General features: G+C 56.0%; 37 protein-coding genes and 3 tRNA genes. 11 read left to right on the forward strand and 29 right to left on the reverse strand.

Annotated features, from left to right (window positions below; genetic code table 11):
* Positions 1-80 precede the first annotated feature (80 nt).
* The 8 genes from nadA to AUC60_RS26255 all read right to left on the reverse strand — a co-directional run bounded on the left by nadA (position 81) and on the right by AUC60_RS26255 (position 7,666).
* Positions 81-1,139, reverse strand: coding sequence for a quinolinate synthase NadA (gene nadA / locus AUC60_RS26220; protein WP_087274332.1), 1,059 nt, complete (start codon positions 1,137-1,139; stop codon positions 81-83).
* Positions 1,140-1,426: 287 nt separating this feature from the next.
* On the reverse strand, positions 1,427-2,104 hold the full coding sequence (locus AUC60_RS26225) for an RraA family protein (protein WP_087274388.1): 678 nt from the start codon (positions 2,102-2,104) through the stop codon (positions 1,427-1,429).
* A gap of 203 nt (positions 2,105-2,307) precedes the next feature.
* Positions 2,308-3,321: an amidohydrolase family protein gene (locus tag AUC60_RS26230; RefSeq protein WP_238599648.1), complete on the reverse strand. Its 1,014-nt coding sequence runs from the start codon at positions 3,319-3,321 to the stop codon at positions 2,308-2,310.
* Positions 3,322-3,344: 23 nt separating this feature from the next.
* Complete coding sequence (locus AUC60_RS26235; RefSeq protein WP_087274335.1) at positions 3,345-4,073, reverse strand: amino acid ABC transporter ATP-binding protein; 729 nt, start codon at positions 4,071-4,073, stop codon at positions 3,345-3,347.
* Positions 4,070-4,816: an amino acid ABC transporter permease gene (locus AUC60_RS26240; protein WP_087274337.1), complete on the reverse strand. Its 747-nt coding sequence runs from the start codon at positions 4,814-4,816 to the stop codon at positions 4,070-4,072. Before AUC60_RS26240 ends, AUC60_RS26235 begins: the two co-directional genes overlap by 4 nt.
* 2 nt (positions 4,817-4,818) lie before the next feature.
* The gene (locus AUC60_RS26245; protein ID WP_202973085.1) at positions 4,819-5,520 is read right to left on the reverse strand and encodes an amino acid ABC transporter permease; all 702 of its coding nucleotides are present in this window, start codon (positions 5,518-5,520) and stop codon (positions 4,819-4,821) included.
* 40 nt (positions 5,521-5,560) lie between these two features.
* On the reverse strand, positions 5,561-6,367 hold the full coding sequence (locus AUC60_RS26250) for an ABC transporter substrate-binding protein (protein ID WP_202973086.1): 807 nt from the start codon (positions 6,365-6,367) through the stop codon (positions 5,561-5,563).
* Between the two features lie 93 nt (positions 6,368-6,460).
* Positions 6,461-7,666, reverse strand: coding sequence for an aminotransferase class I/II-fold pyridoxal phosphate-dependent enzyme (locus AUC60_RS26255; protein ID WP_087274339.1), 1,206 nt, complete (start codon positions 7,664-7,666; stop codon positions 6,461-6,463).
* A 132-nt stretch (positions 7,667-7,798) separates the two neighbouring features.
* Between AUC60_RS26255 and AUC60_RS26260 the strand changes: the two genes are divergently transcribed.
* Positions 7,799-8,698, forward strand: a complete 900-nt coding sequence (locus tag AUC60_RS26260) for a LysR family transcriptional regulator (protein ID WP_087274341.1) — start codon at positions 7,799-7,801, stop codon at positions 8,696-8,698.
* Between the two features lie 121 nt (positions 8,699-8,819).
* Positions 8,820-9,407, forward strand: coding sequence for a biliverdin-producing heme oxygenase (locus tag AUC60_RS26265; RefSeq protein ID WP_087274343.1), 588 nt, complete (start codon positions 8,820-8,822; stop codon positions 9,405-9,407).
* A gap of 796 nt (positions 9,408-10,203) precedes the next feature.
* Here AUC60_RS26265 and AUC60_RS26270 read toward each other — a convergent pair.
* The 17 genes from AUC60_RS26270 to AUC60_RS26350 all read right to left on the reverse strand — a co-directional run bounded on the left by AUC60_RS26270 (position 10,204) and on the right by AUC60_RS26350 (position 23,975).
* A tRNA-Lys gene (locus AUC60_RS26270) sits at positions 10,204-10,279 on the reverse strand.
* Positions 10,280-10,342: 63 nt separating this feature from the next.
* On the reverse strand, positions 10,343-11,017 hold the full coding sequence (gene queC / locus AUC60_RS26275; protein WP_167384402.1) for a 7-cyano-7-deazaguanine synthase QueC: 675 nt from the start codon (positions 11,015-11,017) through the stop codon (positions 10,343-10,345).
* Between the two features lie 16 nt (positions 11,018-11,033).
* Positions 11,034-11,681 carry a 7-carboxy-7-deazaguanine synthase QueE gene (gene queE, locus AUC60_RS26280; RefSeq protein WP_087274345.1) on the reverse strand — a complete coding sequence of 216 codons (648 nt, stop codon included), beginning with the start codon at positions 11,679-11,681 and terminating at the stop codon, positions 11,034-11,036.
* Positions 11,682-11,855: 174 nt separating this feature from the next.
* Positions 11,856-12,674: a tol-pal system protein YbgF gene (gene ybgF, locus AUC60_RS26285; RefSeq protein ID WP_087274347.1), complete on the reverse strand. Its 819-nt coding sequence runs from the start codon at positions 12,672-12,674 to the stop codon at positions 11,856-11,858.
* Between the two features lie 6 nt (positions 12,675-12,680).
* Positions 12,681-13,178 carry a peptidoglycan-associated lipoprotein Pal gene (gene pal, locus AUC60_RS26290; protein WP_087274349.1) on the reverse strand — a complete coding sequence of 166 codons (498 nt, stop codon included), beginning with the start codon at positions 13,176-13,178 and terminating at the stop codon, positions 12,681-12,683.
* Between the two features lie 57 nt (positions 13,179-13,235).
* Positions 13,236-14,486 (reverse strand): Tol-Pal system beta propeller repeat protein TolB, encoded by a 1,251-nt coding sequence (gene tolB, locus AUC60_RS26295; protein WP_238599649.1) that lies wholly within the window; start codon positions 14,484-14,486, stop codon positions 13,236-13,238.
* A gap of 50 nt (positions 14,487-14,536) precedes the next feature.
* Entirely contained in the window at positions 14,537-15,616 is a 1,080-nt protein-coding gene (gene tolA / locus AUC60_RS26300; RefSeq protein WP_087274352.1) for a cell envelope integrity protein TolA, read from the reverse strand.
* On the reverse strand, positions 15,616-16,080 hold the full coding sequence (tolR, locus tag AUC60_RS26305) for a protein TolR (protein ID WP_032630699.1): 465 nt from the start codon (positions 16,078-16,080) through the stop codon (positions 15,616-15,618). Before tolR ends, tolA begins: the two co-directional genes overlap by 1 nt.
* 14 nt (positions 16,081-16,094) lie before the next feature.
* Positions 16,095-16,790, reverse strand: coding sequence for a protein TolQ (tolQ, locus tag AUC60_RS26310; RefSeq protein ID WP_087274354.1), 696 nt, complete (start codon positions 16,788-16,790; stop codon positions 16,095-16,097).
* On the reverse strand, positions 16,780-17,247 hold the full coding sequence (gene ybgC, locus AUC60_RS26315) for a tol-pal system-associated acyl-CoA thioesterase (RefSeq protein ID WP_087274356.1): 468 nt from the start codon (positions 17,245-17,247) through the stop codon (positions 16,780-16,782). Before ybgC ends, tolQ begins: the two co-directional genes overlap by 11 nt.
* 138 nt (positions 17,248-17,385) lie before the next feature.
* The gene (ruvB, locus tag AUC60_RS26320) at positions 17,386-18,444 is read right to left on the reverse strand and encodes a Holliday junction branch migration DNA helicase RuvB (protein ID WP_087274357.1); all 1,059 of its coding nucleotides are present in this window, start codon (positions 18,442-18,444) and stop codon (positions 17,386-17,388) included.
* Entirely contained in the window at positions 18,445-19,053 is a 609-nt protein-coding gene (ruvA, locus tag AUC60_RS26325) for a Holliday junction branch migration protein RuvA (protein WP_087274359.1), read from the reverse strand.
* 147 nt (positions 19,054-19,200) lie between these two features.
* Positions 19,201-19,725 carry a crossover junction endodeoxyribonuclease RuvC gene (gene ruvC / locus AUC60_RS26330; RefSeq protein WP_027898225.1) on the reverse strand — a complete coding sequence of 175 codons (525 nt, stop codon included), beginning with the start codon at positions 19,723-19,725 and terminating at the stop codon, positions 19,201-19,203.
* 129 nt (positions 19,726-19,854) lie between these two features.
* Positions 19,855-20,601, reverse strand: coding sequence for a YebC/PmpR family DNA-binding transcriptional regulator (locus AUC60_RS26335; protein ID WP_087274360.1), 747 nt, complete (start codon positions 20,599-20,601; stop codon positions 19,855-19,857).
* 133 nt (positions 20,602-20,734) lie between these two features.
* A complete protein-coding gene (gene aspS / locus AUC60_RS26340) occupies positions 20,735-22,510 on the reverse strand; it encodes an aspartate--tRNA ligase (protein ID WP_087274362.1) in 1,776 nt (591 codons plus the stop codon).
* A gap of 307 nt (positions 22,511-22,817) precedes the next feature.
* A complete protein-coding gene (locus tag AUC60_RS26345; protein WP_167384403.1) occupies positions 22,818-23,159 on the reverse strand; it encodes a ribbon-helix-helix domain-containing protein in 342 nt (113 codons plus the stop codon).
* Between the two features lie 342 nt (positions 23,160-23,501).
* Positions 23,502-23,975: a Dps family protein gene (locus AUC60_RS26350; RefSeq protein ID WP_087274364.1), complete on the reverse strand. Its 474-nt coding sequence runs from the start codon at positions 23,973-23,975 to the stop codon at positions 23,502-23,504.
* Between the two features lie 376 nt (positions 23,976-24,351).
* Between AUC60_RS26350 and AUC60_RS28310 the strand changes: the two genes are divergently transcribed.
* Positions 24,352-24,954 carry a cold-shock protein gene (locus AUC60_RS28310; RefSeq protein WP_158099161.1) on the forward strand — a complete coding sequence of 201 codons (603 nt, stop codon included), beginning with the start codon at positions 24,352-24,354 and terminating at the stop codon, positions 24,952-24,954.
* Positions 24,955-25,015: 61 nt separating this feature from the next.
* Here AUC60_RS28310 and AUC60_RS26360 read toward each other — a convergent pair whose 3' ends face one another.
* Together AUC60_RS26360 and AUC60_RS26365 are read right to left on the reverse strand one after the other, a co-directional pair.
* Positions 25,016-25,222: a SlyX family protein gene (locus AUC60_RS26360; RefSeq protein ID WP_087274366.1), complete on the reverse strand. Its 207-nt coding sequence runs from the start codon at positions 25,220-25,222 to the stop codon at positions 25,016-25,018.
* Positions 25,219-25,650 carry an HIT family protein gene (locus tag AUC60_RS26365; RefSeq protein WP_087274368.1) on the reverse strand — a complete coding sequence of 144 codons (432 nt, stop codon included), beginning with the start codon at positions 25,648-25,650 and terminating at the stop codon, positions 25,219-25,221. The genes AUC60_RS26360 and AUC60_RS26365 overlap by 4 nt, the downstream gene beginning before the upstream one ends.
* A 1,001-nt stretch (positions 25,651-26,651) precedes the next feature.
* On the opposite strand from AUC60_RS26365, the gene AUC60_RS26370 reads away from it, so the two are divergent.
* The 3 genes from AUC60_RS26370 (at position 26,652) to AUC60_RS26380 (ending at position 30,905) form a co-directional block, all read left to right on the forward strand.
* Positions 26,652-27,989: an OprD family porin gene (locus AUC60_RS26370; RefSeq protein WP_087274370.1), complete on the forward strand. Its 1,338-nt coding sequence runs from the start codon at positions 26,652-26,654 to the stop codon at positions 27,987-27,989.
* A gap of 171 nt (positions 27,990-28,160) precedes the next feature.
* Complete coding sequence (locus AUC60_RS26375) at positions 28,161-29,876, forward strand: proline--tRNA ligase (protein WP_087274371.1); 1,716 nt, start codon at positions 28,161-28,163, stop codon at positions 29,874-29,876.
* Positions 29,877-29,951: 75 nt separating this feature from the next.
* Entirely contained in the window at positions 29,952-30,905 is a 954-nt protein-coding gene (locus AUC60_RS26380) for a hypothetical protein (RefSeq protein WP_087274374.1), read from the forward strand.
* Between the two features lie 138 nt (positions 30,906-31,043).
* Here AUC60_RS26380 and dinB read toward each other — a convergent pair whose 3' ends face one another.
* The gene (dinB, locus tag AUC60_RS26385; RefSeq protein ID WP_087274376.1) at positions 31,044-32,105 is read right to left on the reverse strand and encodes a DNA polymerase IV; all 1,062 of its coding nucleotides are present in this window, start codon (positions 32,103-32,105) and stop codon (positions 31,044-31,046) included.
* A 260-nt stretch (positions 32,106-32,365) separates the two neighbouring features.
* Here dinB and AUC60_RS26390 point away from each other — a divergent pair.
* The 4 genes from AUC60_RS26390 to AUC60_RS26405 all read left to right on the forward strand — a co-directional run bounded on the left by AUC60_RS26390 (position 32,366) and on the right by AUC60_RS26405 (position 37,100).
* Positions 32,366-32,442, forward strand: a tRNA-Met gene (locus AUC60_RS26390).
* Positions 32,443-32,719: 277 nt separating this feature from the next.
* Positions 32,720-32,796: transfer RNA gene (locus AUC60_RS26395), tRNA-Met, on the forward strand.
* Positions 32,797-33,123: 327 nt separating this feature from the next.
* Complete coding sequence (mprF, locus tag AUC60_RS26400) at positions 33,124-35,766, forward strand: bifunctional lysylphosphatidylglycerol flippase/synthetase MprF (protein WP_087274378.1); 2,643 nt, start codon at positions 33,124-33,126, stop codon at positions 35,764-35,766.
* Positions 35,766-37,100 carry a virulence factor family protein gene (locus AUC60_RS26405; protein WP_087274380.1) on the forward strand — a complete coding sequence of 445 codons (1,335 nt, stop codon included), beginning with the start codon at positions 35,766-35,768 and terminating at the stop codon, positions 37,098-37,100. The genes mprF and AUC60_RS26405 overlap by 1 nt, the downstream gene beginning before the upstream one ends.
* 208 nt (positions 37,101-37,308) lie before the next feature.
* Here the strand turns inward: AUC60_RS26405 and AUC60_RS26410 are convergent, their stop codons facing one another.
* Positions 37,309-39,207 (reverse strand): potassium transporter Kup, encoded by a 1,899-nt coding sequence (locus AUC60_RS26410; protein WP_087274382.1) that lies wholly within the window; start codon positions 39,205-39,207, stop codon positions 37,309-37,311.
* Positions 39,208-39,479: 272 nt separating this feature from the next.
* On the opposite strand from AUC60_RS26410, the gene rimO reads away from it, so the two are divergent.
* Complete coding sequence (gene rimO, locus AUC60_RS26420; protein ID WP_087274386.1) at positions 39,480-40,823, forward strand: 30S ribosomal protein S12 methylthiotransferase RimO; 1,344 nt, start codon at positions 39,480-39,482, stop codon at positions 40,821-40,823.
* The last annotated feature ends 225 nt before the right edge of the window (positions 40,824-41,048 follow it).

A 41,048-nucleotide genomic window follows, 5' to 3' on the forward strand; every position in this document is an offset into this window, starting at 1 on the left:
GCGATGGCGTCCTGCCTGATACACCGCCATCGCGACCTCGCGGTGCTCGTGCGCTCCTACAGGATCTGTTCCGTTAGCCATCAGGCATTTCCCATCTGCTTCATCCGCGCGGCCTGGGTAAAATCCAGCATCCGCTGCAGCGGCCTTACCGCATGCGGGATCACCGCTGGGTCGACAAATATCTCGTTGGTCCCTTCCCGCAAGCACTGCAAGGTACGTTCAAGGGTGTTCATCGCCATCCACGGGCAATGCGCGCAACTGCGGCAGGCCGCGCCGTTACCGGCAGTGGGCGCTTCGATGAAAATCTTGTCCGGACACAACTGCTGCATCTTGTAGAAAATGCCGCGATCAGTGGCCACGATGAACATCTTGTTCGGCAAGGTCTGCGCGGCCTTGATCATCTGGCTGGTCGAACCGACCGCGTCAGCCAGGTCGATCACTGACTCGGGCGACTCAGGGTGGACCAGAATCGCCGCCTCCGGATACAACGCCTTCATATCTTCCAGCTGCTTGGACTTGAACTCCTCGTGGACGATACACGCGCCGTCCCAAAGCAGCATGTCGGCACCGGTTTCGCGCTGGATGTAACGCCCCAGGTGCTTGTCCGGTGCCCAGATGATTTTCTCGCCGTTGTCCATCAGGCTTTCAACGACTTCCAGCGCACACCCGGAAGTCACTACCCAGTCCGCACGGGCTTTGACCGCTGCCGAGGTATTGGCGTAAACCACCACCGTACGCTCCGGGTGCTGATCACAGAACGCCGTGAACTCATCCACCGGGCACCCCAGATCCAGCGAACAGGTCGCCTCAAGGGTCGGCATCAGCACGCGTTTTTCAGGATTGAGAATCTTGGCGGTTTCGCCCATGAAGCGCACACCAGCGACAAGGACAGTCTTCGCCGAGTGGTTATTGCTGAAACGAGCCATTTCCAGCGAGTCGGACACGCAGCCGCCGGTTTCCTCCGCCAAGGCCTGAATCACCGGGTCGCAGTAATAATGCGCCACCAGCACCGCATCCTGGGCTTTGAGCTCAGCCGCGATCGCAGCACGGTAATGGGCCTGTTCTTCGATGCTCAGCTCTTTAGGCTGCTTGGCATCAAGATGGGCCTGAACCAACAGGCGTTCAGATATTTGCGTCATGTTCGCTGGACCTGCAAGCGCTCTGATAGCGCACAAGGCGAGTTTACACCCGAAAAGCAGACACAAAAAAAGCTGGAGATCCTGATTTTCACGGGCCTTCCAGCTTTATAAGTATGTCGACCTGGGGTCGTGGTTCGGTCCTGAGGCCAATCGGTCACGTCCGACTGGCTCAAGCCGCTGAAGGCGCGCGGATTTTAGCCAGCCCCCTGCAGATTTACCATCTGTTTCAGCGGCCCGCGATTACCTGATTATTCCCCGTAAACCAGACAAAGGGTCGTGTCGGCTTTTTACTCCGGCAACTCACAGCCTTTATTTATGAGGCTATTAATGACCCAACGGCGATCGTTATTACCTTCAGCGATATCCAGCAGTTGTTGAGTTTCAGCGGCATGTTTGGCGCTGGCTTTTTCCAGAACACTGTCCACTTCACTAAACGGAATGCTCAGCAAACCGTCATCGTCGCCAATTACCATGTCGCCTGGCTCAATCACCATGCCATTGATTGCAATCGGAACATTGATTTCACCGGGGCCATCTTTGTAAGGACCGCGATGAGTAATACCCGCCGCAAATACCGGAAAATCATCTGCGGCGATACTTGCTGCATCACGAATGGCACCGTTAATGACAATACCGCCCAAGCGCTTCTTGATGGCATAGGCAACCATTAACTCTCCAATGATTGCATTGGTCAGATCACCTCCGGCATCCACCACAATGACGTCACCTGGCTGAGCGATGTCCAAAGCGTAATGCACCATCAGGTTATCGCCGGGACGGCATTTAACGGTCAGTGCCGGACCGGCCAGAACGCCTGAACGGTGCATGGGCCGCAAGCTCGCGCCACCGGCGGTCATGCGGTTCATTGAATCGCTGACGTTAGCAACGGGTACCTGACGGTAACCTTCGACCTGCTTAACGCTGACCTGACGGGTACGTTTTAATACTCTGAATCCACTGGACATAATGCAGCCTCGCAATAACTGACCGAGCAAAACCAACGACCCTGCTCCGTCATGAGTGAGATAAAATTTCAAAAACCAGACAACAAAAAATCTGCATGACACTTTATTCAGGGCGAACGAAGCCACGCCGCTGAAAAACCGGACAATCGATAAACCTGATAAAGCTCTAAGTAACGGACTTCGCTGTCAGCTCGTTTTAAGCACTAATCAAAACCAGTCAAGTTATAGGTATGCGCAGCCGTCTGACTAAACAGAAACCCCTTCTCCCCTGCCGTGAAGTCAGCGGTTATCTTCTTGAAGGCATTCCACATCACGCCATAGGAATACATCCCCTTATCCACCGGGAAGTTACTTTCAAACATGCAACGCTCCACACCAAACGCTTCGATGCAGTGCAGGATATAAGGGCGCCATAACTCGGCTAACGTGTCCGAATCAGGAGGCAACTCACGAGTGTGCAAAGCAAACCCACCAACGTTCATGCCCAGGCCGCCCAACTTGACCAATACGTTCGGACAGTTCGCCAATTGGCAGATCAGCCGCGACCAGTCAGTGAAGACTTCATCACGACGGCCCGCGTAAGGTCCGACACCAACGGGCCCGCCCACGTGATCCAGCACGATCAACTGATTGGGGAAGGACCTGGCCAGATCCAGCACCTCTTCAAGCTGGGTGTGATAACCCCAGACGTCCAGCGCCAGTGCGTAGTCCTGGAGGTAACTCAGCCCTTTGCGAAAGTACGTATCGGCAAGGACGCCAGCTGGCGGCGGTCTGGGGTTGGAGACCACTCGTGGATCAGCATGCCAGGCCGTGACATTGCGAATCCCCTGCAAACGCGGCCCGGCCCTTTCAAGCATCTCCTCAAGAACCGGCACTACCGCCTGCCCAAGACGCAAATCCGCACCGGCCACAATAGCGCTGCAAATCCGCGCCGGACCGTAAAGCCCACTCGCACTGAGCGCCGCGATGCCGTTGGCGAACTCCACTTCGCCCACACACTGGAATGACTCAGGCCGATCCATGTTGAACATTGAGCGGCATTGCACATACACCGACGCCAGCACTCGATGACCGCTGTCGAGGTCATACAGATAATCGTCGAGCAGGTAATGGTTTTCCGGGCGATTCCACAGGTGGTGATGAGCATCGACAATCACCAGTTGCGGGTCTATTGCCGCTTCGTCCACCCGCGCCAGCCACTCTTTGCGAACAGGCAAGTGTGGCGATCCAGAGGGTTTCATCAGTGGGCCCGGATATCAGAGATAAACTTGGCCGCACGTGGATGTTTCGGCGCGGTAAAGAAGTCTTCCGGCGCTGCACGTTCCAGCACCTGCCCCGCATCCATGAACCAGATGCGGTCAGCCACTTCCCGGGCGAAGCCCATTTCGTGAGTCACGCAAATCATGGTCATGCCTTCGGCGGCGAGGTCCTTCATGACCTGTAGTACTTCGCCAACCATTTCCGGGTCCAGCGCACTGGTCGGCTCATCGAACAACATCACCGGCGGCTCCATGGCCAGAGCACGGGCAATCGCCACCCGCTGCTGCTGACCACCTGACAATTGCAACGGCATGGCATCGGCCTTGTGCGCCAGGCCGACCTTTGCCAGCAGGTCACGAGCGGTTTTCGCGGCGTCGGCCTTGTTACGGTTGAGCACCGTAATCGGTCCGATCATCACGTTATCCAGCACACTCATGTGCGGGAACAGATTGAAGTTCTGGAAGACGAAGCCCACCCGGCTGCGCAAGGCATTGAGGTTCTTTTTCGACGCATGAACGTTTTCGCCGGAAATCAGGATGCTGCCGTCCTGGATTTCTTCCAGGCGGTTCACGGTACGAATCAATGTGGACTTACCCGAGCCGGAAGGCCCGCAAACCACAACCACCTCACCGGCGGACACTTGCTCGGTGATATCGCTCAGTGCGCGATATTCGCCATACCACTTGTTAACGTTCTTGAATTCGATCATTTAGGTTGCCCCACCAGAACTGGATTTTCTTCGACGCTGTCATCTATGGCGCGGGCGGAACCCAGGCGTTTGCGATTGATGGTGTCTTCCAGCCATTTGGCGAGACGACTCAGCGAGAAGCACAACACAAAGTAGAAACCGGCCAGCAGCGCGTAGACCTCGAACGGCTGGGTCAACAGCTGGTTGTTGATCTGGTAGGCCGCGAAGGTGACTTCCTGCGTACCGATCAGGTAAGCCAGCGAGGTGTTTTTGGTGATCATGATGAATTGGTTGAGGATGCTCGGCAGCATATTGAACAACGCCTGCGGCAGCACAATCTTGCGCATGCACTGGCCGTAGCTCATGCCAATCGCCCGCGCCGCTTCAACCTGACCTTTGGGCACCGCGTTGATCCCGGCGCGTACCACTTCACCCAGATACGCCCCCTCGTACACCACCAGTGCCACCAACATGGTGACGAAGCCGGAGATGTTGATTCCGGTAATCAGCGGCACCGCGAAGTAGCACCAGAAGATCAGCAACAACAAAGGGATCGCCCGTACGACATAGGTGTAACCCATGGCTACATTGCGAATCGGCGCAATCGATGAAGTACGCGCCAGGCCCATCATGACGGCCAGCGGGAAAGAAATAATCAGCGCCAGCAACGCGATGATGACAGTCAGCGCCAGACCGCCAAGCGGCCCCTGTGGATACTGGCCGATGAGCAGCAGAATCCCGTAATCGTGAAGAATCTCGAGCATGGTTACCTCGCCATCCGCAGGTCGATGCGTCGCTGCCAGACAGCACCCAGAATCATGATCGACCACGAGCCGATCAGATAAAACAGACTCGCCACGGCAAAGGTCTGGAAGGTCATGTAGGTTTCACCTTCGATCTGCCGCGTGATGTACATCATTTCAGCGGTACCGATGGCCATGGCCAGTGCGGTGGTCTTGAACAGCGAAAGCGCCTGATTCACCAACGACGGAGCCGATGCGCGCATAGCCTGCGGAATCAGAATCTTGCGCAGGGTCTGTACGTAATTGATGCCCAGTGCACGTGCGGCTTCGGTCTGGCCGTTGGGCAATGAACGGAAGCCACTGCGCAAGTCTTCGGACACATAAGCAGCGCTGTTCAGGGTCAGGGCGATGATGGCGAAAATCACTTCACCGCCGTGGCCGTTGATCCAGTCCTGAGCAGCCATCGGCAGCAGTTGTGGAATACCGAAATACCACACGAACAACTGCACAAGGCTGGGTACATTGCGGTGGTACTCAACGAAGACTGCCACCACGAAATCGCCGATCCGACCGGGGATCAACCGAATCCCCATCAACAGGCAAGCCAGAACAAATGCCAGCACCGCCGAGATGAAGAACAGTTGCAGTGTTACCCCTGCCCCGCCCAGGAACGCGTGCAGATAGTCCCCCTGAAGCAGGGAACCGAAGCCATTGAAAATTGACACAAGCACCTCGATCGGGCCGCGTGAAGCGGCCCGCTTTCAATCACTGGAAATCAGATAGCGCGGTGAGTTTCTTCTCACGAACCAGCTTGTATTCGGTCTGGTCGCCGTACCAGTGATCCCACAGTGCTTGCAGCTCGCCGCTGGCTTCCATGTCCACCAGCGCCTGATTGATAGCGTTTGTCAGTGCGGTTTCGCCTTTTTTGACACCTACGCAGTTAGGCTCGAAGTGCAGGGCCTGATCGAGAAAGCGCATGTTCTGGCTGCGGGTATGAAAGCGAATCGAGGCAGGCTCGGTCATGGCCATGCCTTGCACCTTGCCTTGTTGCAGGGCAAGAAACGCTGACGGCGCATCTTCAAAACCTACGACCTTGGCGTCGGTGATCTGCTGACGTGCGTACAGTTCAGGAGTGGAGCTCTTGATAGCGCTGACACGCTTGTCGGCCAGGTCCGCGAAGGTCTTGATGCCGCTGTCGCCTTTGACCAGCACCTTGATCGGTACTTGGTAGTAAGCCGAGGAGAAGTCGATCTGCTCGGCACGCTCCTTGGTGTAACCCAGTGCTGCTGCCACTACGTCGGCGCGACCGGAAATCAGTGTCGGAATCCGCGCACTGACGGCAACGCCTTGCAGCTCGGCCTTGACGCCCAGATGCTTGGCCAGAGATTTACACAGATCAACGTCCAGCCCGACGATTTCCCGGGTGGTCGGGTCCTGGTAGCCCAAGGGAACGCTGTCAGTCAGTGTCGCGCAACGCAGCGTGCCGCGATCCTTGACGTCCTGCAAACCGTCAGCCATTACCGTGGTCGCTGCCATCAACCCCATCAAAGTAAGCAAAACCTTTTTCATCATTGTCGGTATCTCTTCAAGAATGAGGGCAGAAATAAAAGCAGATCGTATTTTTATTGGGACGCTAGTTTTTTTAGTCACCGCTAAAAACGGCGCTTAACTCAATGCCTGACAGGCCTCCTTCATTCGCCGGCACCCTTCAGTGATGATCTCGGTGGACGTCGCGAACGACAGACGCAGATACGGTGAAAGGCCATAAGCCGCGCCATCCAGAACCGCGACATTGGCGCTTTCGAGCAAATAGTTGCGTACGTCCAGATCCGATTGCAGTACCACACCTTCCGGGGTGCGCTTGCCAATCAGGCCACCGCAGTTAGGGTACGCATAAAACGCGCCTTCAATGGCGAGGCACTTCAAACCCGGTACATCGTTCAATAGCCCGATGATCAGATTGCGCCGCTCGCCAAACACTCGCGCTGCCTCCTCCACGAAACTACCACTCTCTTCCAGCGCTGCCACTGCGGCAGCCTGACTCACCGCCGACGCGCCGCCGATGCTTTGTGACATCAACTTGTCCATGGCCTTGATCAGCGGCAGTGGACCGCCAGCATAACCAATGCGCCAGCCGGTCATGGCGTAAGCCTTGGAGACGCCATTAATGACCAGGGTCCGCTCTTTGAGCTCAGGTGCCTGCACAGCCGGTGCGGGCAATGCAGCACCGGCGTAATTGAAGTACTCGTAAATCTCGTCGGTCATCAGCCACACGTGCGGATGACGCACCAGCACGTCAACGATCGCCTGCATTTCGGCTTCGCTGTAAATCGCGCCGCTAGGATTGTTCGGGGAGTTGAGCACCAGCCATTTGGTTTTCGGCGTGATCGCGGCTTCCAGTTGCTCAGGCTGAAGCTTGAAGCCTTGCGAGTCCGGGCATTCGAGGATTACCGGCACACCACCATTCAACTTGACGATGTCCGGGTAGCTGACCCAGTAAGGCGCAGGGATGATCACTTCGTCGCCGTCATTCACGGTGCACGTGAACGCGGTGTAGATCAGCTGCTTGGCGCCCGAACCTACAACGATTTCAGCCAGCGAGTAATCCAGACCGTTGTCCTGCTTGAACTTGCGCTGCACGGCCGCCTTCAACTGTTTGGTGCCAGTGGTCGCGGTATAGCGAGTCTGCCCTGCCAGAGCGGCAGTGCGTGCTGCCTCGATGATCGACGTCGGGGTGACGAAGTCCGGCTCGCCGACGCAGAAATCAAGAATCTTCTTGCCAGCAGCCTCCAGCTCCATGACCCGCGCTTTCGCGGCAACACTGGCGGACGATGCGAAACGGTTCAGTTTGTTCGAAAGCGGGTACGACATTGCGAATGACCTGTGGGTTTAGGCTCGGTTGCCATGAAGACTACTAACTGCCAAAACGAACAAAAAGCGATTTTTTTTTGGCTTTATTCATCTCTTAAGGGCATCTTTCGGCCAACGACTGAGGATTTCGGAATGATTACAATCAAGCAGATCGAGGCCATTTTCTGGGTCGCGCGGCTAGGCAGTTTCGACTCCGCAGCCGACCACCTGAACACCACGCAGTCCGCAATCTCCAAGCGTATCCAGGACCTTGAAACGCGCTACGGACAACCGCTGTTTGACCGCTCGCGGCGCAGTGCGCAACTCACGCCCATGGGTGAAGAATTGGTAGCGCTGGCTTCAAGCCTGTTGAATCAACGGGACGCGATGCTCCAGCGCCTGGAAAGCCCGGAGAACCTGCAGCGCAAGCTGCGTCTGGGGGTTACTGAGCTGACTGCGTTGACCTGGTTGCCCGATCTGGTCAGCGGTATTCGCAGCGCTTATCCGCTGGTGGAAATCATTCCGGAAGTGGACCTGAGCCCGGTGCTTTACGATCGGCTGGCGAGCAATTCGATCGACCTGATCATTGTTCCGGACATCTTTCAGGACAATCGTTTCTCCGCCGAAATTCTCGATTCTGTGGAAAACGCCTGGATGTGTACCCCGGCATTGGCAGGTGAGCAGACGCGCATGACCCTGGAAGAACTTGCGTCACGCACGCTGATCATTCAGGGCGCGCTGTCAGGCATGGGCATGGCGTATGGGCAGTGGTTCAAGATGAAAGGCATCGACATCGCCAAGTCCATCACCTGCAACAACCTGCTGGCGCAGATCGGGCTGGCGGTGTCAGGGCTGGCAACCGCTTGCCTGCCGCTGCACTGTCTGAGCCATGTGCTGGATCGAAAGTTGCTGCAGCGCCTGGATGTCACGCCTGCATTACCGCAGATTTCCTATAAGGCGATGCATCGCAGCACCGAGGATGATCGGTTCATGGCTGACATTCTGGGCATCACGCGCAAGGCATGTGATTTCACCAAGTTCATTATTCATTGAGGCGACGGCGATACTTGCGTTCGCTCTGGTTCGTGTCGCAACAACACACGCAAATTACAGGCATGCACACAAGTAAATGCTCATCTGGTAACTTGTCGGGGCACACACAGGACCCTTGCCAATGCTCGCCAACGCCCAACAGACACCAGAACTTCCCCTGAGCAAACGCCTGAAAGCAGGAAGCACCCGCGAGCATGACAGCGTCGACACGCTGGTGATGCAATCACGCCCGTTCGAAGACAGTCAGCGCTACGGTTGCTTTCTTCGCCTTCAGCATCGCTTTCACGGTGCGATTCACGCGCTGTATAGCGATGCAGCACTCAACGAGTTACTTCCAGGCCTTAGCGAGCTGCCGCGTTTTGACGCGGTATGTGCAGATATGAAGGACTTGGGCCTGCCGGTTCCGGCCATACCACCCACGGTAAACCCCGGCTCCCTGCAGACAGCAATCGGCTGGCTGTACTGTGCAGAAGGCTCGAATCTGGGGGCAGCGTTTCTTTTCAAGGAAACCCAGCGGATGGGTTTCAACGCTGAACACGGTGCCCGACACCTCGCCGCACACCCCGACGGCCGTGCTCTGCACTGGCGTCAGTTCGTGACATTGCTTGACGGGCTGAAGCTGGATGAGACGCAAAAAGCCGAAGCCATTCAAGGCGCTATCGACGCTTTCGACTTCTACCGCAGTGCACTGCGTGAGTGCTTTCACTGAGGCATCGACATACAGCCATCGCAGCGCCGTTTCGTGGTAGCAGGAACGGCCTATTTCATGCCTACTAATCCCTTGGCCAGATCCCGGCTTTGGCATCCATGTTGTGCGAACTCATTGCGTTGTTCAGGGCGTTAGCTGCGTCGCCCATCGCGGGCGATAACTGCAGACGGCTCGGGTAGTACAAGTGAAACCCTGGAAATGCAGGACACCAGTCCTCCAGAACCCGGATCGACCGTCGGACACGTGATGTTTAACAAGCGTCTCGGGGAGATAACCTAACGCTCCCCCGGTCAGACAGGCATCTAACGATTGATAGACACTGTTCAATGCAAGCCAGTTATCAATCTGGCAATCGAACACCTGCACGCGAAAGATCAGATTGTGTGGCCAATCATGCTGGGGTTCATCGACGGAAAACGCTTCATCAGCGCATGGTGCGAAATGGACAGCAGATTCCGGGTTATTGATCTGGGAGACGTTACCAGCGCCAGGAAACTACCCGAACGCTACCCCGGCAGCCGCCGCGAGCTCATAAAGAAATGGCGAGCCTCGGAGAGGCTGCCTTGCAACAGCCAAGGGGAGAATTGTTGAAGGCGCATACCGCATACACAAGCGCCCGAGTCATCCGACATGCCATCCCGGAAGAGAACTGCGCCCGTACGCTTGCTGGAAGGCAGGAAAAAACAAGGCGTAATGTTTCGCTAGACTTAAGACAGGCTTTCACAATCTGCCAGGCAAAAAAAAACCTGAAAATCCTCACTTGCGTGGGCCTTCCAGGTTTTCAAACTGCAAAAAATGGTGGGTCGTGTGGGATTCGAACCTACGACCAATTGGTTAAAAGCCAACTGCTCTACCAACTGAGCTAACGACCCTCTGTTGCGTGGCGCGTATATTACTGATTTATATGAGTAATTCAACACCTAATTTCAATTATTTTAAAAGTAACGTGTTGGGTCACTGATTCCGGCGGCTGCGAAGCCTTCTGCACGCAGGCGACAGCTGTCGCATTTGCGGCATGCACGGCCTTGATCATCGGCTTGGTAGCAGGAAACGGTGAGACCGTAATCAACACCCAGACGCACGCCTGCCTTAACGATATCGGCCTTGCTCAGATTCTGCAGCGGCGCTTGAATGGTGAAGCCCTGCCCTTCTACGCCGGCTTTGGTGGCGAGGTTGGCCATGCGCTCGAACGACTCGATGAATTCAGGCCTGCAATCCGGGTAACCCGAATAGTCCACTGCATTGACGCCAATGAAGATGTCACGCGCGCCCAGTACTTCTGCCCAGCCCAAAGCCAGGGACAGAAACACCGTGTTGCGTGCCGGTACGTATGTCACCGGAATGCCTTCGCCCGGAGTTTCAGGAACAGCGATGGAATCATCGGTCAGCGCCGAGCCACCAATGCCGTTGAGATTCAGGCCAATGACTTTGTGCTCGACAACGCCCAGATCGCGAGCCACGCGCACGGCGGCGTCCAGTTCGGCACGATGACGCTGGCCATAATCGAAGCTCATGGTGTAGCAGGTGTAACCCTGTTCACGGGCCATCGCGACCACTGTGGCCGAGTCGAGGCCGCCAGACAGGAGGATTACCGCTCTTTTTTCAGTCATGGTTGATTCACTCATCTCAGCGCCCTGGCTCATCGTTCCAGAGAAATTTATGCAGCTGCATTTGCAGGCGTACAGGCAGATTGTCGGCGACTATCCAGTCAGCCAGGTCCCGAGCATTCAGCTGATGATGACTTGGCGAGAACAACACCTCCCCCGCTCGACGCTCAAGGCCGTACTGGATCAGCTTGGAGACAGCCCAGTCGTAGTCTTCGCGGGAGCAGAGCACAAACTTGACCTGATCGTTAGGCGTCAACAGCTCGATATTCTCGTAGCGGTTGCGAGTGACTTCCATGGAGCCTGGCGTTTTCAGGTCCACGACGCGGCTGACGCGCGGATCAACTGCAGAAATATCCAACGCACCGCTGGTCTCCAGGGAGACCTCGTAACCGGCGTCACAGAGGCGCTTGAGCAACGGGATAGCATTGGGCTGAGCCAGCGGTTCGCCGCCAGTCACACAGACATAGCGCGGACGATAATCAGCCACTTGGCCGAGGATGTCATCCAGGGTCTGAATAGTGCCGCCACTGAACGCGTAAGCGCTGTCGCAATATTGGCAACGAAGCGGGCAGCCGGTGAGACGGACAAAAACAGTGGGCAAGCCGGCTGTGCGAGTCTCACCCTGCAAGGAGTAAAAGACTTCGGTGATACGTAACGTTTCTTGCATATGGGCCACGGGCGTAACAGCTAAACAGGCCGTCCGCCTCCGTCAGGCACTTCAAAGCACTCTGCAATCGCAGAATCCAGAGAAGCGTATTTAAAAGTACCGAAAAATCGGGTGCCGAATTCTAACGAAAAAAGCCGCGACAAGCGCGGCTTTCTTGAATAACGGGTCAGAACCTCAAAGGCGCTGAAGGTCCCGCTGTGCCAACTGAGCGGCAGATGTCCCCGGATATTGGGCTACAACCTGCTGCAAAATGCCTTTGACCTTGTCGGTATTACCGAGTCGGCGCTCGACATCAGCGAGCTTATACAGCGAATCAGGCACCTTGGCGTGCTTTGGGTAAAGCTGGCTGACCTTGGCAAACGCCTGACCGGCGCCTTGAAGATCACCTTTCGCCAGATTCACTTCACCCAGCCAATACTGAGCGTTGCCCGCGTAGGAGCTGTTTGGGTATTTGCGAAGGAATGCGCCGAAAGCCTGACTGGCTTTATCGAAGTCCTTGGCTTTGATCAGGTCAAAGGCCGCCTCGTAATAAAGCTTTTCCTTGGCTGGATCAGGTGGTTCAGTCCCTGCCGACGGCGCTTGCGCGGCCGGTGCTGCAGGTGTCCCGCTGGCATTGATATCGCCGCCCGCAGGTTGAGAATTATTGGAAGCCGCTGCGGCTGCGCCGCCTGCCCCTATGCGTGAATCCAGATCCTGATAACGTTCGAGCGCTTCTTGCTTCATGCGCTGAATATCGTTCTGCTGGACCTCGACCATACCGCGCAAACGCGCGATTTCGTCTTGCATCTGTTGTAGCTGCATGAACAGCTGACCTTGTGCCGAGGGTTGGGCCGTAACCCCTCCCCCGGCATAGGCGCCAGACGTGCCATAACCAGCTGGCGGATAACTGCTGCTGCCAGAGCCAGAATTGTTATCGACCACAGGAACCGCACCCCACGCAGCAAGTGGAAGGGTGAGGGCCAAAACGGTTAGAGCACGTCGGCACGTTCGCATGTCAAATTACTTACGCAGTTCGACGCGACGGTTTTGAGCCCAGGACTGCTCGTCGTTGCCGGTAGCAACTGGACGCTCTTCGCCGTAGGAAACCAGTTCCAGCTGAGCTGGGGAAACACCTTGCAGAACCAGGTAGCGTTGAACGGCTTTCGCACGACGCTCGCCCAGAGCCATGTTGTACTCACGAGTACCACGTTCGTCGGTGTTGCCTTCCAGAACTACGCGAGCGCCGTTGGCTTTCAGGTCCTTGGCGTGTACGTCCAGAGCGCGCAGGGCTTCTGGTTTCAGGTCCGAACTGTCGTATTCGAAGTAGAAGGTGGTGATTGCGCGCAGAGCAGCTTCTTCGCTCAGGCTGCCATCAACGGCACCAGTGTTTGCGCCGTAACCAGCGTTAGGATCAACAGCGCCTTCGCCAGCGTTGTCGCCGCCTTTGGAAGAGCAACCTACAGCTACAGCCATGGCCAGAGCCAGCGCAGCAAATTTACCAAACTTCAGCATTTCCATCGTGAAACTCCTAATGAACCCCAGTGTGTTAAGCAAATCTTTTTGTGTAGCGCCGCGTCAGTTCAGGTAAGGGGACCAGGAAGGTTCTCTGACTTCGCCTTGAGCGGTAGGAAGCGGGAGCCTTACGCGTCCATTAATGGACACGAGCATCAAGACTCCCCGGCCCTGCTGGCGGGTGGCGTAGATTACCATGGTGCCGTTGGGCGCAACAGTAGGCGACTCATCAAGGTTGCTGTCTGTGAGGATTTTTACACTTCCGCGAGCCAAATCCTGCACTGCCACCTTGAAATTAGTGAAGCCGTCCTGCCGGTGAATCATTACCAGCGTCTTTTCATCAGCTGACAATTTCGGGTTGGCGTTGTAGTTACCGACGAAAGTTACTCGTTCAGCACCACCACCATTAATATTTGTCTTGTAAATCTGCGGCTTGCCGCCACGGTCCGACGTGAAGTACAGCGTCGAGCCATCTTTACCGAAGAACGGTTCTGTATCAATAGACGAATCGTTAGTTACACGACTCAGCTGACGCGAAGCCAGATTCATCACATAAACTTCCGGGTTACCGTCCTTCGACAACACGAACGCCAGCTTCGTGCCATCAGGCGACCATGCAGGTGCGCCATTGAGGCCTTCGAAGTTGGTGATCTGCTCGCGGCGACCGGTATCGATGTGCTGAACGAAGATGCGCGGACGCTTCTGCTCAAACGATACGTAGGCAATACGCTTGCCATCCGGTGCAAAACGCGGCGACAGGATTGGCTCACGAGATTGCAACAGAGTCACTGCACGGGCACCGTCGTAATCCGAACGCTGCAGCGTGAAGCGGGTGTTGTTCTCGGAGAAGCGCTCGGCCGTCACGTACAGCATGCGGGTAGAAAATGCGCCCTTGATGCCGGTCAGTTTCTCGAACGACTGGTCCGCAATGTAGTGCGACATGTCACGCAGTTGATCAGTAGTGCCGGAAACATTACCGGTCAATACCTGCTGCTCGGTCGCGACGTTGAACAGCGCATATTGCACCTGCAGGCGACCGCCGGCAGGAACGATATTACCGACCATCACGTACTGCGCACCCAACGCCTTCCAGTCACGGAAAATGACTTCGCTGGCCTGGCTTGGCTGGCTGATCATGTTCTGGCGGGCAATCGGCGCGTAGTAACCAGAGTTACGCAGGTCATTGCCGATGATTTCCGACATATCCTCAGGCAGTACGTTGCCGCCCTGCCATCCAAAAGGCACTACCGCGATGGGCGTGGCACGGTCACTGCCACTGGTGACCAGAATATTCTTCTCTTCTGCGCCAACCATACCGGCGGCACAGCAGAGAACGACTACTAGTAGTCCTCGAAAAAGCTTGATCACAAGGCTAGATCTCCAGGTGTAAATGTCATCTTGAATGAACGATAGGGAGCGAAGTCCGCGGCCTTCATACCCTGCATTTCTGTCAAACGGCCAATATTCTTGACTGCTGCGACGGCTGAACTGTCAAACGGCCCGTCTCCACTGGACTTGGCAACCGACACCGAGGCAATGGTGCCGTCCGGCAACATACCAATCTGCAGCGTAACGGACATGTTGTTACGTGCTGATGGTGGTCGACTCCAGCCTTCAGAGGCACGAACACGAATCAGATCGTCGAAACTGCCCGCAACTTCATCGCCCTGCTCATCCGCCAACGCCTGCTGCCGTTCCGGTTTATCAGACAGCAAGTCAGCCAAGGCCTGAGCCTTTTTGTCTTCAGCAGATTTACGAGCTGCTTCTTGCGCCTTTTTGGCCGCATCGGCAGTGGCTTTTTTCTTCGCGTCGTCAGCCGCCTTCTTCTTCGCGTCTTCGGCTGCCTTTTTCTTGGCATCCTCAGCCGCTTTTTTCTTCGCATCGTCGGCGGCCTGTTTCTTGGCCTCCTCGGCTGCAGCTTTCTTGGCGTCTTCCTCGGCCTTTTTCTTGGCGTCGTCTTCAGCTTTCTTTTTAGCTATATCGGCCAACTGTTTTTCTTCAGCTTTTTTCGCGTCAGCCTTCTTGGCTTCATCAGCTTTTTTCGCTTCGTCGGCCTTTTTCGCTTCCGCCGCTTTCTGCGCTGCTTCTTCAGCCTTCTGTTCTTCCGCTTTTTGAGCAGCCTCTTCTTTCTTTTGTTCCGCAGCTTTTACAGCTTCCTGCTTTTCCTGCTCGACTTTCTTCTGTTCCAGCTGCTCGACTTCAGTCTGTCGTGCAGCGGTCTTTTTCGCCTCGCCGGCAATTTTCTGGTTGGTCTGGGTCGTCGCCTGACTCTTGGACTTGAGCTGGTACAGGGTCGCCTGCACGATAGGCTTGGCTTCCGGCAACTCCGGAGTCATGGCAAAGCTGACGAACAGCAAGCCAAAAATCAGGACATGCAACGCCACGGCCCAGACACTAGGCCAGAAATAATTCTCCGAGGCGGACGGCTCTCGAATTGGCTGCATCAGGGGGCCTCAGTAATCAAGCCGACATTCCCGACCCCTGCCTTCTGCAGCCCACCCATGGTGCCCATGACCGAACCGTAATCCACGGTTTTGTCGCCACGAATGAAAACCTGCGTCTGCTTGCCGGCTTCACGCCCGGCGGCAACGATTTTGGTCACGGCCGAGGTCAGTTGTGGCAAGGTCATAGCCTTGTCCATCTGCTTGTCGGTGTCGACTTCGCTGCCAAGGTTCCAGTAGTAGGTCTTGTCAGCCTTGATCGAAATGGTCAGGACCTGATTGTTGTTGTCTTGCGGCAAAGCCTCACTGGAGACTTTGGGCAAGTCGACTTTCACGCCCTGATTGATCATGGGAGCGGTGACCATGAAGATGACCAGCAGCACCAACATCACGTCGATGTAAGGCACTACGTTCATTTCGGCGACCGGCTTGCGTTTTCTGCGGCGATCTCGAGCGATTAAAGCCATTGGGAATTACCTGCTCACTCTTCGCTGGTGTGCACTTTACGGTGCAGGATGGCCTGGAATTCCTCGGCGAAGGTGTAGTAACGACTAATCAAGGTTTCGCTGCGAGCGGCAAAACGGTTGTAGGCGATTACTGCAGGGATCGCCGCGAACAGGCCAATGGCTGTTGCGATCAGTGCTTCGGCAATGCCGGGTGCAACGGTGGCGAGTGTCGCCTGTTGCGCCGTGGCCAGACCGCGGAAGGAGTTCATGATCCCCCAGACGGTACCGAACAAGCCGATGTACGGGCTGACGGAGCCAACGGTGGCCAGATAAGGCAGACCCGATTCGAGTTTCTCTTCCTCACGCGAGATGGCAACACGCATGGCACGAGCCACGCCTTCCATCACGGCCTCTGGATCGACACCTGCCTGCTGACGCAGACGCGAGAACTCTTTGAAGCCGGCGCGGAAAATCTGCTCCACACCCGAATCAGGGTCTGGATTGCTGCCCGCCTGACGGTACAGTTTGGACAGATCGATACCGGACCAGAAACGCTCCTCGAAGCTGTCCAATGCCCGGCGCCCAGCACGCAGCATGTTGCTGCGCTGAAAAATCATGATCCATGAAGTGACTGAAGCAGCCACCAGGATCAGCATGACCAACTGAACGACAATGCTGGCATTACTGACCAAACTCCACATGGAGGAATGGTCGACGACGTTAGCTTCCACGCTTGCTCTCCTGCTCTGTATGTGTGCCCGCGCCGCCCTGGGCGGCAAAGGCCGCACGCAGAGCTTCGGGAATGGCCCGGGGTTTCAAACTATCGGCGTTTACACACGCCACCAAAAACTGCCCCTCACAGAGCAGCGTTGCATCCGCAGCCCGTCTGACTTCTTGTTTGAAGCGCAGACTGACACGGTTCAATTCGATTACTTCAGCGCTTACCAGCAATTCGTCGTCCAGTCGCGCCGGCTTGTGATAACGAGCCTCGCTGGAATGTACAACGAACAACAGGCCTTCCTTCGCCATCGAGGATTGGGCAAAACCCGACTCTCGCAGCCGCTCGGTACGAGCCCGCTCCATGAATTTCAGATAATTGACGTAGTAGACGATGCCGCCTGCATCGGTGTCCTCGTAATAAACGCGACAGCGATGTGCGAACGACTGAACCCCGTTTTGCGCGCGCATACTCTAGTGCTTACTCCTCAGGTTGCCAATCCGCCACGGCAACTGTTTTTCAACGTTTTACCGGTTATTTCCTGTCGACCTGACTCAGCTGCCAGTCTGACCGCGCAAACCCTGAATAAATCAGTGTTTTGCGCTTTTTTAAATGTCTTCATCTGCAACAAATTGTTCGGTGCCCGGCATCTCGCCCATTCGCGAAGGAATGTTAAGACCGAAGTGCAGGTAGGCGTGTCGCGTTACAACCCGGCCCCGTGGTGTGCGCATGATATAGCCTTGCTGGATCAAATAGGGTTCCAGCACATCTTCAATGGTGTGACGCTCCTCGCTGATGGCCGCCGCGAGGCTGTCGACACCCACGGGACCGCCATCGAACTTCTCGATCATGGTCAGTAGCAAACGCCGATCCTGATGATCGAAACCGCGCTCGTCGACATCCAGCAGGTTGAGGGCAAGGTCGGCGATAGCCTTGGTGATCTCGCCCTTGCCACGTACTTCGGCGAAATCCCGCACCCGGCGCAGCAGGCGATTGGCAATACGCGGTGTACCGCGGGCACGGCGAGCGATTTCAAAAGCGCCCTCTGGCTCGATCGGCAAACCGAGAATACCTGCCGAGCGCGAGACGATAGTTGCCAGATCGGCAGTGCTGTAGAACTCCAGACGCTGCACGATCCCGAAACGGTCACGCAACGGGTTGGTCAGCATGCCCGCCCGAGTCGTCGCACCTACCAACGTGAACGGCGGCAAATCGAGCTTGATCGAGCGCGCCGCCGGCCCCTCACCGATCATGATATCGAGCTGAAAATCTTCCATCGCCGGGTAAAGAACTTCTTCCACGATGGGCGAAAGCCGGTGTATCTCATCAATGAACAACACATCGTTGGGTTCGAGGTTGGTCAGAATCGCGGCAAGGTCACCCGGACGCTCCAGCACCGGGCCGGAGGTGCTCTTGATCGATACCGACATTTCCTGGGCGATAATATTGGCCAGCGTGGTCTTGCCCAGACCGGGCGGACCGAAGATCAGCGTATGGTCGAGTGCTTCGTTACGACCGCGAGCCGCCTGGATAAACAACTCCATCTGCTCGCGCACAGTCGGCTGACCAATATAGTCAGCAAGGCTCAGAGGGCGAATGGCGCGATCAATCTGTTCATCACGATCACGGCCGCCGGTGGCGGTAATCAGGCGGTCAGCATCAATCACTTAAGCCATTCCCTTCAAGGCACGTCGAATCAAATCTGCACTGCTCAAATCTTTTTCCTTGATGGCGGAAACCGCCTTGCTCGCTTCCTGAGGCTTATAGCCCAGAGAGATAAGGGCGCTGACCGCATCGTTTTCGGCCGTTGCCACCGGTTCCGGCGCATTTGGCCCATTGGAAACCAGAGCGAAGGTCCCCGGCAGGGTTTCCCAAGCCTTGAAGCGATCCTTCAGTTCGACGAGCAAGCGTTCCGCAGTCTTTTTACCGACACCCGGAATACGCGTCAAAGCCGAAGTGTCCTGAGCCTGAACGCACCGCACCAGTTCATCAACCTCCAGACCCGACATCAAAGCCAGAGCCAGCTTTGGACCGACCCCATTGAGGCGTATCAACTCACGAAACAGCTCGCGCTCACGCTTTTCATAAAAGCCGTACAACAGGTGCGCATCCTCACGGACGACCAGATGCGTATGCAGCGTCACCGGCTCGCCGACGTGCGGCAAGCGGTAAAGCGTGGTCATCGGGACCTCGATCTCATAGCCAACGCCATTTACATCAAGCACCAGATGCGGCGGCTGTTTCTCAGCCAAAAAGCCGCGTAAGCGTCCAATCACGTATCAAATCCTTTCGTATTGCCGGTCAGTCAGGCCACGTACCGGCGCGAAATAATGTCCGCAATCATTGCAGGCATGACACAGCCTGCAAGCAGAATTGTTAAAGCAGATGATGCTACCAGAGACGCAGCATCTCTATCGCAAGCATTAGAGGCGAAGCCGACCACCGCGACTGCGGGCAGTGTTCAGACCATGAGGGATCAGGCTTGAACGCGTGTGCGCATGGCACAAGGCAATAGCCAAAGCGTCGGAAGCGTCTATCTGTGGTTTTTGGGTCAATTTGAGCAAATGCATGACCATCATCATCACTTGCTCTTTATTCGCGCCCCCGGTTCCTGCGACCGCCTGCTTGACCTGAGTCGCCGAATATTCAGCAATCTCCAGCCCCTCCTCTGCGCCCGCAACTATCGCGGCACCCCGTGCCTGACCCAACTTGAGAGCCGAGTCGGCATTGCGCGCCATAAAGACCTTTTCAATGCCCATGGTCACAGGGCCGTAGGTTTGAATGACTTCCCGCACCCCACGAAACACGATCTGCAAGCGTTCATGCAGCTCGCCACTGCCCGTGCGAATACAGCCCGACGCCACATAAACACAGCCACGCCCGGTATCTCGCACCACGCCGTAACCGGTGATTCGTGAACCGGGGTCAATACCAAGAATAAGAGTCATAACGCCTGCAGCTTGAGAAGTGTTGCCCAGCAAAGGTCGCAGCATAAAGGCAGAAGCCGGAGGCCGATAGCGATGTTGGTAACATCGTTATCGGCCTCCGGCTTCGCATTCAAGACCAACAGCTGCCTGTCAGCCCAATTGCTCCATGACCTCGTCCGGGATTTCCGCATTGGAATAGACGTTCTGTACGTCATCCAGGTCTTCGAGCATGTCGATCAGTTTGAGCACCTTCTCTGCTGTTTCCAGATCAAGGACCGCACTGGTCGTTGGCAGCATGACGATTTCGGCATCCGTCGCAGTGAAACCAGCCGCTTCGAGCGCGTTACGCACCGCGTAGAAACCAGCGAACGAGGTAAAAACATCAATACTGCCGTCCTCGTTGGTGACGACATCATCGGCGTCCGCCTCCATCGCGGCCTCGATCAAGGAGTCCTCATCAACACCAGCAGCAAAAGATATCTGACCCTTGCGATCAAACAGGTAAGCAACAGAACCATCGGTACCCAGGTTACCGCCGCACTTGGTGAACGCATGGCGTACAGCTGCTGCAGTACGATTGCGATTGTCAGTCATGGTTTCCACCATGATAGCCACGCCACCCGGGCCGTAGCCTTCGTAACCCAGCTCTTCGACATCATCACCGTCTGCCGCACCAGTGCCGCGTGCCACTGCGCGATCAATGGTGTCACGGGTCATGTTTGCACCAAGAGCCTTGTCCAGCGCCAGCCGCAGACGAGGGTTGGAGCCGGGATCACCACCACCCTGACGGGCAGCGACGGTCAGCTCACGGATCCACTTGGTGAAAATCTTGCCTTTCTTGGCATCCTGACGCTCTTTGCGGTGCTTGATGTTCGCCCACTTAGAATGACCTGCCATATCTCGCTCCAGATTCTTTTTCAAACACCTTCACCTTTCGCCCAACTATAAACAGGCAAAAGGGTTTACTTGACCGGGGGTGTAACCAGCGAAGCGCGTTCACGTCGAATGACGGAACGCGCCTTTGCGGGCGTTACTCAGCCTTGGGCTGTTCACGCAAACGGATGTGCAGTTCACGCAGCGCCTTGGCATCCACGACACCAGGAGCCTGGGTCATGACGTCCGCAGCACTCTGGGTTTTCGGGAAGGCGATCACTTCACGGATAGACTGCGCGCCGGTCATCAGCATCACCAGACGATCCAGACCGAACGCCAGACCACCGTGCGGCGGTGCGCCGTACTTCAGGGCGTCGAGCAGGAAGCCGAACTTCTCCTGCTGCTCGTCTTCGGCAATACCCAGCAAGCGGAAAACCGCCTGTTGCATTTCCTTACGGTGGATACGAATCGAACCGCCACCCAGCTCGGTGCCGTTGAGCACCATGTCGTAGGCACGGGACAGAGCGGTTGCCGGACTGGCTTCCAGTTCTTCCGGGGTGCACTTCGGCGCAGTGAACGGGTGGTGCAGTGCAGTGAAGCTGCCGTCGTCGTTCTCTTCGAACATCGGGAAGTCAACGACCCACATAGGTGCCCACTCGCAGGTGTGCAGTTTGAAGTCGTTACCCACCTTGATACGCAACGCGCCAAGGGCTTCGCTGACAATCTTGGCTTTGTCCGCGCCGAAGAACACGATATCGCCATCTACCGCGCCAACACGATCAAGGATCACGTTGAGGTTGGCTTCCGGGATGTTCTTGACGATTGGCGACTGCAGACCTTCAACACCGGCAGCGCGCTCGTTGACCTTGATGTACGCCAGGCCCTTGGCACCGTAGATGCTGACGAACTTGGTGTAGTCGTCGATCTGCTTACGCGGAATGCTCGCCCCGCCCGGAACGCGCAAAGCCGCAATACGGCATTTCGGATCGTTGGCCGGGCCGCTGAACACTTTGAATTCGACGTCCTTGAGCTGATCGGCAACGTCAACCAGTTCCAGCGGGTTACGCAGGTCTGGTTTGTCGGAACCGTAACGGCGCATGGCTTCTGCGAATGTCATGTGCGGGAAATCACCGAACTCCAGGTCCAGTACTTCCTTGAACAGCTGACGAATCATCTTCTCGGTCAAGCCGATGATGTCTTCTTCATTGAGGAAGCTGGTCTCGATGTCGATCTGGGTGAATTCCGGCTGGCGGTCGGCACGCAGGTCTTCATCACGGAAGCATTTGGCGATCTGGTAGTAGCGGTCAAAACCGGCAACCATCAACAGTTGCTTGAACAACTGCGGGGATTGCGGCAGGGCAAAGAAGCTGCCTGGGTGTGTGCGGCTAGGCACGAGATAGTCGCGAGCGCCTTCCGGAGTAGCGCGAGTCAGGATCGGAGTCTCGACATCGAGGAAGCCGTTGTCATCCAGGTAGCGACGAATACTGGTAGTGATGCGCGAACGCAGACGCAGCTTCTCGGCCATTTCCGGACGACGCAGGTCGATGAAACGATAGCGCAGACGGGTTTCTTCACCGACATCGGAATATTCGTTGAGCGGAAACGGCGGGGTCTCCGACTCGTTCAATACTTCCAGGTCGTAGCCAAGCACTTCGATGGCGCCGGACGCCATGTTCGCGTTGACCGCGCCAGCCGGACGAGCACGCACCTTACCCGTCAGCTTGACGACATATTCGCTACGAACGCGGTCGGCAACAGCAAAGGTATCGGCACGATCAGGATCGAACACCACCTGAGCCATACCTTCACGATCGCGGATGTCGAGAAAAATCACACCCCCGTGGTCGCGACGGCGGTGGACCCATCCGCAAAGGGTAATTTCCTGACCTTCCAGGCTCTCGTTCAATTGGCCGCAATAATGGCTGCGCATCATGATGGTCTGTTCACTTCTCGTAATTCGAAATTCGGTGGAGCTTTCGCTCTTGGCTTGCGCTCAATAGTGCAAGAGCCCAGGCACGCGTTCAAGCCATCGGCCCGTCGCTGCGCACTGCAGGCGCAGACGTGCCCGTTCTTAGCAAGGCCGGGGATTATATAGCGTTAATCACGACCGTGCAGCCGCGCAAACCGAACAGATCAAGATAACTTTGCCTCTTTCGGCTACTCAGACCACCGCAGCGGCCAGAGCGAGAGCAGGCCCGCCAGAAAGCGAGCCCGCGGAAACTGGAGGTTACGCAGCAATATCAGGCCTGTGTCATATCAGGGCTGTCACCTTTCAGCAGATGAGTAACACAGACGACCCGGATAAGGCCGCTGAAGTTCTTCACGCCGCCGTAGCGCAGGTGTACTTCCCTGTCTATATAGGAAAGCACCGCGTTCACTGAACAATCGTTTGATCTGGCTATCATCGAAAGGATATTCCAGTACACATTTTCCAGGCGCAAACAGGTTGCCAGCCCATTAAGGCGGACGGATTTGGAGTGGGGCTGAGCCAGCGCCATATTGAAATCTTCAACAAAGGGATCATTGCAAATCTTCGCGTGACGCTTTGAATCTCTTATGTCGCATTCGACCTCTCGAACCATAACGGCTTCCTCTAAACAATAAATTCGGGTCCCATGAGAAACATTTAAATATAAATAAATGCCCATCTATCAGGCCCGAATTACGTTTTGATAACCAGCCGCATTGAGACTCAAAGCGTGTAGGACATCACTACAAAGTACTAAGGAATAGTGATCAGTTACTTGCGTACAATTACTAGACACAAGAACAGGTAATGAATAGTTATATCAAATTAAAGAAAACAGATTTTTGCAGCAGAAAAATTTAACGAGCGCCTTACCTCAGGCAAAGATCAGCCAGACCGGGAGCCTGCCTGCAAAAAAAGACAGGCGAGCAGCGCCATGCGCCACCCGCCTGTTTTATTACTGGGTCTCAAGCATCGAACGAAGCATCCACGCGGTTTTTTCGTGGACCTGCATTCTTTGTGTCAGCAAATCAGCAGTCGGTTCGTCACTGACTTTATCCAGAAGAGGAAAAAGACTACGCGCTGTACGCACTACAGCCTCTTGCCCCTGAACCAGACTTCTAATCATATCCTCAGCAGCCGGAACACCCTCCTCCTCCTTGATTGAAGAAAGACGAGCATACGTTGTGTAGGTGCCCGGAGCCGGGAAGCCCAATGCACGAATACGCTCGGCAATGGAATCAACGGCCAGGGCCAGTTCGTTGTACTGCTCTTCGAACATCAGATGCAGTGTACGAAACATCGGGCCGCTAACGTTCCAGTGAAAGTTATGCGTTTTTAGATAGAGCACGTAAGTATCTGCGAGCAAATGAGAAAGACCATCGACGATTGACTTGCGATTCTCTTCGCTGATACCGATATCGATTGCCATGTATTTCCCCTTTCAATTGATGATTTAATCCAGCAGGTACGCAGATACTGTACCAAGACACAGACCGGGACGCAGCCCTGCCTTAAAAATAGCTGCCCCCTCCCGCCGAAAAAACTGACGCATTGAAATGCGCTCATCCGACACCGCCCGTCGCTTTGTCCCACTCCGGCCTGTCACTGTGCGATGTAACGCAAGCTCTTGATTTGAGTAGCTCTGAGCTTTGCTGTTAAATACACCGCGTGTCGCGGCGGCTGATTGATCAGGCCGTCGTGCATAGGCTGAAAGATCACTTGTGCCTCACGCCTCCATTTTTCAAGAAGCGTACCGGGTGCCTTCAGCTATTTCCTTGCGATCCATCTTAATGTGAGTCATCGACATGTTGAAAATAGTCCACCTGCTAACGGGAGCCGCAGCCCTGCTGCTTTCCTTTATCCCCAGCCTGCGTAGTGAAGCTTTGTCTTCCCTACTGCAACCCGATGCGCTTTATCTGGCATTCTTCGGCCTGCTCAATCTTGTACTTGCACCCGTGATCCCCTACTGGAACAGAGGCCCACGTCATCACCTGCAAAACCTGGTCAGCGCATTACTCGTTATTGCTGTCGCGATTCAAATCCTGACCCTGCTTGTCCCCCTCGAAACCATCGCAGGCCAGCCAGCTATCATCGCAGCACTGACTGCTGCCCTGATTGCAGTAGCCCTGCATCTGGCCGTTAGTTTCTACAGGTCGTCACCTTCACCTGTTGCACAAAGCCATGACATGACCAACCGCGATACCGGGACCGTGAAGTGGTTTAACACGTCCAAGGGTTTCGGCTTCATTTCCCGTGACTCCGGCGACGACATCTTCGTGCACTTCCGGGCCATCCGTGGCGAAGGTCACCGGGTATTGGTCGAAGGCCAGCGTGTTGAGTTCTCCGTCATGAATCGCGACAAGGGCTTACAGGCAGAGGATGTGATTGCCGCATTGCCGCGCCGCTGATTCTGCTGCCAGACAAAAAAGGCCTTCTATATAGAAGGCCTTTTTTTGTACCGCCGAAAACTCAATAATGCGGTGGGGGCGTATCCTCACCGAAAACCTCGAATTGACTGCCCATTTCTTCCTGACGCTTGAGCATGGCCGCAAACTGCTGCCGCAGACGATCAAGAGATCGCTGTTGAGCAACCAGCACGTCGTTCAACGCCTGAATCGTGTCATCCTGAAAAGCCAGTCGGCTCTCCAGCTCTGTCACCCGCGCTTCAAGGCTCATACTGAATGCTCCGCAAACGTAAAGTCTTTGAGCAGGGCCGCTCGCAGTTGATCCTTGATCTGTGAAAACTCCTGCTCCGTATAAGGCTTGGCCGGATGCTTACCCCAGACAGGTGCAGGCCAGGCAATATCGCTACGACGCCGCACGATGACATGCATATGCAATTGACTGACGACGTTACCCAATGCTGCCACATTGAGTTTGTCGGCATTGAACACTCCCTTCAACTGCTCCGACAGACCGGTAGTTTCCTGCCACAACTGCAACTGATCCTTGGGATCAAGCTCGAACACCTCGGTAATGTCCGCACGCCGAGGCACCAGAATGAACCAAGGGTAATTCGAGTCGTTGGACAGCAACAGCCGGCACAGCGGGAAATCCCCGATCAGCAATGTATCTTCTTGCAAGCGTGAATCCAGAGCGAACACGATGTAACTCCTGATCTACAGGTTAGAGTTGATTTGCGCCGACTTTATTTCAGATGTCAGCGCACAGTATCGGCAGGATACTCGGGAAAATCCGCAACTTCACCGCCTACCTCATCAGCGGGTAGCTTTCAGTGGCCTCGACTCTGCGCAACGCGGGCCCTTGGCAAACGACAGTACCGCACGCACCAGCAAATACCACCACGCTCGCCAAACGCCCTTTTTCTGCACACGACGCCCCGAGCTATCATTTTGATATCTGTTACATATCGCTACAGATGAAGTGCCCCGAACTAGCGACCCCAAATCCAGAAAAAAGAATTACGTCACGTAAATGAGACGGCGCGGCGCCGAACACAATCCAGAGACAAGAGCCGAGATCCACTTTAAGGCATTGAAGACAGCACCTGCACCAAAACGACCCACCGCTCTACCCCCACCGGACGACTCACTGGCGTTCTACCCACTGGAAGCGCGCAGAGGTAACGCTACAGAACGCCACATCCGGGATCTCTGTAAGAAAAGCCAGCGAAGCTCGAAAAAACATCTATATTTTTACCCTTATATTTCAATGGCTTATAAAAATATTCGAAGGTAAATCCTAGTTTTTTCACATTTTTTTCTCATTCCGCTAAGCTTTGTGCACGGTTGTTGCTAAGTTACTGATCAAGGTTGATCAGTCTTCTGGCGGAAAACAGAAGAAGGGCAATCACGAAAGGCGGAAGAAATAATCCACGCAAGGAAGGCGAAGCAGTGCATAGGCCTTGTATCTCGATGATCCCATCGGTCGAGATGCGGCCTTCTTGGAAGGCTGTGTATTTGCGACATGGATCGTGAGTGTTTGCGACAGGGCTGTAAAGATTTTGCAAGGTTAGGTCTGTAACTATAGCCACCATTGTCAGCGCGATATAACTTTCGCCGACACCAAAAAGAAAGAGCCGTCCAGATAAAAAAACAGGTGGACGGCGGTACTCTTCTCTTAAAAACCAAAGGAGCAAGTCACAATGAGAGTGATGAAGTGGAGCGCAATCGCACTGGCCGTTACGGCTGCCAGCACCCAATTGGCAACGGCTGCACCATTTGTCAGCGATCAGGCTGATGCCAAGGGTTTCATTGAAGGCAGCACGCTGGACCTGAAGGCTCGCAACTATTATTTCAACCGTGACAATCGGAGCGGTGGTAATGATCAGCGTGATTGGACTCAAGGTTTCTGGGGTAACTTCAGCACTGGATACACTCAGGGCACGGTTGGCGTTGGCGTTGAAGCGTTCGGTTATTGGGGCCTGAAGCTTGATGGCCAGGACCAGTACGCTGGCTCCGGCAACCTGAGCCTGGACCGCGACGGCCATAACCGCGATGAGCAGGGCAAGCTCGGTGGCGCTGTTAAATTCCGCGTTTCGAAGACTGAATTGAAAGTCGGCGACATGCAGCCTACAAGCCCGGTCTTCGCAGTGGGCGGCTCCCGCCTCTTGCCTCAGACGGCTAGCGGCATCAGTCTGCAGAGCAGCGAGATAGCAGGTCTGGACGTTGAAGCAGGTCACTTCTACTCCGGTACCAGCCAGAACGACAACAGCCACGATGGCGGCATCTACTCCACCTATTCAGGAATAGAAGCAAGCTCGGCCGACTTCGCAGGCGGCAAATACGCAATAACCGACAGCCTCGGTGTAGCGTTTTACGCGGCCAAGCTGGAAGACATCTGGAACCAGTACTACGCCAACGTGAACTACGCGTTGCCGTTGACTGATGATCAGTCCCTCGCGTTCGATGCCAACATCTACCGCACCACAGATGCCGGTAGCGCTAAGGTCGGCGACATCAGCAACACCGCGTTCTCCGGCTCGGTCGCTTACTCGTTCGCAGCCGCTCACACTGTTACCGTCGCGTTCCAGAAGGTCAATGGCGACACTCCATTTGACTACATTGGTATCGGCGACAATAACAAGGGTGGCGACTCGATCTTCCTGAACAACTCAATCCAGTACTCTGACTTCAACGGTCCTGGAGAGAAATCCTGGCAAGCTCGCTACGACCTGAACATGGCTCCGTACGGCGTGCCCGGCCTGAGCTTCATGACTCGCTACATCAAAGGTTATGACATCGACGGCACTGGCTTGGCAGCTAACTCCCAGTACCGTAATAGCGATGGCGATCCACTCTACGGTGCAGACGGCAAGCATCACGAGACTAACCTTGAAGCCAAGTATGTCGTTCAGACCGGTCCAGCCAAAGACCTGTCGTTCCGTATCCGTCAAGCATGGCACCGCGCCAATGATGACCAGGGTGAAGGCGACGTTAACGAGTTCCGTCTGATTGTCGACTACCCGATCTCGGTCCTGTAATCGCAACTCAGTCTGTCGCTCAAGAAACAGCCCGGCTTAGGCCGGGCTTTTTCATACATGGGTTAAACAGATTTCGCTGCAATCCTGAGAGCCTTGCGGCCTGTACGGGACTAGACACTGCCCGTACAATGCCCAGTCATTTCCAGTCACAGCAACCGACAACGGCCAACCATGCGCACCAGTCAATTTTTGCTCGCCACACAGAAAGAAACCCCTTCCGATGCGGTCGTGATCAGCCACCAGCTAATGCTGCGTGCAGGCATGATTCGCAAACTTGCTTCCGGCCTGTACACCTGGCTGCCCATGGGCTTGCGTGTATTACGCAAAGTCGAAGCCATCGTTCGTGAAGAAATGGACGCTGCGGGCGCACTGGAAGTACTGATGCCTGGTATCCAGCCCGCAGAGTTGTGGCAAGAATCCGGCCGCTGGGAACAGTACGGCCCTGAGCTGATGCGTCTGACCGATCGGCACAACCGTGATTTCTGCCTGGGCCCGACCCATGAAGAAGTCATCACCGATCTGGCCCGCAATGAGCTTAATAGCTATAAACAGCTGCCGATCAATCTGTACCAGATCCAGACTAAATTCCGCGACGAGATTCGCCCGCGCTTTGGCTTGATGCGTGGCCGCGAGTTCGTCATGAAAGACGCGTACTCGTTCCACGCTGATCACGCTTCGCTGCAGGTCACCTACGATCGCATGCACCTGGCGTACTGCAATGTGTTTTCCCGCCTGGGTCTGAAATTTCGCCCGGTTGAAGCCGATAATGGCTCAATCGGTGGCGCAGGCTCACACGAGTTTCACGTGCTGGCCGAATCAGGCGAAGACGACATCGTGTTCAGCGATGGCTCCGACTACGCTGCGAACATCGAAAAAGCCGAAGCCGTTCCACGCGAAACCAGCCGTGGAGCTGCAACTGAAGAGCTGCGCCTGATCGATACTCCAGACGCCAAGACCATTGCGCAACTGGTGGAAGGCTTCAATCTGCCGATCGAGAAGACCATCAAGACCTTGGTGGTTCATGCAGCCGAAGAAGGCAAGCTGATCGCCCTGATCATTCGTGGCGACCACGAGCTCAACGAAATCAAGGCTGCCAAACTGGAGCAGGTTGCCAGCCCGCTGGTCATGGCTTCCGAAGCCGAACTGCGTGCTGCCATCGGTGCCGGTGCAGGCTCGCTGGGCCCACTCAATCTACCACTGCCTTGCATCATTGACCGTTCGGTTGAGCTGATGAGCGACTTCGCCATTGGTGCAAACATTGATGACAAGCACTACTTCGGCGTGAACTGGGAGCGCGATCTGCCTGTGCCGACCGTTGCCGATCTGCGCAACGTAGTGGCGGGCGATCCTAGCCCGGATGGCAAAGGCACACTCGAAATCAAACGCGGCATCGAGGTCGGACATATCTTCCAGCTCGGTACCAAGTACAGCGAAGCCATGAAGTGCCAGGTCCTGGGCGAGAACGGCAAACCGGTCAACCTGTCCATGGGTTGTTACGGCATCGGCGTGTCCCGCGTAGTGGCTGCCGCCATCGAGCAGAACAGCGATGACAACGGCATTATCTGGAATGACACACTGGCGCCTTTCCAGATCGCGCTGGTACCGCTGCGCTACGAAACCGATGCAGTACGGGAGGCGACCGACAAGTTGTATGCCGAACTGACCGCCGCAGGCTTCGAAGTGCTGCTCGATGACCGCGACAAGAAAACCAGCCCGGGCAACAAGTTTGCCGACATGGAGCTCATTGGCATTCCACATCGCATCGTAGTCAGTGATCGTGGCCTGGCCGAAGGTAATCTGGAATACAAGAGCCGGACCGAATCCGAAGCCCAGGCCCTGCCGGTTGCCGAGGTGCTGTCCTTCATTCAGGGTCGCGTTCGCCGCTGAGAACTGATTAGCGCCCATCGCTCGGTGGGCGCTACCTGTTCCAGTAATGACGCGCCTTAATCCGCAAGAGATCTCATGTTCAAGCGATCCCCCTTCAACCTAGGCTGCGTGATTGTCTGCGCCACCCTGGTCAGCGGCTGCGCCAACCAACTGTCGCAACGTAGCGAGCACGAAGAACGCATCGAGCGCAAACTGCTCTCGCACAGTGTACAAATCGACCTCGGCGAGCCCAAAACCCTTGAGCTTCCGCAGCGTCGTGTGCGCATCAATGAAAAAAGGACCTTTGAGGTCACCGAATTTGAAGTAACCCGTCTTTACGATCGATACACCCCCTATCAGCCATGGCGGGAAATCTACGAGATACCGCTCGGTGCAGTGGCGGTCGTGGCCGGCGTTGGCGCCAACGTGGTTAACGTATTTGCGCTGGGCCGCCTGCCGGACAGCGTGACCAAAGACTGGATCAATTACGGCGTTGCCGGACTCAACCCATTCATGAACGCGCCCTCCCACGGCCGTGCTCAACAGAACCTGGCCGGCATTAACGAAGTTCAGCGCGACAAAAGAATCGAAAACTCGACGCTGCCGTGGAACGAACGCCCGGTGACGGTCAGGGCCGGCTCTCAGACTCACGAGCTGACCACAGACCGTAATGGCATTTTACGCCTGAGCCTGCTGGACAGTCCGTTTGCGGAACAGGATCTGAGTCATGTCACACGTCTGTATCTGAGTGTCGAAGATGATCAGGACAATACCCACTCCAATGCAGACCTGGTGGTCAGCCGTACGCTGCGCGGCAAACTGATCGAAGCTCACGGTCTGATTTATGACGACCTGGAGGATGATGAGGTCAGTCAGTGGGTTTACCGAGTCAAGCGCCTTTCTGATCTGGGTCTGGAAGAAGAGGCCAGCGATCTCGAACAGAGCCTGATCGAAATGACGCGAGACGATCCGCAGTTGCAGCAGGAGTTTTTGAAATCTCTGGCCAAGGATGCGGGTCGACTGGTAGCGGATCCCGGCGCGGACAAATAACCTGAAGCGCTCTGCTTTTCTGTAGGAGCTGCCGAAGGCTGCGAGGCTTTTATCCTGACACACCGCCAACGCAGCCTTCGGCAGCCCCTACGAGTCACCAGTTCGTTTCGTGATCGCGCGGCGATCGGACAAAAACGCTCAGCGCGAAAACAGCTCCAACTGCTCGTGCGCTTTTCGCAAATCATGCAAACGTACACCGATCCCCAGCAAACGGACTGGCTTGCCGCCCCGGGCAAATGCCTGAGTGAGCAGATGCTCGAAACTGTCCAGATCCCGACCTATCCCTGACTGCTCAAGTGTCGTCTGGGTGAAATCGTGAAACTTTACTTTCACGAACGGTTTTCCAGGCCGGTACTGCCCCTCCATCCGCTCTACCCGTCCGTTTAAGGTTTCCAGCAGCTCTGGAAGCTTTCTCAGGCAACTGGCCAGATCAGGAAGATCGGTGTCGTAGGTATTTTCCACGCTTACAGACTGACGCCTGCTGTCATTTTGAACCGGCCGCTCATCAATGCCACGAGCCAGCCCCCACAGACGCTCGCCGAATGAGCCAAACTCTCGCACCAGTGCCAGCTTTTTCCAGTCGCGTAAATCACTGCAACTGACAATCCCCAGCCTGCCCAACTTATCGGCAGTCACTTTGCCAACACCGTGCAGCTTGCTGACCGGCAATTGCGCAACGAAGTCTTCGACCTGATCGGGGGTAATCACGAACAACCCGTTGGGCTTCTTCCAGTCGCTGGCAATTTTGGCCAGAAATTTATTGGGTGCAACGCCAGCCGAGACAGTGATGTGCAACTGGTTGGATACCCTGCGCCGGATATCCTGTGCAATCCTTGTCGCACTGCCAGAAAAATGGCTGGTATCGGACACATCGAGATAAGCCTCATCAAGCGAAAGCGGTTCAATGAGGTCGGTGTAGTCACGAAAGATGGCCTGGATCTCTTTGGACGCTTCTTTATAAGCATCCATTCTCGGCTTGACGATGGTGAGGTCCGGGCACAGCTTCAATGCGTGACGCGAAGACATCGCCGAGCGTACGCCGTAGGCCCTAGCCTCATAATTGCAGGTCGCAATAACGCCTCGCCGATCTGCAGAGCCGCCCACGGCTAAAGGTTTGTTAGCCAACCGAGGGTCATCGCGCATTTCGATGGCTGCATAAAAGCAGTCACAGTCGACATGGATGATTTTTCGCTGCGTCATGTGGGCGTTTTGCGATAGGCGTGGTCGACCAGTATCTCACTCGTGTCGATATGTGACATCTCATGATGTACACACTTAAAAGAAATTGATGCGATCACGTCGCTACCGGGAGCAGACATATTGCCTGACAGGCCCACTCAGCATGGCCTGCAGCCTGTCCAAGCGGTCAAAAACCGGCGCTAAGCGATTGAAGGAAAAGCAATTTTAGAAAATTAACAATTGACAGCTTAGCGATCCTCTGTAGAATGCCGCCACACAGACGCGGGATGGAGCAGTCTGGTAGCTCGTCGGGCTCATAACCCGAAGGTCGTCGGTTCAAATCCGGCTCCCGCAACCAAACATCAAAAAAGGCTACTCGAAAGAGTGGCCTTTTTTGTGCCTGTCATTTGAGAGTGGTACGCGACCAGAAACTGGATCAAGCATTTGGCTGATGTAATCGCCACTCGAACTCCTAACCCGCCCTCTGATCTTGCCAACCCGCCGCAATGCGACGAGCAAAAATCTTTACGAGTCCGGCACTTAAATCTCCAACCCTCCAAACCAAACTAATTCGCCGACTTTTCTCATTAAAGGTTGACACCTCGTCGTTCGGCTGTAGAATGCCGCCACACAGACGCGGGATGGAGCAGTCTGGTAGCTCGTCGGGCTCATAACCCGAAGGTCGTCGGTTCAAATCCGGCTCCCGCAACCAAACATCAAAAAAGGCTACTCGAAAGAGTGGCCTTTTTTGTGCGCGACACAAAATAGCGCAAGTCTTTGGCATAGATCGAAATTCCCCCTCTCCCTCGCTCCCCCGCACGCCCTCCTTGTAACGTAATATTACAAAACGCGACAGTTTTACACCGTTCTGCCGATAGCTGTTTAATAGCTGAACTGTTGCTGAACAGCTACATGAACGAACAGGCTCCATTCGCTCGTTAGACGATGACGCGCTAACATCTCGAAATATTTTTTGCGTAGGGATTGGTAACTTGGCTGTATACCTCCATTCTGTCGCGCACGATCCAAGGAGTGATTGATGCGCGCCAACCCGTCAGAACCGAACGAAGCAGTTACGGCGAATCAACCCATCCAGCCTGCCCGGCTCAAGTGGCTCGAGTTGCTGAGTAAATATCGCCAGCCAATTGGGCTGGGCGTTACGCTTCTACTATTCGCCGTGGCCTTGATTGCTTGCCGACACATGTTGAGCGAGCTCGACCTCTATGCACTGCAAGACTCATTATTGAGCGTGCCTGCTCCATCGTTGGCGGGAGCGGTGTTAGCAACGGTCGCCGGTTTCGTCATTCTTTTGGGCTATGAATGGTCCGCCAGTCGTTATGCGGGCGTTAACCTGCCAAACAAAACACTGGCCATGGGCGGTTTTACTGCGTTCGCCATTGGCAATGCTGTCGGCTTGTCGATGCTGTCCGGCGGCTCGGTACGCTATCGTCTGTATTCGCGCAAAGGCATCGGCGCGGTCGAAGTAGCGCGCATGACGCTGTTCGCCAGCCTGTCTTTGGGCTGCGCCCTGCCGCCACTGGCAGCCATCGCAACCCTGAGCAATCTGTCCGGTGCATCGCTGGCACTGCACACCCCCGTGGACTTGCTGGCAGCCATCGCCATTGGTGTGCTGGTACTGACAGGCGTATTGGCCGTTGCGGTCTACCGCCGCCGCCTGCCCGAACAAACGATCCCGCATACCCTGCTAGTGCATGCCGGACGCCGGACACTGCGACTCCCTGGCGTGAACCTGACGCTGATGCAACTGGTGATCACCGCTCTGGACGTCGCTGCAGCTGCCACTGTTCTGTATCTGCTATTGCCGCAATCGCCCCCCTTCGGCGCGTTCCTGCTGGTTTACCTGCTGGCATTGGCCGCTGGCGTACTTAGTCATGTACCGGGTGGCGTCGGGGTTTTCGAAGCCATCCTGCTCGCGGCATTCGCCAATGAACTGGGTGCCGCGCCGTTGGCTGCAGCGTTGCTGCTGTATCGGATGATTTACGTCGTCCTGCCATTGTTACTGGCTTGCCTGGTGCTGTTGTTCACCGAAGGTCAGCGCCTGCTGCCGACCAAACAGGCGATGCGCGTTGCCTCGGGTCTGGCTGCACCGATTCTGGCGCTGCTGGTGTTCCTTTCTGGCGTCGTGCTGCTTTTTTCTGGCGCTACTCCTGAAATCGATACCCGCCTTGAAGACCTGGGATTTCTCATCCCCCATCGCCTGATCAACCTTTCGCACTTTGGCGCCAGCCTGATTGGCGTCCTGTGCCTGCTCCTGGCTCAAGGACTGCGCCGGCGCTTGTCTGCTGCGTGGATGCTGACGGTCATTTTGCTACTGGCAGGCGCGGCCCTGTCGATGCTCAAAGGTTTCGACTATGAAGAAGCCACGCTGCTGATTCTGACCGCAGGGCTATTGGCAATTTTCCGCCGCTCGTTCTACCGACCCAGTCGTCTGCTGGAACTGCCGTTCTCCCCGCTATATCTGGTAGCGACCCTTTGCGTACTGGGCGCATCGTTCTGGCTACTGCTGTTTGCATATCAGGACGTGCCGTATAGCCACCAACTGTGGTGGCAGTTCACTCTGGATGCGGACGCGCCTCGCGGACTGCGCTCGGCCCTGGGCAGCGCGGTACTGTTGATTATTGTCTCGCTCACTTGGCTGCTACGCACGGCACGACCGGTTATCAAGCTGCCAGACGCTTCCGAACTGGCCAAGGCCGCCGAAATCGTCAATGCCTCTTCACAGCCCGATGGCGGGCTGGTGCTGACGGGCGATAAAGCCGTGCTGCTGCACCCGGAGGGCAAAGCATTTCTGATGTATGCCCATCGTGGTCGCAGCCTGGTTGCGCTATATGATCCGATTGGTCCGACACAGCAACGCGCCGAACTGATCTGGCAATTCCGTGACCTGTGTGACGTTCACCACGCACGACCAGTGTTCTATCAGGTCCGCGCGGAAAACTTGCCGTTCTACATGGACATCGGTCTGACCGCGATCAAGCTTGGTGAAGAAGCGCGGGTCAACTTGCGTAGCTTCGACATCGAAGCCAAGGGCAAGGAGATGAAAGACCTGCGCTATACCTGGAATCGTGGCGGGCGTGATGGCTTGTCGCTGGAGATCTATGAAGCCGGCCAGGCGCCACTGGATGAGCTGAAGGTCATCTCCGATGCCTGGCTGACCGGCAAGAACGTCCGTGAAAAAGGTTTCTCGCTAGGACGTTTCAGCCCTGAGTACCTCAAGCATTTCCGCATCGCGATCATCCACTTCGAAGGCAAGCCGGTAGCGTTCGCCAACCTGCTGGAGACCTCGCGCCATGACCTGGCCAGTCTTGACCTGATGCGCGCCCACCCGGACGCACCGAAGCTGACCATGGAGTTCATGATGGTCGGGCTGATTCTGTATTACAAAGAACATGGCTACGAACGTTTCAGCCTGGGCATGGTGCCGCTGTCGGGTCTGCAACCACGCCGTGGCGCGCCCCTGACTCAGCGTCTCGGGTCCATGGTGTTCCGTCGTGGCGAACAGCTCTACAACTTCCAGGGCTTGCGTCGCTTCAAGGACAAATTCCAGCCTGACTGGGAACCACGTTATATGGCCGTGCCCGCCGGACTCGATCCGCTGGTGGCACTGGCTGACACCGCCGCCCTGATTGCGGGCGGCCTGACTGGATTGGTGAAACGCTGATGATTCAACGCTACCGGCGCATTTTGCTCGCAGCACTGCTGATTGTTTTGGTTCTGGTTCTTGGGGTCTGGCTGTGGAGCCGCCCTGCCCCACCTGCAACACTGGACCGCTCGGCACTGACCGACGGCTCAGCGCTGACCGATGTCACGCCCGGCAGCCGAACCAAGGTTCGTGTCGCATTGGCAGTCACCGCAGACAACCTACTGTCAGACAAACAATTGCAGGCCCTGAGCCAGGACGCTTCTGCCCGGATCATTCAGGTTGTACTGCCCAAGGACGACTGCACCCTGCAGCAGAAGACCTTCAATGAAGCCCTTGGCAAACTCGATGAAGCGCCAACGGTTGTTGCCGGCATTGGTCCAGGCGCGACTTTGGCGTGGCGCTGGCTCGCGGGACAGGACAACGACAAGGCTGAAGCCATTTCGGTAGGCTTTTATCTGGAACAACCCTCTCAACCGGTCAAGCCGCTTGAGCCAGACGAAACACCTCCGGTCATCTGCGACGTGCCACTGCCCAAGACGGCTCCACACGGTCACTGGATGGTCGCTTGGAACGATGCGCCGGACGATGAACCCGCGGCATTCGTGCGCGATCAGGCTAACGCCGATACCAGCATCAGCGATTACGACATCAAGCTGCCGCAAGTCCTCAACAGCGAACTGCGTCGCAAGCTGGTCGGCGAAGACGACAAAGGCGGCGGCCTGGGTATTCCTGTCGTAGAAGTGCCTGCCGCACAACCTTCGGACACCGTGACGCTGTTCCTGTCTGGTGACGGTGGCTGGCGTGATCTGGACAAAGTTGTTGCCGGGGATATGGCCGGGATGGGCTATCCAGTCGTTGGCATCGACGTGCTGCGCTACTACTGGGAACACAAATCCCCTGAGCAGACCGCCACTGACCTGACTGAACTGATGCAACACTACCGGCAAAAATGGGGCGCCAAGCGCTTCATTCTGGCGGGTTACTCATTTGGTGCAGATGTACTGCCCGCCGTTTACAACCGCTTGGCGCAAGAGGATCAAGACCGCGTCGACGGCATGATCCTGCTGGCCTTTGCACGCACCGGCAGTTTCGAGATTCGCGTCGACGGCTGGCTGGGTGCAGCGGGCAAGGATCTGCAGACAGGTCCGGAAATGGCAAAATTGCCGGGCGACAAAGTGCTCTGCGTCTATGGCGTGGAAGAGACAAAAGAAAGTGGCTGTACGGACACCACGGCTGTCGGCGAGAAGCTGCAACTGCCTGGCGGTCACCACTTCGACGAAAACTACCCGGCGCTTGCCAAGCGCCTGATTGCTTTCATCAATAAGCGTCAGGGCAAGACTCAAGCGCAGTAAAACGCTTTTGGCAGCCCAAAAAAATCCCCGTCAGCTTTTAGGCTACGGGGATTTTTTGTTGTGGAGTTTGGCCGGGTAAATCCGAATCCCTGTTGAAGCGAGGCTTGCTTGCGACCCCGTGGACTCAATGGATCAGACCCACCGCTTTAATCTTCCCGGGCAAGCCTGGCTCCAACAGGCGGACACCTGCACGGTGCGTGCCGCCTGACTACATCTCCACCTGCGTCCCCAATTCAATCACCCGATTAAACGGCAGCTTGAAGAACCGCAAATTGCCATTGGCATTCCTGAGCATGAACGCGAACAACCCTTCCCGCCAGCGAGCCATACCAACCATCTTCGACGCAATCACCGTCTCACGACTGAGAAAGTACGTAGTTCGCATCGGGCTGAAATCCAGCTCTTCCAGATGACAAAGGCCAAGGGCAGCAGGAACGTCCGGTTCGTCGATGAATCCGAAGTGCAGGATCACCCTATAGAAACCTTCACCATAGACCTCGACTTCAAACCGCTGCTGCGCAGGCACGCGAGGCGTGTCTTCATACACCACCGTCAGCAACACTACCTGCTCGTGCAAGACCTGGTTGTGCAGCATGTTGTGCAACAGCGCGTGGGGAACTGCATCACTGCGCGCGGTCAGAAACACCGCCGTACCCTGAACCCTGTGCGGTGGCTGAACACGAATACTGCTGATGAAAATCGGCAGCGGCAGCCCGCCTTCGTCGATGCGCTCCACCAATAGCTGTTTACCGCGCTTCCAGGTGGTCATCAGGATAAACAGCACCACCCCGGCAATGACGGGAAACGCGCCACCCTGAATCACCTTCGGCACGTTGGCAGCGAAGAACAGACTGTCCACGAATAACAGCGCCAGTAACAGCGGCACGGCCAGAACGGCAGGCCATTTCCAGAGCAGCAACATCACCGACGAAACCAGAATGGTGGTGCAGAACATGGTCCCGGTCACCGCAACGCCATAGGCCGAAGCCAGAGCGCCCGAAGACTCGAACCCCAGCACCAACAGAATCACACCGACCATCAACGACCAGTTCACCGCGCCGATGTAGATCTGGCCCTGGGCGTCACTGGACGTGTGCTGAATGTGCATACGCGGGATGTAGCCAAGCTGAATCGCCTGCAAGGTCATGGAGAACGCGCCGGAAATCACCGCCTGAGAGGCGATCACTGTTGCCAGCGTCGACAGGCCGATCAGCGGCAGCAAAGCCCAGCTGGGTGCCAACAGATAGAACGGGTTGCGTGCTGCCTCTGGATCTTCAAGAACCAACGCGCCCTGACCGAAGTAATTGAGCACCAACGCGGGCAGCACCAGAGCAAACCAGGCACGGGCAATCGGCTTGCGGCCAAAGTGCCCCATGTCGGCATACAACGCCTCGGCCCCGGTCAGCGCCAACACCACTGCGCCCAGGATTGCGACGCCTATCCCCGGATGGATAATAAAGAAACGCACGGCCCACAGCGGGTTCATGGCGTGCAGTACTTCGGGCTGATGCACGATGCCATTGATCCCCAAGAGTCCGAGCACCACAAACCAGGTCACCATGACCGGCCCAAACAACACCCCGATACGCGCAGTACCGTGACGCTGAATAAGAAACAGCGCAACCAGCACCACCAGCGCCATCGGCACCACCCAGTGGTCGATGCCATCAAATGCCAGCTCCAACCCTTCCATGGCCGACAGCACCGAAATCGCGGGCGTAATCATGCTGTCGCCATAAAACAGCGCGGCACCGAACAGGCCGAAAACCACCATGGTCATTTGCAGTTTCGGATACCGGGTCGTCGCCCGGCGAGCCAAAGCGGTAAGCGCCATGATGCCGCCCTCGCCCTGGTTGTCTGCACGCAGGATGAACGCCATGTACTTGAACGAAACGACCCAGATCAACGACCAGAAGATCAGCGACAGAATGCCGAGCACTGCGTCGTGGGTGACTTCTACGCCATAACCACCCTGAAACACCTCTTTCAGGGTGTACAGCGGGCTGGTGCCGATATCGCCGTAAACCACACCTACTGCGGCTATCAATAGCGCGAAAGGTTTTGACACTGGATGCCCGGTCCCAGCCTGACTGCTTGCTTGACTCATCTACCACTCCTGAAACCTGGGTTTGAACTGCAGAAACACACGACAGTGCTCAGACTCACCCGTACAGATTGCGTGCTGGTGGCTACGCAAAAACCAGACATATTTCGTAACGACGCGAAGCATAGCGCAGCACTCGTCGTAATTCTCTGCATAACACTGGTCAACCGCCGGGCTGATCGCTAGAATTGCGCACTTTTTGATCAGAGGCGCACCAGCGCCCAGCTGTTGCCTCGGCTGCATGCCGAAGCCCACATCTCCGCCGAGGTTAGTCAATGTCCACCGTCACCACGCCATCCGCCCCCAAGGTCGGGTTTGTAAGTCTGGGTTGCCCAAAAGCTTTGGTTGACTCCGAGCGCATCCTCACCCAGCTGCGCATGGAAGGCTACGAAGTCGTCCCGACTTATCAGGACGCCGACGTGGTGGTGGTCAACACTTGCGGCTTCATCGATGCTGCCAAGGCCGAATCGCTTGAAGTGATTGGCGACGCCATCAAAGAGAACGGCAAAGTCATCGTTACTGGCTGCATGGGCGTTGATGAAAGCGTGATCCGTGACGTGCACCCGAGCGTGCTGTCCGTTACCGGCCCGCAGCAATATGAGCAAGTGGTCAACGCCGTACATGACGCCGCGCCGCCGAAGCTCGATCACAATCCGTTGATCGATCTGGTGCCGCCTCAAGGCGTCAAGCTGACACCGCGCCACTACGCGTACCTGAAGATTTCCGAAGGCTGCAACCATAGCTGCAGCTTTTGCATCATCCCGTCGATGCGCGGCAAGCTGGTCAGCCGCCCGGTAGGCGATGTACTCGACGAGGCCCAGCGCTTGGTCAAATCCGGCGTAAAAGAGCTGTTGGTGATCTCTCAGGACACCAGCGCCTACGGCGTCGACATCAAGTACCGCACTGGCTTCTGGAACGGTGCTCCGGTCAAGACGCGCATGACCGAACTTTGCCAGGCCCTGAGTACCATGGGCGTCTGGGTTCGTTTGCACTACGTCTATCCGTATCCGCACGTTGACGAGCTGATTCCACTGATGGCTGCCGGGAAAATCCTGCCGTACCTGGACATCCCGTTCCAGCACGCCAGCCCGAAAGTCCTCAAGCTGATGAAGCGTCCGGCATTCGAAGACAAGACCCTGGCACGCATCAAGAACTGGCGCGAACAGTGTCCGGACCTGATCATCCGCTCGACTTTCATCGTCGGCTTCCCTGGCGAAACCGAAGAAGACTTCCAGTACCTGCTGGACTGGCTGACCGAAGCGCAGCTCGACCGCGTCGGCTGCTTCCAGTACTCACCGGTAGAGGGTGCACCCGCTAATCTGCTGGACGCGGCCATTGTGCCGGACGACGTCAAACAGGACCGTTGGGATCGCTTCATGGCTCACCAGCAAGCCATCAGCGCCGCCCGCCTGCAGATGAAGATCGGCCGGGAAATCGAAGTGCTGATTGATGAAGTCGACGAACAAGGCGCAGTAGGCCGTTGCTTCTTCGACGCGCCGGAAATCGACGGTAACGTGTTCATCGCTCTGGATGACAACAGCACCCTCAAGCCGGGCGACAAGGTAATGTGCCGCGTTACCGACGCAGATGAATACGATCTGTGGGCCGAGACGCTCTGACGCGCCATCGCCTGATGTAGCAAAAAAGCCCTGCCCTTCAAACGGCGGGGCTTTTTTTTGTTTCGAAGGGCTAAGCTAGTCCGTGTGCACTGCTTCTATCGAACAGAATGTAATCCTTTAAGTGAAATGCATTTTCGATAGAAGAGCGCCCCGCGCCCCTGAAACCGCGCTGTCTCGCGGCAAATATTTGACCTGTAGGAGCGCACGAGCACCGCGAGGCCGCGA

The sequence above is a fragment of the Pseudomonas caspiana genome, from assembly GCF_002158995.1.
GTDB lineage: Bacteria > Pseudomonadota > Gammaproteobacteria > Pseudomonadales > Pseudomonadaceae > Aquipseudomonas > Aquipseudomonas caspiana.

Coding starts and splice junctions, on each gene's coding strand:
- AUC60_RS26260 (WP_087274341.1), top strand. CDS start 7,799: ATGATTACAATCAAGCAGATCGAGGCCATTTTCTGGGTCGCGCGGCTA.
- tolR (WP_032630699.1), bottom strand. CDS start 16,080: ATGGCTTTAATCGCTCGAGATCGCCGCAGAAAACGCAAGCCGGTCGCC.
- ruvC (WP_027898225.1), bottom strand. CDS start 19,725: ATGACTCTTATTCTTGGTATTGACCCCGGTTCACGAATCACCGGTTAC.
- rimO (WP_087274386.1), top strand. CDS start 39,480: ATGTCCACCGTCACCACGCCATCCGCCCCCAAGGTCGGGTTTGTAAGT.
- AUC60_RS26265 (WP_087274343.1), top strand. CDS start 8,820: ATGCTCGCCAACGCCCAACAGACACCAGAACTTCCCCTGAGCAAACGC.
- ybgC (WP_087274356.1), bottom strand. CDS start 17,247: ATGCGCGCGCAAAACGGGGTTCAGTCGTTCGCACATCGCTGTCGCGTT.
- tolA (WP_087274352.1), bottom strand. CDS start 15,616: ATGCAGCCAATTCGAGAGCCGTCCGCCTCGGAGAATTATTTCTGGCCT.
- AUC60_RS26255 (WP_087274339.1), bottom strand. CDS start 7,666: ATGTCGTACCCGCTTTCGAACAAACTGAACCGTTTCGCATCGTCCGCC.
- AUC60_RS26345 (WP_167384403.1), bottom strand. CDS start 23,159: ATGGTTCGAGAGGTCGAATGCGACATAAGAGATTCAAAGCGTCACGCG.
- AUC60_RS26240 (WP_087274337.1), bottom strand. CDS start 4,816: ATGCTCGAGATTCTTCACGATTACGGGATTCTGCTGCTCATCGGCCAG.
- queE (WP_087274345.1), bottom strand. CDS start 11,681: ATGCAAGAAACGTTACGTATCACCGAAGTCTTTTACTCCTTGCAGGGT.
- tolB (WP_238599649.1), bottom strand. CDS start 14,486: ATGGTTGGCGCAGAAGAGAAGAATATTCTGGTCACCAGTGGCAGTGAC.
- queC (WP_167384402.1), bottom strand. CDS start 11,017: ATGACTGAAAAAAGAGCGGTAATCCTCCTGTCTGGCGGCCTCGACTCG.
- AUC60_RS28310 (WP_158099161.1), top strand. CDS start 24,352: ATGTTGAAAATAGTCCACCTGCTAACGGGAGCCGCAGCCCTGCTGCTT.
- AUC60_RS26235 (WP_087274335.1), bottom strand. CDS start 4,073: ATGATCGAATTCAAGAACGTTAACAAGTGGTATGGCGAATATCGCGCA.
- nadA (WP_087274332.1), bottom strand. CDS start 1,139: ATGACGCAAATATCTGAACGCCTGTTGGTTCAGGCCCATCTTGATGCC.
- ybgF (WP_087274347.1), bottom strand. CDS start 12,674: ATGCGAACGTGCCGACGTGCTCTAACCGTTTTGGCCCTCACCCTTCCA.
- AUC60_RS26350 (WP_087274364.1), bottom strand. CDS start 23,975: ATGGCAATCGATATCGGTATCAGCGAAGAGAATCGCAAGTCAATCGTC.
- AUC60_RS26250 (WP_202973086.1), bottom strand. CDS start 6,367: ATGATGAAAAAGGTTTTGCTTACTTTGATGGGGTTGATGGCAGCGACC.
- AUC60_RS26360 (WP_087274366.1), bottom strand. CDS start 25,222: ATGAGCCTTGAAGCGCGGGTGACAGAGCTGGAGAGCCGACTGGCTTTT.
- AUC60_RS26225 (WP_087274388.1), bottom strand. CDS start 2,104: ATGTCCAGTGGATTCAGAGTATTAAAACGTACCCGTCAGGTCAGCGTT.
- aspS (WP_087274362.1), bottom strand. CDS start 22,510: ATGATGCGCAGCCATTATTGCGGCCAATTGAACGAGAGCCTGGAAGGT.
- AUC60_RS26375 (WP_087274371.1), top strand. CDS start 28,161: ATGCGCACCAGTCAATTTTTGCTCGCCACACAGAAAGAAACCCCTTCC.
- AUC60_RS26405 (WP_087274380.1), top strand. CDS start 35,766: ATGATTCAACGCTACCGGCGCATTTTGCTCGCAGCACTGCTGATTGTT.
- AUC60_RS26335 (WP_087274360.1), bottom strand. CDS start 20,601: ATGGCAGGTCATTCTAAGTGGGCGAACATCAAGCACCGCAAAGAGCGT.
- AUC60_RS26370 (WP_087274370.1), top strand. CDS start 26,652: ATGAGAGTGATGAAGTGGAGCGCAATCGCACTGGCCGTTACGGCTGCC.
- dinB (WP_087274376.1), bottom strand. CDS start 32,105: ATGACGCAGCGAAAAATCATCCATGTCGACTGTGACTGCTTTTATGCA.
- AUC60_RS26410 (WP_087274382.1), bottom strand. CDS start 39,207: ATGAGTCAAGCAAGCAGTCAGGCTGGGACCGGGCATCCAGTGTCAAAA.
- AUC60_RS26380 (WP_087274374.1), top strand. CDS start 29,952: ATGTTCAAGCGATCCCCCTTCAACCTAGGCTGCGTGATTGTCTGCGCC.
- mprF (WP_087274378.1), top strand. CDS start 33,124: ATGCGCGCCAACCCGTCAGAACCGAACGAAGCAGTTACGGCGAATCAA.
- pal (WP_087274349.1), bottom strand. CDS start 13,178: ATGGAAATGCTGAAGTTTGGTAAATTTGCTGCGCTGGCTCTGGCCATG.